Here is a 57,671-nt window from a genome sequence, read left to right on the forward strand (position 1 = left end):
CCTCAGGGCCTGGCTGAGCTGGGCGCGGCGCTGTCGGCTCGAGCCGTTCAAGAAGCTGGCCGCCACGCTCAAGGAGCGGTTCGACGCGGTGGTGCGCGGCATGGTCGATCACCGCAGCAACGCCTTCGTCGAGGCGATGAACGGGCTGCTGCAGCAGGCCAAGCGCGCCGCGCGCGGCTTCAGGACGAGCCAGAACTTCATCGCCATCGCCTACCTGCGCATGTCCAAGCTCAAGCACCTGCCGGCCAGTCCGTTCGCGCCGGCGATGCCCCAGTGACAGTGTTGCTTTCCACACGAAACGACATGGAGCCACCCTGACCGGGAATGCACGCTGCACTGCAAAATAGGACTATCGGGTATAGCAATCGATCTGCGTTTTTGCTAACGCCCTCACGCCGGCCGCGGCCGGCGGCGCAGGTCGCGCAGGATCTCGCGCGCGGCATTGCGCCCCGGTAGACCGGTGACACCGCCGCCGGGATGGCTGCCAGAACCGCACAGGTACAGCCCCCGGAAGGCACCTCGATAATGCCCCTGGCCGAGCACGGGCCGGGCGCTGAACATCTGATCCAGCCCCAGCGCACCGTGGAAGATGTCGCCGCCGACCAGCCCAAACCGGCGCTCCAGGTCGAGCGGGCTCAAGGCCTCGTAGGCGATCACGCTGCGGGCAAAGTTGGGGGCATAGGCGTTGACCGTTTCGATCATCAGCCGGGCCACGGTGTCGCGATGGGCATCCCAGCCGCCATCCACGTCCGGATGCACGTGCTGGCAGAACAGGCTGGCCACATGCTGCCCAGGCGGAGCCAGGGTGTCGTCCAGCGTGGAGGAGATCACCAGCTCGACGATCGGCTGCCGGGCCCAGCCCGGGTTGTGGGCTTTGGATCTGGCATCGAAATAGGCCTGTTCGAAATACGCCAGCGATGGCCCGATCAGGATGCCGCTTTGGTGGTGCGGCTGTTGCTGCGTACCCGGCATCGCGGTGAAGTCGGGCAGCTCGGACAACGCCACGTTCATGCGGAAGGTGCCCGACCCGCAGCGATAGCGACGGATCCGCGCTGCGGTGTCCTCGTCCAGCTGGCCGGGTTCGACCAGCCGGGTATAGAGCAGCTTCGGATTGAGGTTGCTGGCGATGACGCGTGCGCGCAGCGTGCGGCCATCGGCCAGCACCACACCGCTGGCACGATCCCCCTCGACCAGCAGACGCACCACCTCGGCGCCGGTTTCGATGACCACCCCGCGCGCCTCGCATTCCTTGCGCATCGCCTGGGTGATCGCGCCCATGCCACCGATCGCATGGCCCCAGACACCGGTCTTGCCATTGACCTCGCCGAACACGTGGTGCAACAGCACATAGGCGCTGCCCGGCGTGTACGGACTGGCGAAATTGCCAACCACCGAATCCCAGCCCAACACCGCCTTCAGCGGCGCGCTCTCGAACCAATCGTCCAGCAGTTCGCCCGCCGACTTGGTGAACAGATCCAGCAGATCGCGCCGGCCGCGCATGTCCAGCTGCCGCAGCTGCCGCGCCACGGCGGCAGTGTTGAGCCAGTCGGCCAGGGCGAAACGATCGTTGCCGCTGGGTGGTGTGCGTTGCATCAGCACACGCAGAACCGCCACCACCCGGTCGAGCATGGCGTAGTAGGCGGGCAGCCGTTCGGCATCACGCCGCGACCAACGCGCCACTTCGGCGACCGTGTGCTCACCGCCCAACCGGAACGCACGTCCGTCCGGCAGCGGCAGAAAGTTGGCGAATGGTCGCTCGACCACGCGCAGGCCATGCTCGGCCAGGCGCAGATCGCGGATCACCTTCGGGTTCAGCAGGCTGACGGTGTAGCTGGCCACCGAGTTGCGAAAGCCAGGATGAAACTCCTCGGTCACTGCCGCGCCGCCAACCACGTGGCGACGCTCCAGCACCCGCACCCGCAGTCCAGCGCCGGCGAGATACGCCGCACACACCAGGCCGTTGTGGCCTGCCCCCAAGATGAGCACGTCGTCGTGTGTATGGGTCATGCCCGGTATTCCCCCGCATGTAAAGGTTTGAACCCGCCCATCCTAGCGTCGGCCAGGATGACCGACGACGAACGCAATCACATGATTTGTCTGATGCACGCCAAAAAGAAAGAAAGGCCCGCTCAACGCGGGCCTTTCTGTGTTGCGGTCGTGGTGCGACGGGATCAGAAGTCCATGTCACCCATGCCGGCACCCGGCGCAGCCTTCTCCTCCTTCTTCGGCAGATCGGCCACCATGGCTTCGGTGGTGATCATCAGGCCGGCGATGGAGGCGGCGTTCTGCAGGGCGGTGCGGGTCACCTTGGTCGGATCCAGGATGCCCATCTCCAGCATGTCACCGAACTGACCGGTTGCGGCGTTGTAGCCGAACGAACCGGTGCCTTCGGCGACGCGGTTCAGCACCACGCTGGGCTCCTCGCCGGCATTGGCGACGATCTCGCGCAGCGGAGCTTCCATGGCGCGCAGGGCGATCTGGATGCCGTGGTTCTGGTCTTCGTTGGCACCCTTGAGGTCCTTGATCGCGGCCTTGGCACGGATCAGGGCGACGCCACCACCCGGGACGATGCCCTCTTCCACCGCAGCGCGGGTGGCGTGCAGGGCGTCCTCGACGCGCGCCTTCTTTTCCTTCATCTCGACTTCGGTCGCAGCACCGACCTTGATGACGGCCACGCCACCGGCCAGCTTGGCCACGCGCTCCTGCAGCTTCTCGCGGTCGTAGTCGGAGGTGGTCTCCTCGATCTGCGCCTTGATCTGCTTGATGCGGGCCTCGATCGCCTTGCTGTCGCCAGCACCGTCGATGATGGTGGTGTTCTCCTTGGAGACCTGGACCTTCTTGGCGCGACCCAGATCCTTCAGAGTGGCCTTCTCCAGGGTCAGGCCGACTTCTTCGGAGATCACGGTGCCACCGGTCAGGATGGCCATGTCTTCCAGCATCGCCTTACGACGATCACCGAAGCCCGGCGCCTTCACGGCGCAGACCTTGACGATGCCGCGGATGGTGTTGACCACCAGCGTCGCCAGGGCTTCGCCTTCCACGTCCTCAGCCACGATCAGCAGCGGCTTGCCAGCCTTGGCCACGCCTTCCAGCACCGGCAGCAGGTCGCGGACGTTGGAGATCTTCTTGTCGTGCAGCAGGATGTAGGGGTCATCCAGTTCGCACTGCATCGACTGCTGGTTGTTGATGAAGTACGGCGACAGGTAGCCGCGGTCGAACTGCATACCCTCGACCACGTCCAGCTCGTTCTCCAGGCCCGAGCCCTCCTCGACGGTAATCACGCCCTCCTTGCCGACCTTGTCCATCGCCTGCGCGATCAGCTCGCCGATGTTGGCGTCGCTGTTGGCGGAGATGGTGCCGACCTGGGCGATCTCCTTGCTGGTGGACGAGGGCTTGCTGATCTTCTTCAGCTCGGCCACGGCCGCGGTCACGGCCTTGTCGATGCCGCGCTTGAGGTCCATCGGGTTCATGCCGGCGGCCACCGCCTTCATGCCCTCGCGGATCAGCGCCTGCGCCAGCACGGTGGCGGTGGTGGTGCCGTCACCGGCGTTGTCGGAGGTCTTGGAGGCAACCTCCTTGACCATCTGCGCACCCATGTTCTCGAACGGATCAGCCAGCTCGATCTCCTTGGCGACGGAGACGCCGTCCTTGGTGATGGTGGGGGCGCCGAAGCTCTTCTGCAGCACGACGTTACGGCCCTTCGGGCCGAGGGTGGCCTTGACGGCATTGGCGAGAATGTTCACGCCGCGCACCATGCGGATGCGGGCGTCTTCGCCGAAACGGATATCCTTGGCAGCCATTGCGATTTACCTCTGTGAATTCGTTGAGTTAGGGAGAGCGGGGAAGCGCCGCGCGATCAGCCGATGATCGCGAACAGGTCGTCTTCCTTGACCACCAGGTACTCGACACCGTCGAGCTTGACCTCGGTGCCGCTGTACTTGCCAAACAGCACCTTGTCGCCCACCTTGACCTGCGGCGCGCGCACCTGGCCGTTGTCCAGCACCTTGCCCGGCCCGACGGCGACGACTTCGCCACGGATCGGCTTCTCGGTAGCGCTGTCAGGGATGACGATCCCGCCTGCAGACACCTTCTCTTCTTCCATGCGCTTGATGACCACGCGGTCGTACAGCGGCTTGATGTTGGACATGTGCAACCTCTGCAAATGGTTGATTGTGTGGGAGAAACCCGGCCATTTTAGCAGTCGAGACAGGCGACTGCCAAAACATGGGCGTGTGTGCCCGCGTCCGGGACGGACCCGAAGATGGGGTGGGATTTCCCGCTTTCAAGGGGGGTGGGACGCAAAAAGTTCACCCTCAGTCGGCGTAGTCTATGGTCATGACCGCACTGCTCTGCCTGACCACCTGCCCCGACCCGGACAGCGCCGAACGCATCGCCGCCACCCTGGTGGAAGAACGCCTGGCCGCCTGCGTCAACCTCATCCCTGGCCTGCGCTCGGTGTACCGCTGGCAAGGCGCAATCCAGCGCGAGGCGGAAGTCCTGCTGCTGATCAAGACCCACCCCGACCGCTACCCGGCCCTGCAGACCCGGCTGACCGCGCTGCACCCGTATGAACTGCCGGAGCTGATCGCGGTCGAATCCGCCACCGGCCTGCCCGCGTACCTGCACTGGGTGGCCGACAACACCCGCCCCGTGGAATGACCTCATGCCTGCACTGATCGTGCGCCTGCGCGGCGCGCTCGCCGCTTTGCTGCTTGCCCTGTCCCTGCCCGCTGCGGCGGGCATCGTCGGTGAGCTGCCACCCGTGGATTCGGTCTTCGTGCTGTCCGCCCAGGCCACGGCGGCAAACCGGATCGAGGTGCGTTGGGCCATTGCCGACGGCTATTACCTGTACCGCCACCGCATCTCCGCCCAGGCCCGCGCCGGATTGACCGATGCCGTGTTCACCCTGCCGGAGGGCGAGCCGCACCATGACGAGTTTTTCGGCGACGTACAAACCTACCGCCGGCAGCTGGTCGGCGTGCTGACCGGCACCCCGGTGGCAGGCGCACAGGCGGTCGCGCTGACCGTCAAATACCAGGGCTGCGCCGATGCCGGCGTGTGCTACCCGCCGCAGACCCGCACCCTGACGGTCGCCCTGCCGACCGCCAGTACGGACGCTGCCCCATTGCTGGGGCGCGGCAGTGGCCGCACCCTGCTGCAACTGGCGGATTCCGGCGCCGCGGCCGCGCCTCTGCCGCCCGAGCAGGCATTCCAGGCCGAGGCGATTGCGCTCGACGGCAATACCCTGCTGCTACGGCTGACCCCGGCACCGGGCTATTACCTGTACCGCGACAAGCTCGCAGCCCGGCTCGAGGCCGGCCCGGGCCTGGCCGCCACCCTGCCGCCAGCCGATCGCCTGCCCAAGGCCACGCCATACAAGGACGCCCATTTCGGTGACGTTGCGGTGTATTTCGAGCAGGTCGAGTTCCCGCTGCCGGTGACCCGCACGCGCACCGACGCCGCCCGCGGCAGCCTGGTGGTGGACTTGCAGGGCTGCCAGACCGACGGCATCTGCTACCCGCCGATGACGCGCCGGCTGGCAGTTTCCCTGCCGGCCGGCCGCCTGTCTGCCCAGGCGGCACCCGCCGCCGCGCTGGACGCCAACGCAGATGCAAATTCGGCCCCACGGGTCACCCCCAGCACCACCCCCGTCATCGCCGCCGCCCCGCCATCCCGGCCTGCCTCAGTCGATGATGCCGCACCACCCCCCACCCCCAGCCTGTGGCTCGCCCTGCTGCTGGCGCTCATAGGCGGGCTGAGCCTCAATCTGATGCCCTGCGTATTGCCGGTGCTGTCCCTGAAGGCACTCTCGCTGGTATCTGGCGGCGCAAGCCGGCAGCGGGCGCGGCAGCAGGCGCTGGCCTATACCGCCGGCGTGCTGCTGTCGATGCTGACGCTGGGCGCGCTGGTGCTGGCACTGCGCCACGCCGGGCTGGCGCTGGGCTGGGGCTTCCAGTTGCAGCAGCCGCTGGTGCTGGCGGTGCTGGCGCTGGTGATGTTCGTGCTGGGCCTGTCGCTGTCGGGAGTCTGGCAGGCACAGTTGGCGCTGGGCGCCGGGGCCAGCCGCCTGCTGCAGGGCGACACCCTGCGCGCCGACCTGCTCACCGGCGTGCTGGCGGTGGTGCTGGCCACGCCCTGTACCGCGCCATTCATGGGCGCGGCGCTGGCCTATGCCTTCACCGGCCCGCTCACCGGTGCGCTGCTGGTGTTTTTGATGCTGGGGCTGGGGCTGGCGCTGCCGTTCCTGCTGATCGGCTTCATCCCGGCACTGGCCCGACGGCTGCCCCGGCCGGGGGCCTGGATGGAGACGTTCAAGCAGCTGCTGGCGTTCCCGCTGTATGCCACCGCCGCCTGGCTGGTGTGGGTGCTGGCGCGGCTGCGCGGCGCCGACGCCGTCGGCCTGTGGCTGGCCGCGGCGATCCTGCTGGCACTGGCGGCGTGGACCTGGACGCGCGGCACCCTGCACCGGCGCTGGCGCTGGCTGACGCTTGCCGCCCTGCTGGCCGCGCTCTGGCCGCTGGCCCAGATCGGCCAACTGACGCGCCCGCAGATGGCGACCACGCCCGCCGTCGATTCGCCCCAGGTGGCCTGGTCGGAGCAGGCACTGGCCGACCTGCGTGCGCAGGGCCGAGTGGTGTTCGTGGACATCACCGCCGACTGGTGCGTGAGCTGCAAGGCCAACGAAAAAACCGTGCTGTCCACCCGCCGCTTCCTCGCTGCCCTGCAACAGGCCAATGCCGTGTACATGGTGGGGGACTACACCGACGTGGACCCGGCCCTGACTGCCTACCTGCAACGGTATCGTGCGGTCGGCGTGCCGCTGTATGTGGTCTATCCGCGCAATGGCGGCCCAGGCCGCGTTCTGCCCACCCTGCTCACCCCGGGCCTGGTCGAGGCCGCCCTGCGCGAGGCAGCACGCTGATGGCAGGCTATGGTCGGGTACTGCTGGTGGCGACCCTGGCCGCACTGGCCGGCGCCGTCACCAGCCTGTGGCTGGAACCGCGCGGCCTGTACCGGTTGGCAGGCAGCGCCGCCGGCCAGCAGTTGCTGCAGGCGGCCACGCAGGCCCGCGCCCCGACGCCCCCGCCCGGCGTGCGTCCGGCACGTCTCGGCGAGCCGATGCCGGCCATGACCCTCTCCGACCTGGACGGACGCCCCGTGCAGATCCCGCAGGCGTGGCGTGGCCGCCCCACCCTGGTCAACTTGTGGGCGAGCTGGTGCGCGCCCTGCCTGAAGGAAATGCCCGATCTGCAGGCATTTGCCACCCATCAGGGCCAAACTGGCGTGCAGGTGGTCGGCATCGCCCTGGATGACACAGAAGCCGTGCGCGCCTTTCTGGCGGCCCACGCCATCACCTACCTGGTGCTGCTGGACACCCCTGGCCCAGCGGATGCCGGCGTGCGCCTGGGCAATACAGCCGGGGTGCTGCCGTATTCGGTGCTGATCGCCGCCGATGGGCGGCTGCTGAAGACCCGGATCGGGCCGTTTGCCGACCTGGCCGAGATCCGCGCCTGGGCTGCGCCGGCCAGCTCACACCCGCAGGATCGCTGAAGCAGGCCCGCACGGGCCTAGAGTCAATACTCAAACATCCGTTTAAAACCGTCACTTTTCGGGAAAGTTCGCCGAACTGGACAGCAACACCCAAAACGGGAGACACTGCGCGCCCGTTCCGATCCGTCTGCCCGCCGCCCGATGGCCCGCCTTCTGCTGCTGCATGGCCCCAACCTCAACCTGCTCGGGGTGCGCGAGCCGGAGATCTATGGCGCGCTCACCCTGGAGGCGTTGAATGCCGATCTGCGTGCACGCGCGCAGGCCGCCGGCCATACGCTCGACATCCTGCAGTCCAACGCCGAGCACGTGCTGGTGGAACGGGTTCAGGCTGCCCGCAGTGACGGCACCGCCTTCATCCTGATCAACCCGGCCGCCTTCACCCACACCTCGGTCGCCCTGCGCGACGCGCTGGCCGCGGTGGCCCTGCCTTTCATCGAAATCCACCTGTCCAACCCGCATGCCCGCGAGCCCTTCCGCCAGCACAGCTATTTCAGTGACAAAGCGGTGGGGGTGATCTGCGGCTTCGGTGCGGATTCCTACCGCTATGCGCTGGACGCCGCGCTCAAGCGGCTTCCCGCCTGATATCTGCCCAAAGGAGCATCCCGATGGACCTGCGCAAGATCAAAAAACTGATCGACCTGCTGGAAGAGTCGAACCTGGCCGAAATCGAAATCCGCGAGGGCGAGGAATCCGTCCGGCTGGCGCGGGTGCCCAAGGGCGGGCTCCCTGCGACCGCTGTGGCCGCCGCGCCCATGCCGGCCGCCCCGGCTGCCCATGCCGCGCCAATGCCGATGCAATCCCCCACCGAATCCGCCACCGGCGGCACCCCGCGTGCGCCCGCGCACGATCTTCCGGAGGGCCATGTGGTGCGCTCGCCGATGGTCGGCACCTTCTACGCCAGCCCGGCACCGGACAAGCCGCCCTTCGTCACCCTGGGGCAGCAGGTCAAGGCCGGCGACACCTTGGGCATCATCGAAGCGATGAAGATGTTCAACCCGATCGAAGCCGAGGTGTCCGGCACCATCGTGGCCATCAAGTGTGAGAGCGGCCAGCCGGTGGAGTTCGACCAGCCGCTGTTCGTGATCGCCTAACGCCGGAGCGACCCGATGCTGGAGAAAGTCGTCATCGCCAACCGCGGCGAAATCGCCCTGCGCATCCTGCGCGCCTGCCATGCCATGGGCATCCGCACCGTCGCCGTGCATTCGACCGTGGACCGCAATCTCAAGCACGTGGCCATGGCGGATGAATCGGTCTGCATCGGCCCGGCACCCTCGGCGGAGAGTTACCTCAATATGCCGGCGATCATCGCCGCTGCCGAGGTCACCGATGCCCAGGCCATCCATCCCGGTTACGGCTTCCTCTCGGAAAACGCGGATTTCGCCGAACGGGTGGAGCAAAGCGGTTTCATCTTCATCGGCCCACGGCCTGACACCATCCGCCTGATGGGCGACAAGGTGGAGGCGATCCGCGCGATGAAAGCGGCTGGCGTGCCCTGCGTGCCCGGCAGCGGCGGCCCGCTTGGCAATGATGCCGCCACCAACATCAAGATCGCCCGCGAAATCGGCTATCCGGTGATCATCAAGGCCGCGGGTGGCGGCGGCGGTCGCGGCATGCGCGTGGTGCACTCGGAAGCCGCGCTGATCAATGCCATCAACACCACCCGCCAGGAAGCCAAAGCCGCCTTCGGCAACGACATGGTGTACATGGAGAAGTTCCTGGAGAACCCGCGCCATGTCGAAATCCAGGTGCTCGCCGACGGTCAAGGCAACGCCATCCACTTGGGCGAACGCGACTGCTCCATGCAGCGCCGTCACCAGAAAGTGGTGGAAGAGGCCCCGGCGCCAGGGATCACCCCGGAGCTGCGCGACCAGATCGGCCGGGTCTGCGTGGAAGCCTGCCTGCGCATCGGCTACCGCGGCGCGGGCACCTTCGAGTTCCTCTACCAGGACGGCCGCTTCTACTTCATCGAAATGAACACCCGCATCCAGGTGGAGCATCCGGTCACCGAAATGGTCACTGGCATCGACCTGGTGCGCGAGCAGCTGCTGATCGCCGCCGGCCATAAGCTCTCGATCCGGCAGGAAGACGTGGTTCTGCGCGGCCACGCCATCGAATGCCGGATCAACGCCGAGGACCCCGACACGTTCTTCCCCAGCCCCGGCCTGATCCAGCATTTCCACGCCCCGGGCGGCCCGGGCGTGCGGGTGGACAGCCATATCTACGAGGGCTACCGGGTTCCGCCCAACTACGACTCGATGATCGGCAAGCTGATCGTGCACGGCGCCGACCGCGCCCAGGCGATCGCCCGCATGCGGGTGGCGCTCTCCGAAATGGTGGTGGACGGCATCAAGACCAACATCCCGCTGCAACAGCGGATCATGGCCGACGGCGGCTTCTGCCAGGGCGGGCAGAACATCCACTATCTGGAAAAGAAACTGGCCGAACGCCGGGAAAAGGCGCTGTCGCTGCTGTGACCGCCAGCCCGGCGGCCACAACCAGGCATGATCACAGGTGGCCTGTCATGGCGACCGCCCGGCCTCCTTGGAACACCGTAAGCCGCCCGCCAGAGGGCGGCGGTCGCTGCACCACGCTGCTACCATTTCGCCGCGATTGGCCGTTTCCGGCCCGGTGAGGGGAGCACCGGTGACATCGACACACATGCCCGTCCTCTGGCGTTGCCTGATCCTGGCCTGGTTGCTGGTGGCCACAGGCTGCGCACGTGCGCCGGCATCACCATCGCCGCTCACCGTCCAGGCTCTGGATGCCGCCTGGAACACTGCCGACCGCGCCCAACTTCCCACCGATGGCCCGGCCTGGCAGCCGCAGCCAACACCGCAACTGCGCTGGCAGACCGGCAGTCGCTGGTGGCGGGTGCGGCTGGATGACCCGCACGCCCGCCGCGACCCCGGCCCGTGGGTGCTCAGCCTGCGTGAAACCTATGACAGCCCGGTGCAGGTGTACCTGCCGGATGGCTCACCCCCGCGCACGCTGTGGCTGCCGGATCGGCACCTCGATCAGCCCGGCTCACGCCTGCGTCTGGCACTACCGCTGACTCCGGCCCAACGCGACGGCTGGATCTACTTGCGTCTGGACTGGGTCCGACATCAGCCGGTGTCACTGGCGGCCATGCCACAGGCGCGCTACCTGGCCACCGACCTGGATCGAATCCGGTTTTTCTACGCGGTGCTGGCCGCCATGCTCGCGCTGGCGCTGATGGCGGCGATCTTTGCGATGTCGATGCAGCGCAAGGCGCTCGTCCTGCTCAGCCTGTGGATCGCTTGTATAGCGCTGTACCACCTGGGCATGAGCGGGGAACTGGCCAGCCTGCTGCCTGATCTGGCGCAACGGCTGTCACCGGTCTCGTTCGCCTCACTGGCACTCCATCTCGGGCTGCCGTTGTTCTACCTGTTCGTGTATCGCTTCCTGGCCATCAACCGCCACTTTCCGCGGATCGCCCGTTACTACCGCGGGCTGCTTTGGGTCGTCGTCCTGCTGTTGCTCCCTGAGTTGATCGGCGGCTTCACTCCACTGATGGCGCTGGTCATGAACGGCCTGATTTTGCTGCTGAGCGGCCTGATCCTGGTCTTAAGCGCGCAGCTGGCACGCCGGGGTAACCGCCAGGGTGGGTTTTTCCTGGTTGGCTGGGGGGCATCGACACTGGTGGCCACCCTGCGCGCCGGCTATTTCCAGGCCCATGAAGGCACCCCACCCTGGCTGGAGCTGCTGCACCCGACGTTCGACCTGATCGCCGCGATGATCCTGCTGGTTGCCGTGGCCCGAGCCGCCCGTTATGCCGAACGGGAAATGCATCTGGCCCGCCGCGTGGCCCGCACCGACCCGTTGACCGGTGCCGCCAACCGCGCTGAACTCGATAGCACCCTGCCGGCCTTGCTCGACCATGCCCAGCGCAGCCGGCAGCCACTATGCGTGCTGTTTCTCGACCTCGATCATTTCAAGTCCATCAACGACCGCTACGGCCACGACATGGGTGACTGCTGTCTGGTCGAGACCGCACACTGGCTGAGCCGGCATCTGCGCCGACACGATCTACTGGCGCGCTTCGGTGGTGAGGAATTCGTGGCGGTGCTGGAGGGCACCGATGCCGGGCAGGCGCAGACCATTGCCGATACCCTGCGCACCGCCATCAAACGCCATTGCCAGACGGTCAACGGCCAACCGGTCGGGCTGACCCTCTCCATCGGCATCGCCCAATACCTGCCCGGCGAGACGCCCCAGGAACTGCTCCGCCGGGCCGACGAGGCGCTGTATCGCGCCAAGGCGGAAGGCCGCGACCGCTGCATGCTGGCACCCACTCCCCTTGCCTCTTGACCCTTGCAGGCATTCTCCATGTCCGAATCACCACAGGACTCCTTTGCGCCCTCCCAGCTCCGCCCAGGCGATGTCCTGCTGATGCGCGGCCATGGGCCAGTCTCCGACCTGATCGCCTGGTTCGGGGATTCGATCTACAGCCACGCCGCCCTGATGGTCGATACCGACCATCTGGTGGAAGCCGCGCTGCCCACATCGCGCCTCGTTCCATTGCAGACCCGGCTGACCCAAGGCAAGGACTACGCCTTCATCGACGTCTTTCGTCCGACCCGCCCCGACGGCACCCCCCTCAGCGATGCCGAGCGCCAGGCCATCGCCGCAGCCGGACGGGGCCTGATCGGGGTCGCCTATCCGCTCGACGCCCTGTTGCAACTGGCCCTGGTCGCCACCCTGCGCAACCGCATTCCCGCCGATGCCCGGCTGCGTTGGTGGCTGCGCATGTTGATCGACGAGCTGCTGACGGATGACCCCCAACAGATGGTTTGCTCCGAGCTGGTCTATACCGCCCTGCGCACGGCCGGCCTGGCCCCGGCCCTGATCGTCAGCGCCCAGCTCGACTTGCCGTTGCCTGCGATCGATCTTGGCAGCTTGATCGAAGAATGGCGTGAGGCCCGAGGCCGTCGCCATCCAGCCACCCTGGCCGCCCCGTCTCCCACCGAGATGCTTGATGCCGACGGCCTCGCTGCGGCCTTCCAGACGCTCAAGCAGGCCCGCCACGGCACTCCCCCCGGCCTGCGGGCGCTGGGTATGCCGGGCCTGCCGACAGTCAATCCTGCCGATGTGTTGCCAGTGGATCTGGAGACCAGCCCGCAGCTACGCCGGGCGGGCCGCCTGCCACTGACATCTCCCTGACCGCCGCTCAAGAAAGTCCCTCGGCCGGTCACGCTGGAACCTGCCAGAATGTCGGCCGTTTCCATCGCGCCGCTGCCATGTCCTATCTGCAACTCTCGCTGCCCTGTACCGATGCCGAGGTCGCCCGCTACGAGCGCGCCCTGCTGGACGTAGGCGCACTGGCGGTCACCCTGCAGGATGCCCATCTGGACGCCCCCGACGAGCAGGCCATCTTCGAACCCGGCGTCGGCGAGCAGCCGCTGTGGGACGAGATGACGCTGACCGCGCTGTTCCCCGGCGACACCAACGCACTGGTGCTGCTGGCCGCGCTGGAGGCGTTCGATCCGGGGCTTACGTGGCACAAGGCTCGCTTCGAGAAGATCGAGGACCAGGTCTGGGAGCGCGCCTGGCTGGACAGTTACCGGCCCATGCGCTTTGGCGAACGGCTGTGGATCGTGCCCTGGGACCAGCCGCTGCCAGAGGCCGCCGAGGCTGCGGACGCCGCCGTGTTGCGGCTGGATCCGGGGCTGGCATTCGGCTCCGGTACCCATCCCACCACCGCCCTGTGCCTGCGCTGGCTGGATGCCCTGGCGGTGCGTGGCGAGCTGCAGGGCAAAACGGTGCTCGACGTCGGCTGCGGCAGCGGCATCCTCGCCCTGGCGGCGCTGAAACTAGGCGCCGCCGCTGCGGTGGGCATCGACAACGACCCGCAAGCCATCACCGCCAGTCTCGACAACGCCCAGCGCAACGGCCTGACCCTGACCGCCTGCCTGCCCGAGCAGGCACCCGTCTGCACGTTCCCGGTGGTGGTGGCCAATATCCTGGCCTCGACCCTGGATGCGCTGGCAGACACCCTGGCCGCACGCACCGCCCCCGGCGGCCGGATCGCCCTGTCCGGCATCCTGGCCGGGCAGGAAGCTGCCCTGCTGACCCGCTTCTCCCCCTGGTTCGACCAACTGCAGGTCAGCCGTGAGGAGGACTGGATGCGGATCGAGGGGGTGCGCAATACGGTCGAGGCCCGCGCATGAGCCAGGTGCCGCGCTTTCTGCACCTGCACCCGCAGACCCCGCGCCGGCGCGGTGAATGGCTGGCCCTCACCGTGCTGGCCGGGTTGCTGGCCCTCCAGCTCATCATCCAGCAATGGGCGACACTGGCAGCCAGCCCCCGCCTGCGCCCGCTGTTGCAGACGGCCTGTGCGGTGCTGCACTGCCCGCTGCCGGTCTGGCACGAACCGGCTGCGTTCACCCTGCTGGCCCGCGACGTGATCGCCCGCCCCGACCGCCCCGGCGTGCTGCGCGTCCAGGCCAGCCTGCGCAATGACGCCCGCTATCCGCAGCCATGGCCGGTGCTGGTGCTGACCCTGGCCGATGCCGACGGCCGCGTGCTTGGCAGCCGTCGCTTCCAGCCACGCGAATACCTGGCAGGCACCGATCCCGCCCCGGCGCTGCTACAACCCGGCCAGGCCGGGCAGATCGCCTTCGACATCCTCGAACCGGGCCCGACGGCGGTGGCGTTCGATTTCCGCTTCGAGTGACTCCGCCGTCCGCCGCTGCGCTATAGTGGCCGACCCGCAACCGTCCGACCGCCGGTCCGAGGATTCCGCGTGAACGCGTCCGAACAACGCCCCGTCGGCGGGCATGTCCCGCTGCGCGAACATGTGGCGCAGGCTGTGCGCCGCTTTTTGCGCGACCTGGACGGCCACGACGTGGACGATCTCTACAGCATCGCCCTGCGCGAGCTGGAAATCCCGCTGTTCATCGAGGTGATGAAGCACTGCGAGGGCAACCAGAGCCGCGCCGCCGCCCTGCTGGGCATCCATCGCGCCACCCTGCGCAAAAAACTGCGCGAATACGGGCTGGGTTGACGCCTCTGGTGGCCGGCTCCGTCAGGCCGCCCAGCGCCGGGCCGTATAATCCGCAGCTCGTTCCCAACGTCGCTGCCCTTCATGTCTGCTGCTCCCGCCGCCGCGCCGGTCGTGCTGCGCCGCGCCCTGCTCTCCGTTTCCGACAAGACCGGCCTGCTCGAGCTGGCCCGTGCGCTGGCCGCGCTCGGCGTGGAGCTGCTGTCTACCGGCGGCACCGCCAAAACGCTGCGCGAGGCGGGCCTGGCGGTGAAAGACGTGGCCGAGATCACCGGTTTCCCGGAGATGATGGATGGCCGGGTCAAGACCCTGCACCCGGTGGTGCACGGCGGCCTGCTGGGCCGCGCCGGCCTCGACGACGCGGTGATGGCCGAACACGGCATCCCTGCCATCGACCTGCTGGTGCTGAATCTCTACCCGTTCGAAACGGTCACGGCACGCGCCGACTGCACCCTAGCCGAGGCAGTGGAAAACATCGACATCGGCGGCCCGGCCATGCTGCGCAGCGCCGCCAAGAACTTCGCCCGGGTCACCGTGCTGACCGATCCGGCCCAGTACCCGCAACTCTTGGCCGAACTGCAGGCCAATGCCGGCGCGGTCAGCGCGCGCACCCGCTTCGATCTGGCCGTGGCGGCCTTCAACCGGGTTGCCCAGTACGACGCCGCGATCAGCAACTACCTCTCGGCCATCACCGATGCCTCCACCGATGTGCCGGTGCGGGCAACCTTCCCGGCACAGGCCAACGGCAACTTCGTGAAGGTCATGGACCTGCGCTACGGCGAGAACCCGCACCAGCAGGCCGCCTTCTACCGCGACCTCCACCCGGCGCCTGGCTCCCTGGCCACGCTGGAGCAGCTGCAAGGCAAGGAACTCAGCTACAACAACATCGCCGATAGCGATGCCGCCTGGGAATGCGTGCGCCAGTTCGACGCGCCGGCCTGCGTGATCGTCAAGCACGCCAATCCCTGCGGCGTGGCCGTGGGCACCGGCTGTCTTGACGCCTACGAAGCAGCCTACGCCACCGACCCCACCAGCGCGTTCGGCGGCATCCTGGCCTTCAACAGGCCGCTCGATGGCGCCACCTGCAAGACCATCCTCGACCGCCAGTTCGTCGAGGTGCTGATCGCGCCCGACTACGACGCCGACGCGCTGGCGTATGCGAAGAAAAAACCCAATGTGCGGCTGCTGCGTGTACCGCTGGCGCCACCCACGCCCGGTCTGATCGACTGCAAGCGGATCAACTCCGGACTGCTGATGCAGACCGCCGACGACCGTGTGGTCACCCGCGATGAATTGAAGGTGGTGACCAAGCGCGCACCGACCGAAGCGCAGTTCGCCGACCTGCTGTTCGCGTGGAAGGTCGCCAAGTTCGTGAAGTCCAACGCCATCGTCTATGCCAAGGACCAGCGCACCATTGGTGTTGGCGCCGGACAGATGAGCCGGGTGTATTCAGCACGCATCGCCGGTATCAAGGCACAGGATGCGGGGCTGGTGGTGCCGGGCTCGGTGATGGCCAGCGATGCCTTCTTCCCATTCCGCGACGGCATCGACGCCGCCGCTGAAGCCGGCATCCAGGCGGTGATCCAGCCGGGTGGCTCGCTGCGCGACGCCGAGGTGATCGCCGCGGCAGACGAGCACGGGATTGCGATGGTGTTCACCGGCGTGCGGCACTTCCGGCACTGACACCCACCATGGCCAGCCACTGCACCCCACCCCTCGCCCGCACCTGCGCACTGGCGCTGCTGCTCGCCGGGCTTGCCGCCTGCGGTGACGAGGCCACTCGTGCGGCGCTGACCCGGGCGCAGGCCACGCTGGCCTCCGGCCTGCCGGCGCCCTACGTGGAAGACCTGACCATCGAATCGGTGCGCGTGGAAGGCGATGCTCTGGTGCAAACCATCCGCAGCCCGCTGGGTGATGCCATCAAGACCCGTCGCAACCCACGTATCCACGAACTGGAACAGGCCGAACGCGAAGCGCTGCGCGACTGGTGCACAGACCCTGCGGTGCAGCCGCTGCGCACCACCCAGGCCCGCCTGGTTCGCCGCTTCATCGACCGCAAAGGCCGGCTGTTCTTCGAAGTGGCGATGCCCGCCGCCGCCTGCCCGCCACCGGCATGAGTTTTCCACCTCCATCGCATGAGGCCCCTGCCATGAAAGTCCTGGTCATCGGCTCCGGCGGCCGCGAGCACGCGCTGGCCTGGAAGCTGGCGCAATCGCCGCGGGTTGCTGAAGTCATCGTCGCCCCCGGCAATGCCGGCACCGCAAGCGAACCGAAGTGCCGCAATGCGGCCGTCAAGGCCACCGACATCGACGGTCTGCTGCAACTGGCGCAGGACGAAGGCGTGGCGCTGACCGTGGTCGGCCCCGAACAGCCGCTGGTGGCCGGCGTGGTGGATCGCTTCCGCGCCGCCGGCCTGCGCATCTTCGGGCCCAGCGCCGCCGCTGCGCAGCTGGAAGGCAGCAAGGCATTCGCCAAGGCCTTCCTGCACCGTCATCGCATCCCGACCGCACATTACGCCGTGCACACCGACGTGGACGCTGCGCTGGCCTATGTGCGCGCGCACGGCGCGCCGATCGTGATCAAAGCCGACGGCCTGGCCGCCGGCAAAGGCGTGATCGTGGCGACGACGCTGGCCGAGGCCGAAGCCGCAGTGCGCGACATGCTGTCTGGCAACGCCTTCGGTGATGCCGGCGCGCGGGTGGTGATCGAAGAGTTTCTCGAAGGCGAAGAGGCCAGCTTCATCTGCATGGTGGACGGCCAGCACGCACTGCCGATGGCCACCAGCCAAGACCACAAGCGGGTGGGCGATGGCGACACCGGCCCCAATACCGGCGGCATGGGTGCGTATTCGCCGGCGCCGGTGGTCACGCCCGAGGTGCATGCACGCATCCTGCGCGAGATCATCCAGCCCACCGTGGCCGGTATGGCCGCCGACGGCGTGCCGTTCACCGGCTTCCTGTATGCCGGGTTGATGATCGACGCCAGCGGCGCACCGAAAGTGATCGAGTTCAACGTGCGCTTCGGCGACCCGGAAACCCAACCGGTGATGCTGCGCCTGCGCTCGGATCTGGTTGATCTGATCGAGGCCGCCCTCGACGGGCAACTTGATCGTGTCGAAGCGCAATGGGACCCGCGCCCGGCGTTGGGCGTGGTCATGGCCAGCCGCGACTATCCGGGCACACCGATCACTGGCGAACGCATCACCGGGCTGGACGCCGTGCCGCCCGAGGTCAAGGTGTTCCATGCCGGCACCACCCTGGCCAGCGATGGCAGCGTGATCACGGCTGGCGGCCGCGTCCTGTGCGTGTGTGCGCTGGGCGAGAGCATCGCCGCAGCACAGCACGCGGCCTATGCGGGTGTGGCTGCGATCACTTGGCCGCACGCCTTCCACCGCCGCGACATCGGCTGGCGCGCCATCGCCCGGCCATCCGCGTAAGTGGATTACACACGCCCTTCATGCGTCGATTCGCACAGGGGCGATCAGGCACGCTTTGATCACGGCAGAAGTTTTTTAGCCAAACCGGAACGCGCTCTGCACTGCACCCAAGACGACATCGCGAAAGATACGGCGTGCCTTGTCTGCGCCGCCCGCACCGGCGGCCACGAACAGCGGTAACAGATGTTCCTCACGCGGCGCCGCGTCACGGGCACCGGGCGCCTGCGCCCAGGCCAGCAGCCGCTGATGACGCGCATCGGGATCGTCCAGTTCGATCGTCTCCGTCAACCAACGATCGAACGCCATGCCATGGACGGGGCCAGACGGGTCATGCGCCGCGCCCAGCATCACCGGAAGGTTGTGATAGGTGTTGCCGGAGCCCAGGATCAACACCCCTTCGTCACGCAACGGCGCCAGCGCCTGGCCAACCGCCAGATGCAGGGCTGGATCAAGCCCGGCGTGCAGCGACAGCTGCACGCACGGAATGTCCGCCTCGGGGAATGCCACTTTCAGCGGCACGAACACGCCATGGTCGAATCCACGTGCCTCGTCGAACCCGCAGGGCAGCCCAGCCGCATCCAGCAGTGCCGCCACTTTTTCGGCAAGCGCCGGCGCACCGGGCGCCGGCCAACTGAGCTGGTAGGTGTGCGGCGGGAAGCCGACGTAGTCAAACAGCAGCGACGGAGCTTGCTGACGCTGCACCGTCAGCCGGGCGCATTCCCAATGCGCGGAGATCACCAGCAGCGCCCGCGGTCGCTCCGGCAGCAGGGCCGGCAGCCCCGCCAGAAAATCCCGGTGCTTGACCCAGGTCTGCGGCGGCTGCCAGTCCATGAAGAAACAGGGGCCGCCGCCGTGTGGAATGAACAGCGTAGGCTGCCGCATCAGAACTCCGTGTAGCCTTTGGCGTCGGCGGTGTAGAACGTGGCGGGATCCGCCTCCGCCAAGGCCGCACCGCTGGCGAGTTTCTGCACCAGGTCGGGGTTGGCGATGAACGGGCGCCCGAACGCCACCAGATCGCCCTTGCCGGCGGCCAGATCGGCATTGGCACGGGCCGCATCGTAGCCACCGGAGAGGATGTAGCGGCCACGGAACGCCGACCGCAGCGCATCCTTGAGCGTCTGGCTGACCGGCGGGGCGCCCATCGAGCTGTGATCGACGATGTGCAGATACACCAGGCCAATGTCCGAAAGCGCCTCGGCCAGACGCTGGTAGAGCGCGTCCATGTCAGGGTCGGCCGCCGTGCCGTTGAACACGCCGTAGGGGGAAACCCGCATCCCCACACGCGCCCCGCCAATGGCAGCCACGGCCGCCTTGGCCACTTCCAGGGCAAAGCGGATGCGGTTGTCGATGCTGCCGCCCCAGCGGTCCTGCCGCTGATTGGTGGCGGTGTTAAGGAACTGGTCGATGAGGTAGCCGTTGGCACCGTGCAGCTCGACGCCGTCAAAGCCGGCCGCGATCGCGTTTTTGCACGCGGTGGCGTATTCCTCGATGGTGGCGGCGATGTCGTCTTCGGTCATTTCCGTGGGCACCGGATACGGCTGCATGCCCTGGGTGTCGGTCCAGATCTCGCCCGGCGCGGCCAGTGGCGAAGGCGCCAGCAACCGTGCCCCGGGCGGCAGATTGGCCGGATGGCCGACCCGTCCGGTGTGCATCAACTGCACGAAAATCCGGCCGCCCGCCGCGTGCACCGCGTCGGTGACCGTCTTCCAGCCCGCGATCTGCTCCGGCGAGAACACGCCGGGAATGCGCGCATAGCCCAGACCATTGGGCGAAGGCGATGTGCCCTCGGTGATGATCAAGCCGGCGTCCGCCCGCTGGCTGTAGTAACGGGCCATCAGCGGATTGGCCACATTGCCCAGCGCGCGGCAGCGGGTCATCGGCGCCATGACGATGCGGTTGGGCAACTGCAGCGTGCCCAGGGTGATCGGTGTAAACAGCGGTTCCATGGAATGTCCTGGTGATGAAGTGAATGTGTGTGGTGATGCTTTTCAGCGCAGGCCTTCGGCGGCCAGCGCCGCCTGCACCGCCGGCCGCGCCGCAACCCGGCCGCAATAGGCCGCAAGGCCCGGCCAGGCCGCCAGATCGACACCGACGTACTTGCCCCAGCCCAGCACGGTGAACAGGTAGGCATCGGCCACCGTGAAGGTGTCGCCCAGCACATAAGTCTGGTTGCCCAGACGGCGCTGCGCCTCGTCCAGCCGGGCCTGCAACAGGGTGCGGAAGATGGTCTTGGCCTGTTCCGGGAACGCCGGGTTGAACAGCCCGCCAAAGCCCTTATGAAGCTCGGTGGAGATGAAGTTGAGCCATTCCATCAGCCGGTAGCGCGCCAACGTGCCCGGCGCCGGTGCCAGCTGGGTGTCCGGCACGCGGTCGGCCAGATACTGGACGATGGCCGGGCCTTCGGTGAGCACCTGGCCGTCGTCAAGCTCCAGCGCCGGCACGCAGCCAAGCGGATGCACCGTGCGGTAATCGCGTCCGTGCTCGGTCTGTCGGGTTTTGAGATCGACCCGCTCCAGCTGGAAATCAAAGCCGCCCTCACGCAGCACGATATGCGGCGACAGCGAGCAGGCACCGGGGCTGTAGTAAAGCTTCATGGTCAGATCCTCCTTTGCGTGGGTGGAATGCAGGGCGTGACGGCCACGTGGCCTGTCCGCCCCGACAGCAAATCGCCTCTTGCGCTCATCCGGCAGTCCCCGTCACGGGCACCAGCAGCGGCGGCAGGCCGTGCGGCACCGCGCGCAAAAACCGCGGCGACGTGGTGACCGTCGCGCCCAGCGCGGCAGCGGCATGCCACGGCCAACGCGGGTCGTACAGCAGTGCGCGGGCCAGGGCGATGGCATCGGCCTGCCCCTGCGCCAGCGCGGCCTCGGCCTGTTCTGGCGTGGTGATCAGGCCGACGCCGATCACCGGCATCGCCACCTCGCGGCGAATCGCTTCGGCAAACGGCAACTGGTAGCCCGGTGCCAGCGGGATGCGCTGGGCCGGGTGCAGGCCACCACTGGAAACGTGCAGATAGTGGCAGCCACGGGCATCCAGCGCCCGCGCCAGGGCAATGCTCTGCGCCAGATCCCAGCCGCCGTCCACCCAGTCGGTGGCGGAGATGCGTACGCCCACCGTCATCGTGTCCGGCACTGCGGCACGCACGGCGTCGAACACCTCCAGCAACAGCCGCATGCGGTGCTCCAGCGGGCCGCCGTACGCATCGCTGCGGTGGTTGCTGAGCGGTGATAGAAACTGATGCAGCAGGTAGCCGTGCGCGGCGTGAAGTTCGATCGCCTCCAGCCCCAGCCGCGCCGCGCGCCGTGCCGCATCGGCAAACGCCTGCACCACCCGTGCGATGCCGGCTGTGTCCAGGGCCTGCGGCACCGGGCCGCCCTCGGCATAGGGCAGCGGCGATGGCGCCACCACCTGCCAGCCGTGCGGCGCGTCCGGCGCAATCGCCTGCCCGCCGTGCTCCCACGGGCGATGGGTGGACGCCTTGCGCCCGGCATGCGCCAGCTGCACGCCCACCGGCATCGGCGACCAGCGCCGCACGCTGGCCAGCGCCTGCGCGAACGCCGCTTCGCAGGCATCGTCATACAGGCCCAGATCGGCCCAGCTGATCCGCCCTTCCGGCACCACCGCGGTGGCCTCGGTCAACAGCAGGCCGGCGCCGGACTGCGCCAACACGCCCCAGTGCTGCACGTGCCAGTCGTTGGCCAGACCGTCGGTGCTGGCGTACTGGCACATCGGCGCCACCACGATGCGGTTGGCCAGGGTGAGCGGGCCCAGGGTGATGGGCGAGAACAGGCGGGACATCGCGGCCTCCTGAATGCGGGCCGCCCACTATCTGGGGCCAGCCTGCCCGCCATCAAGCACAGCAGCAGAACACTCCCTTGCATGCGCCGCTGATCGGAAACGCACCGCCGGGTGCATCCAGGGCGACGGGTTCGGCGTAACGCTTGCCACCAGCACCCCTGCTGGCTTTCAAACCCTACAGGAGTCCCCCGCATGAAACGCCTGTCCGTTGCCCTGTTTGCCGCCGTCCTCGGTCTGCCCGTCACCGCCATGGCCCAGAGCGGCCCGACGTTCTCGCTGATCGGCGGTACCGACACCAGTGTCAGCGGCGATGTCCACAAAGGTGCCATCGCCCCCATCGCCGATCTCGGCCCGCTGAACCCGGCGCTGGCCGGTGTGTCGGCCGAGCTGCGCATTGGCGCACGCTCGTACGACAAGATCTACGGCAAGGCGACCAACTTCGGCGTCGAGATGGGCTGGCCCATGGGCAACAACGATGAGGTCTTCGGCCAGCTGATGTACACCCGTTCCGGCGCCGGCAGCACCCAGGTGGGCGGGGCCTATGTTCCCTTGCTGACGACCACCCTGCCCGTCTACGGCCGCTTTGGCAGCTACAAAGCGTTGTCGCTGGAAGGCGGCTACCGCTACTACTTCAGCACCGGCAGCGTGCGCCCGTACGTGGCCGGCCGGCTGGGTGCCACCCATGTGAACAGCATCAAGGCCACCTTCACCATCCCCGACGCGAACATCGCGCTGAATGACGTGCCGTTCTTCGACGGCGGCTGGCAGCTCAGCGGCGGTGCCGATCTGGGCGTGCTGTGGTCGGTGTCCGAAAAGACCTCGCTGGGTCTTGAGGTGGGTGTGCGCTACCACGGCAACCTGTCCGACAACGACAGCGCCTTGGCTGGCCTTGGCCTTGCGTCCATCAACAATACCGGCAAGCGCACGTCCTATCCGGTGAATCTGCGTTTGCAGATGCGCTTCTAAGTCCTTTCGCGCACCGCCGCCGCTCCCCCACCTCCCCTGCCCCACGCGGCGGTGCGCGACTCTCTTTGCATGCCCACGGTGGCGTAGCGCCCGGATCACCGGGCACGACGCCGTCAATGGCACTGGGCCCGCGTCCGTATTCGCCCAATCAGCCGCGCTTGCGCGCTCCCTTTTTCGGCTTCTCCTCCGGCAGCAGGCTGGTCAGGGCCTGGTAGCGCTGGAACAGGAAGGCCACGCGCTCGGCGTCGGTGGTCAGCCGGGGCGGTTTGCGGCCGGCGGCTTTTTCGGCGGCGAGGTACGCGGCATCCACGGCCTTGTCCAGCGCGGCGTGGGCCTTGACCAGCGCGGGCGGCATGGTGAGCGGGTCGTAGAGGTCGGCCAGGGTGGCGTCGGGGAACTGGGCGCGGGCGTCGAGCACGCCCTGCGCTGCGGCTTCGATCGCGGCGCGGCGCTGGTCATCCACCAGCTCGGGCCAGGGGAAGTTGTTGTAGACGATGCCGGCAGAGTAACGATAGTCGCTTTTGAGACGACCACAGACGGTGCGCACCCAGGCCATGTGCATGGTGCTGGAGAGGATGCCGAAGTGGAACAAGTCACCTTCTGTGTACAGCGTGGAATTGGTGACGATGCTGTTTTCGACAAAGCCGATAGGGAAAAACTTTCGCCGTTCGGAGCTGGTTTTTGGAATGAGGATGAACTTGTTTGGAATAGACGTTTCTCGAAACAACCATGGCGTGACTGCAAACTTTTGGGACGATTTGCTATCTTCCCGAAAGCGGCGCACCTGAGCCAGTTTTGCCATCACATGAGGCATGGCCTTCAGTTCGGAAGGGCTGGCGTTCGACAACCACAGGCAGTAATTCACTTTCCCGTTGATGAAGTCATTTCCAGTCAGCCAAGGCCGAAACCACTTGCTCGCTGACGGCTCAAGTTGCAAGAACGCCTCTTTTTCTTTTGGCGTAAAAGCCAGCAACCCGTTATCCAACGGCGTGATGCCTTCAATCAATGGCGGGACGTTCGCAATCGGCTGGCTACGCCGGGGCAGGAGCACATCGGCATGGCTCACCAAATACGGATTGATGTTGTCCGCCAGCAGGCGATGCGGCTCTCCCTTGATGTCCTCGTAGTCGAACAACTGCTTGGGCGTTACATCGCCCAGCGCAAATCCGATGATCACGCAGTGCACCGCCGCCACGCCGCGCGCCTCGTTGTTCCAGCGGAAGGTTCGGTGCGCAAAAAAGATGCGCATGCCGCGTGCTAACAGTTCTCCCCACAGGACGCCGACCTGCTCGCCCTGGGTGATGGAGTTGGTCGAGACGAATGCCGCCCGAATCTTCGGGCTGGCCTGCATCATCGCCGCTGCCTTGAGATACCACGCGCAGACGAAATCCAGCACGCCAGCGCCCTTAACCCCCGCGAACACGGCCGCCATGTCGGCCTTCTGCTCCGCGCTCTGCTCCTTCTTTCCCACAAACGGCGGATTACCGAGGATGTAGCTCAACCGCTCCGCCGGCACCACGTCGTTCCAGTCGATCCGCAGCGCGTTGCCATGCACGATCGTGGCGGACTTCTTCAGCGGCAGGCGCACCACGTTTTCGCCGAACTGCTCGGACACCCGCAGGTTCATCTGGTGATCCATCAGCCACATCGCCACCTGCGCGATCTGAGCCGGAAATTCCTCGATCTCGATGCCGTAGAACTGATCCACGTCCACCAGCACATGGTCCTGCACATGGGCCAGCACCGACTGCTGGGTGGCAAACTGGCGCTTGAGGATGTCCAGCTCCAGCGCGCGCAGCTCGCGGTAGGCAATGACCAGAAAGTTGCCGCAGCCGCAGGCCGGGTCCAGGAAGGTCAGCGTGGCCAGTTTGCGGTGCAGCTGCGCCAGTTTCTTTTCGTCATTGCCGGCCTTGTCCAGCTCCGCTTTCAGCTCGTCCAGGAACAGCGGGCCGATCAGCTTGAGGATGTTCTTCTCGCTGGTGTAGTGCGCACCCAGGTTGCGGCGGGCCTTGGCGTCCATCACCGACTGGAACATGGCGCCGAAGATGGCCGGGCTGATGCGTCCCCAGTCCAGCGTGCTGGCGTCCAACAGCAGACCGCGCATCTGCGCGTTGAAGTCGGCCAGCGGCAGCCGCTCTTCGAACAACCGGCCATTGACGTAAGGCAGTTCCGCCAGCTGCTCGTCCAGCGTGGACTGGCGCTTTTCCGGCGGCGTGTTGAGCACCTGAAAGATGCGCTCCAACCACATGCCCAGATCGCTGCCGTCTTCGCGGGTGCGCTGAACGATGAGGTCGTGGAAGCTCTGGCGCGGGAAAATGCCAGTGTCATCGGCAAACAGGCAGAACAGCAGCCGCACCAGCAACACTTCCAGCGGGTGGCCGTCGTAGCCTGCTGCTTTCAGTGCATCGTGCAGCCGCCCCATGCGCTCGGCGGCCTGCAGGTTGACGGGATCTTCTTCCTTGTAGCTGCGGGTCTGGTAGCCGCTGATGAAGCCAAAGCGGCCGATCTGCTTGTGCAAGTCGGCCAGCGCGAAGTCAGTCCGTTCGCCGGTTTCCAGATCATGCAGGCGGAACCGCTGGAAGTCCGAGACCAGCACGTAGCGCGGCAGCTCGGCGTCCTTCAGCCCGGCGAAATAATCGGTGGCCTGCTCGAACGCGGCGTCCAGGTCGGCCCCTCGGCTCTTGTGCTCCGCCAGCATCACGCCGGGCCAGAACACATCGATGCGCCCGCAGCTGCTGCCGGTGAAGCGGGCGGCCTTCTGCTCGAACACCGCCACGCGCCGGCGGTTGACGCCGAACACGTTGAAAAAATCGTTCCAGAAACTTTGTGCCTCGGCACGCTCGCTGAACTCGCCAGCCCATTCCTTAGCAAACGCGCGGGCACGCTCACGGATCTCGTTGAGGCTCAGTGGCATCGGTTCCCTCCTGTGCCTTTCACTATGCCACGCCGGCTGCATTGGTCGGCATGGGCGGGTAGGCTTGCACTTGCCCTCCCGCTGGTGGAACTGCCATGCGCCTGCTGCCTGCCCTGCTATTGACCCTGGCCACCGCGGCCGTTGCCGCCCAGGACGCGCCGCCGCCATCTGACCTGCCGCTGCTCGATACCCTGGGCACCGCGCCGTCGGCGGCCAACATCGAACGCGACGTGCGCACGCTGGTGGGCTTTGGCACTCGCCACACGCTGTCGGATACGGCCTCGCCGACGCGTGGGATCGGGGCGGCGCGGCGCTGGGTGTTCGACGAGTTCACCCGTATCTCCAAGGCCTGCGGCGGCTGCCTGGAGGTGCGCTATGTCAGCGGCACGGTGCAGGGCGAACCGCGCATTCCGGGGCCGGTGGAGGTGGTCAGCGTCATTGCCATCCAGCGCGGCACGGCGGATCCGAACCGCTACGTGATCATGAGTGGTGACATCGACTCGCGCGCCAGCGATGTGATGGATGCCACCTCCGATGCGCCTGGGGCCAACGACAATGCCAGCGGCCTGGCCGGCACGCTGGAAGCAGCGCGGGTGCTGAGCCGCTACCGCTTCCCGGCGACCATCGTGTATGCCGCGCTGGCCGGCGAGGAGCAGGGCCTGTACGGCGGCAAGTTTCTGGCCGAGGAAGCCAAGCGGCAGGGCTGGCGGGTGGAAGCGGTGCTCAACAACGACATGATCGGCAATATCCAGGGCATCGACGGCGTGATCGACAACAGCACCGCACGGGTGTTCTCAGAAGGCACCCGCGCCACCGAAACCGCCGAAGAAGCCCGTGCGCGCCGCTTTACCGGCGGCGAGCTGGATTCCCCCAGCCGCAACCTGGCGCGCTACATCGCACGCATGGCCACGCATGTGCCCAACCTCACGGTGCGGATGGTGTACCGGATGGATCGCTTCGGCCGTGGCGGCCATCACCGCCCGTTCAATGAAGCCGGCTTCCCGGCGGTGCGGGTGATGGAAGCGCACGAGCACTACGATCGCCAGCATCAGGACGTGCGTACCGAAACCCTGCCCGATGGCCGCGTGCGCCACTATGGCGACACGCTCGACGGCGTGGACTTCGCCTATGCCGCCAAACTCACCGCGCTCAACGTCGTGACGCTGGCAGCGCTGGCCTCGGCACCACCGCCGCCGGCCGACGTGCGCATCGAAGGCGCGGTCAGCCCCGACACCACGCTGCGCTGGACCCGCCCACCCGCCGCGCAGGCGCCGCAACTGGCCGGCTATCGGGTGTACTGGCGCGACACCACCGCGCCGCAGTGGACCCACAGCCGCTGGGTGGGCAACGTCGATCATGTCACCCTGCACAACACCATCATCGACGACGCGTTCTTTGGCGTTGCCGCCGTCGCCAAGGATGGCAGCGAAAGCCCGGTGGTGTTCCCAGGGCCGGCCGGCAGCTTCGGCGGGTACTGACGCGGTCATCCGCTATCCTCCGGCAAACCGTTCGGGGGATGCCATGGCTCATTCGCAGTTCGACCTGCTCAGACAGCGCCGCTTCCTGCCCTATTTCATCGTGCAGGCGCTAGGCGCGTTCAACGACAACGTGTACCGGCAGGCGATCATCGGCCTGCTGGCCTACATGGCGGTGGGAAGCGCGGAGATGGGGCTGTACGCCAACCTGGCACCGGCGATCTTCATCCTGCCGTTCTTCCTGTTCTCGGCCACCGCCGGCCAGATTGCGGAAAAGCTGGAGAAGCAGCGGCTGATCGTGATCACCACCACGATGGAAATCATCGTGATGTCGCTGGCGGCAGTGGGGTTTCTGCTCAAGAGCATGCCGATCCTGCTGCTGGCGCTGTTCGGCACCGGTTTGCAGTCCACCCTGTTCGGGCCGGTGAAATATTCGATCCTGCCGGCAGTGCTCAAGCCGGAGGAACTCACCGGCGGCAACGGGCTGGTGGAGATGGGCACATCGGTGGCGATCCTGCTGGGCATGGTGTGTGGCGGGCTGATTTTCCAGCTGGCCGGCGACCACGGCCCGCAGGTCGCGGCCGCGACGGTGGTGCTGCTGGCGATTGCCGGCAACACGGTGGCGCGGCGCATCCCGCGGGTGGAGGCCGGCGACCCGACGCTGAAGGTGGACTGGAACGTGCTGCGTGAGTCGTGGCGGATCTGGCAGCTGACCCGCCGACAACTGGCCGTGCGCAATGCCGTGCTGGGCGTGAGCTGGTTCTGGTTTGTCGGCACCATGCTGACCGCGCAGTTGCCGGTCTATGCACAAACCAACCTAGGCGGCACCCAGAACCTCTACATCTTCGCGCTGGCGCTGTTTTCGGTGGGTGTTGGGATCGGCTCGATATCCTGCGAAAAGCTGTCTTCGCGGACGGTGGAAATCGGCCTGGTGCCGCTGGGCGCATTCGGCATCAGCGCCTTCCTGCTCGACCTCTATTTCGCCCGGCCGGGGCAGGCGCTGGCGCAGGGTCTGTCGGTGCAGGCGTTCATCCAGATGCCCGGCAGCACACGCATCATCCTCGACCTCATCGGCATCGGGGTGTTCACTGGCTTTTTCGTGGTGCCGCTGTTTGCACTGATCCAGAGCCGCACGCCGAAGCACGAACTGGCGCGGGTGATCTCCGGCATGAACATCCAGAACGCGATGTTCATCGTGCTGGCGGCACTCCTTGGCCTGGGCGCGCAGCGCCTGCTCGGCTGGAGCATCCCGCAGGTGTTCCTGGCGCTGGCGATCGCCAACACGCTGGTGGCGCTCTGGATCTTCAGCATCGTGCCCGAGTTCTTCATGCGTTTTCTCAGCTGGCTGCTGGTGCGCACGCTGTACCGGCTGGAGCTGCACGGCATCGAAAAGCACGTCCCGGACGAAGGTGCGGCACTGCTGGTGTGCAACCACGTCAGCTACATGGACGCGCTGATCCTGGCGGCCTGCATCCCGCGCCCGGTGCGCTTCGTGATGTATTACCGAATCTTCGACATTCCGGTGCTGCGCTGGATCTTCCGCACCGCCAGGGCGATCCCGATTGCCGGTGCACGCGAGGACCCCGAGATCATGCAGCGCGCGTTCGACGCGGTGGATGCGGCGCTGGCCGAGGGTGAGCTGGTCTGCATCTTCCCCGAAGGCGCACTGACCAAGGACGGCCAAATCGCGCCGTTCAAACCCGGCGTGGAAAAAATCCTGGCGCGTGCGCTCGCACGCGGGCAGGACGTGCCGGTGGTCCCGATGGCACTGCGCAACATGTGGGGCAGCATGTGGAGCCGGCGTGACTCACGTCTGGGCCGCATGCGCCTGCCACGCCGGCTGCGGGCGCACATCGAAGTGGTGGCCGGCGAACCGATCCCCGCAGCCAACGCAAGCGCCGCCCTGCTGGAAGCACGCGTGCGCGCACTGCGTGGAGATTGGGCATAAGCCCCAAATCGGGACAAGGTCTAAACCAACGCTATTCGTGACCAACAGGGATCTCCGACGGATTTGGAGATTCTTTGACGTTGACACATTCCTTACCCGACAGCGAGCATACGAACAGGCCATGGGCTGTGGGGTCGCCCTGTCCACTTTGTCTGCCTGCAACTTCATTTCACCAGGGGAATCTCCATGAATGAATCACAAGAAGTCATCCCAAACCATCTGGTCTGGGCCATCCTCACCACCTTGTTCTGCTGTCTTCCGCTCGGCATCGTGTCAATCGTTTATGCCGCCCGGGTGGATGGTCTGCGCGCGGCCGGTGACATTGCTGGCGCACGCGAAGCATCGCGCAAGGCGAAACTCTGGGCCATCTGGTCTGCGTTGATCGGACCTGCGCTGCTGCTGGTCTGGTTCATGTTCCTCGGCGGTCTGGCGACGCTTGGCGCACTCGCCGGCCAGAACTGAAGCTGTGGTGCGCATAGCACTCGCAACACTTCCCCCAGCATGGCGTCAAGCCGTGCCGGGGCTTGTGCTGGCCGCAGGCGCTGCGACAGTTGCAGCTGTTCTCTGGCGACTAAACCCGTTTGCCCCCGGCAGCCCGCTTCCGCCCTGCCCCATCCATGCCCTGACCGGTCTTTACTGCCCAGGCTGTGGCAGTACCCGTTGCCTGTACGCACTGGTGCATGCCGATCTTCCACTGGCACTTGCCATGAACCCGCTGCTAGTTGTCAGCCTGCCGGCGCTCGGGCTGATGACACTCAATGCCGCAGGTTGGCGTCCACGCTGGGCAACGCCATTGTCCCGGTACCTAGCCAATCCCCGATATTGGCTCTGGACACTGCTGGGGTTTGCCGTCCTGCGCAACCTTCCTTGGTGGCCCTTCACCTGGCTTGCGCCAGGCTGAGCCCGCTTCATCCCCCCATGCTTGCCGGTATATCGAGATGCGCCGCCAACGCCTGCGGTGCTGCATCCGGCGCATACGGCAGCACACCCCAACATGGCGCCGGCAGACGGTGGCGCAGCATTGCGATGTTGTCTTCGACGCGTGCCATCGTGGGATCGACGTGCGAGCCGATCCAGCCCGCCAGGGTCAACCCATCGGCAGCGATTGCGCGGGCGCTGAGCAGGGCGTGATTGAGGCAGCCCAGCCGCAACCCGACCACCAGCACCACCGGCAGTCGCAAGGCACGCACCAGGTCTGCCTGCATCAACGTGGCCGACAGCGGCGCCGCCCAGCCGCCCACGCCCTCCACCACCAGGGCATCGGCCTGCGCCGACAGGCGCGCATACGCGTCGAGGATCGGCGCTAGCGTCACCTCGATGCCGGCATCGCGGGCGGCCAGTTCCGGGGCCAGTGGCTGCTCCAGCGCGAATGGGTTGATGTCCGCGTAGTCGATCCCGGATTCGCCCGCCGCCTGCAGCGCCAGCGCGTCCTCGTTGCGCCAGACGCCATCGATGCGGACACAGCCACTGGCGACCGGCTTCATGCCCGCCGCACGCAGGCCGTGCGCGCGCAGCCGATACAGCAGCGCGCAGCTGGCCAGGGTCTTGCCAATGCCGGTATCGGTGCCGGTGACATAGAACGACAACATCATGACCTCCCTGCGGATGCGGCGTAGGCATAACAGGCGCGCATGGTAGCCCTGCCTGCCAGGGTTGCTACACTGCACGCATGAGCTTTTCCTTTGCCCCATTGACCGGCAGCAAGCCGGAACGCTACGCGCAGTTACTGGCACAGGTGCGTGCGCTGCTGCACGACGAGCGCGACCGAATCGCCAACGCCGCCAACCTGTCGGCGCTAGTGTACCACGCCCTGCCCGATCTCAACTGGGTGGGCTTCTACTTCTTCGATGGCACTGAGCTTGTGGTCGGCCCATTCCAGGGGCTGCCGGCCTGCGTGCGCATCCCGCTGGACAAAGGCGTCTGTGGCGCCGCTGCCCGCACCCGGCAGACCCAGCGGGTGGACGACGTGCACGCCTTCCCCGGCCACATCGCCTGCGATTCGGCCAGTCGCTCGGAACTGGTGGTGCCGCTGTACCGGGGCGATACGCTGATCGGCGTATTCGATCTCGACAGCCCGCTGCCAGCCCGCTTCGATGCCGACGACCAGCACGGGCTGGAAGCCGTCGCTGCGGCATTCCTGGAGTCGATCGCTTGCGCCTGACCCTGCGCAATATCGGCCCCAAGACCGCCACCTGGCTGCGCATGGTGGGGGTGCATAGTGCCGAGGATCTGGCCGCGCTGGGCGCGGTGCAGACTTACGTGAAGGTGCGCCGGGCCGGCTTCAAGCCCGGCATCAACCTGCTTTACATGCTGGAAGGGGCGCTGACCGACTGCCACTGGCAGCAAATCCCGGAACACCGCCGGGCCGAACTGGTGCAAGCGGCCGAGGAGGCACTTGCCCAGCTGCCACCACCACGCGGGCGACCAGCCGCGGCACCCGTCACCACCACCTATCACGACGAACCCACCGCGCCCACCTTCACGCTGTTCGATGACGAGCACGCTGGCGACACCGACGCTTGATCCAGGACAAGCGAACCCAGCGGCCAACCCGCTACACTAAGCGCGCTTGAGGTGACCCGGTGGCAACGCCGCCGGGTTGAAACGGGAAGCCGGTGACGAGGCGCACATGCGCCCCCAGTCCGGCGCTGCCCCCGCAACGGTAAGTGCGACCACGCCAGCATCGGCCACTGTGCATCCGCATGGGAAGGCGCTGGCAGGGCTCAGTTCGACCCTGGGCCGCGCGCAAGCCCGGAGACCGGCCTTAAGCATGACTGGTGGCGATGCGGAGGGCGTCGCACGGCCCGTGCGTGCGCTCGCACGCCCTGTCCGTGGCAACTCCCCCGCTTGGCCATTGCCCTTCACTTCAAGGGCGCGCGGGCGTGCGCGCCGGAGTTTGACTTCATGAAACCTGCTGTCCTGTATCCGCTGTCTGTTGCCCCTCTTGCACTGGCGCTGGCTGCGGCGCTGCCGCTGTCGGCCCGTGCCGACGATGCCAAGACCTTGGATCGCCTCATCGTCACTGCCACCCGCACCCCGATCAGCGTGGACGACGCGCTGGCCGCCGTGGAGGTGATCGATCGTGCCGAGATCGACGCCAGCAGCGCCCACTCGCTGCCGGAACTGCTGCGCGGCCGCGCCGGCATCACCCTCGTCAACCAGGGCGGGCTGGGCAAGCTGAGCACCCTGTTCATGCGCGGCACCGAGTCCGACCACACCCTGGTGCTGGTGGACGGCGTGCGGATCGGCTCGCCCACCTCCGGGCTGGCATCGCTGCAGGACATCCCGCTGGCACTGATCGACCACATCGAGATCGTGCGTGGGCCGCGCTCCTCGCTGTATGGCGCCGATGCCATCGGCGGCGTGATCCAGATCTTCACCCGCCGCGGCGAAGGCCAGGGCGAACAGGCGCGCGCCCGCATCGCCGCCGGCAGCCATGGCCTGCGCGAAGCCTCCGCCGGCATTGACCTGCGCGGTGCACGCGGTGGGGTGGGCGTGGACATGGCCTACCAGCGCACCGACGGCATCAATGCCTGCTCCGGGTTCTACGATCCGCTCACCTGGCAGGGCGCCGGCTGCTTCATCGTGCCGGGCACCCACCTCGACCGCGACGGCTACCGCAACCGCAGTGCCAGCCTGCGCGCCGATTTCGCCCCGGCCGACGGTTGGCAGCTGGACGCCCACGCCTTCCGCGCCGAAGGCCACAACGACTACGACGGCGATTACGTGGACAACTCCGACATCGTCCAGCAGGTGGTCGCCGGCAGCGCACGCTGGATCCCGATGCAGGACGTCCAGATCAGCCTGCGCCTCGGTCGCAATCTGGACGATTCGCGCAACTACCTCGGCAAGGTGTTCAGCAACCGCTTTGCCACCTGGCGTGACAACGCCAGCCTGCAAGGCGACATCGGCGTGGCGGAACATCAGCAGCTGAGCGTCGGTTTCGACTGGCTGCGCGATGCCGCCAATGTCAGCGATCCGTGGGCACCGTTCTCGGCCCGGCGCGGCAATCGCGGCGTGTTCGCCGAGTATCTGGGCCAGTTTGGCGCGGCCGACGCCCGCCAGCACGTGCAGTTCAGCCTGCGCCATGACGACAACGACCAGTTCGGCGGCCACACCACCGGCACGCTGGCCTGGGGCATGACGCTGCCCGCCGGCTGGCGGGTGAGCGCCAGCCACGGCACCGCGTTCAAGGCGCCCACCTTCAACGAGCTGTATTACCCCGGCTTCAGCAACCCGCTGCTGCGCCCGGAAGTCGCGCGCAGCAGCGAGCTTGAACTGGCGCGCAGCGGCGCCGGCTGGCAGGTGCAGGCCAATGCCTACCAGACCCGCGTGCGTGACCTGATCGCCTACGATGCCACGCTGGGCAAGCCCGGCAACCTGGACAGCGCGCGCATCCGCGGCCTGGAGTTGACCGGCGAATGGCAGCAGGACGACTGGACCGCGCGCGGTCAGCTGGGCTGGCTGCAGACCCGCAACGAGAGCGCCGGCGCCAACCATGGCAAGACCCTGCCGCGTCGCCCCGGGCGCAGCGCCCGGCTGACGCTCGAACGTCGCCTCGGCGATGTCACCGTCGGTGTCACCGGCATTGCCGAGGCTGCCCGCTGGGACGACGTCGCCAATACCCTGCGGGTAGGCGGCTACGGCACGCTGGACGCACGCGTGGCATGGCGCTTTGCGCCCGGCTGGACGCTGCAGGCCAATGTCAGCAATGCGCTCGACAAGCGCTACGAAACCAGCGCCTGGTACAACCAGCCCGGCCGCGAGTACACGCTCAGCCTGCGCTGGCAGCCCGCAGACGCCGGCCGCTGACCCAACGGCGAGCCGCCCCGTGCCGCCTTGGCAAACCACCGCCATCGGCGCGGGGCCAGTTCAGACACTCAACTTTGCGATGCGCTGGCCGTGCCCTGCTCGGCCAGCCGCTTGCAGGCACGCAGCAAATCGCGGCATTCCGGCGCGGCCAGCGGCTTGAAGAACAGATACCCCTGCGCCTGGTCGCAGCCTGCCTCGCGCAACTGCACGAACTGCTCCTGGGTTTCCACCCCTTCAGCCACCACCTTCAGGCCCATGCCATGCGCCAGGACGATGATGGTGGCGACGATGGCCGCGCCATCCTCGCTGGCCGTCATATCGGTGACGAAGGTGCGGTCGATCTTCAGGCAGTTCAGCGGCAGCTTCTTCAGATAGGCCAGCGAGGAATAACCAGTGCCAAAGTCGTCGATGGCGATGCGCACACCCAGCCGCTGCAGATCGGTCAGCGCCACGGCGGCGGCCGGCAGATCATCCATCAGCGCCGACTCGGTGATTTCCAGTTCCAGATCCTGCGGCTTTAAGCCGTTGTCGCGCAGCGCCCGGCTGACCTCCTCGGCGACATCCCGCTGGCGGAACTGGCGTGCTGACAGGTTCACGGCCATGGTGCCAGTCGGCAGCCCTTCGTCACGCCACTGGCGTAACTGGCGGCAGGCTTCACGCAGCACCCAGTCGCCGATCGACAGGATCAGCCCGGTACGTTCGGCCACCGGAATGAACTCATCCGGGCGGACCGAACCCAGCTCGGCGCTCTGCCAGCGCAGCAGCGCCTCCCAGCCGGACAGACGGCCGGTGCCGATGTCCCACTTGGGCTGGTAATGCAGAGCCAGCTCGCCGCGCTCGATGGCGACGCGCAAGCCAGCCTCCAGCCGGGCCGTGCGACGGAAAGCCTGCTCCAGCGCATCGTCGAACGCCGCCACGCTGCCGCGCCCGGCCTGCTTGGCTTGTTTGAGCGCCAGATCAGCCTGACTCAGCACGGTACTGACCGTGCGCGCCTGCTGCGCATAGCTCACCACCCCGATGCTGGCATTGATGCCAATCCGGTCCTCACCCAGCTCGAACTCACGTGCCAGTGCCGCCTGCAGGGTCTGCGCGACCTGCTGCGCCTGGGCCAGGGTAGTCTCGGGCAACTGCACCAAAAACTCATCTCCGCTCAACCGGGCCAGATAGGCCGATGGCGGCAAAGCCGCACGCAGTCGTGCAGCAACCGCTGTCAGCAGGCGATCACCCTGGGCATGCCCGAGGGTGTCGTTGACGGTCTGGAGGTGATCCAGATCCAGCAGCAACACCGCACCCGGCCGCTGCGGCTGGCTGCCTTGGCCAAGCTGCGCCTGCAGCCACTCCAGCGCGGCGCTGCGATTGGGCAGACCGGTCAGCACGTCATGGGTGAGCAGATACTGCATCCGCTCGAACGGGCGACGCAGCGCTTCGACATGGATCGCCCGGTACAGGTAGTAGTAGGCGGCCACCTTGTAGGCATGCCCGAGCAAGTTGGGCAGGCTCAAAATCTCCCGGTACAGGGTAAAGAACAGTTCGCTTGCGGCCATCAGCAGCAGCGCCAGCAGCAGGCTGCCGGGCTCGGCCCCGGTCAACGTCCGCCAACGCAGTACCAGCACCAGCGCAGCCAGCAGGAACAGGCCGCACACGCCCCACTCCAGACCGATCTTCAGCGTCGTCAGCCCCAGCCCCGGCTGGTACATCGCTGCAATCCGCTCCGGCGTGGTCAGCGGCCACCAGGCCAGTGCCAGCGCCAAGGCCAGCACGCATAGGAACCAGGCCATCCGCCAGGTCCGTGCCGGCGCCGGCCGCTCGGCCAGACCGACGAACGCCAGCAACCCCAGCGCCGAGAAATAACGGGCCAATAGCCACAGCAGGATGGTCTTCTGCGGCGAGTTGGGGCCGAGCAGGTCGGGCATGCCGGCGTAGGCCAGCAAATGCAGCAGGTCCAGCACGGCAACCGCAAGGAACGCCCCGCCCAGCTCCATCGCCCGGCTGGAACGCTGGATGCCGGCTACGGTGGCACCAGTGACGAACACCAGCATGGCCACGGCCACCGCCACGGTTTCCAGCAACGAATGCAGCGCCAGAAACGACGACTGCGGCAGCACCCACTGGTTGGCCGGCTGCTGTTGCCAGAGCAGCAGCGGCACCGCCAGCACCAGCAGCACACTGCCGAGCACATGACGGAACGTGGGCCTGAGCATCAGTCTCCTCCTCGAAGGCAACGGCATTCCCGGCAGCGCGGCGGCGGCTGCCGGCCTGGCGTACCGCTTGCCCATCGTAAGGAATCTTCGCGCACTTTGGAGATGCCCGTCGGCCCGGATGCCCTGGGCTGTCACCACCCGGCAGGCGTTGCCCAGGGCTGTCCGCCCGCGGTCATTCCACCGTCACCGCCTTGGCCAGATTACGCGGCTTGTCCACGTCGGTGCCGCGCGCCAGCGCGGTGTGGTAGGCCAGCAACTGCACCGGGATCGCATGCACGATCGGCGACAGCAGCCCGACATGGCGCGGGGTGCGGATCACGTGGACGCCCTCGGACTCGGTGAAGCTGCTGTCGGCATCGGCGAACACATACATCTGACCACCGCGCGCACGCACTTCCTGGATGTTGGACTTCACCTTCTCCAGCAGTGCGTCGTTCGGCGCGATCACCACCACCGGCATCTGCGCATCCACCAGCGCCAGCGGGCCATGCTTGAGCTCGCCGGCCGGGTAGCCTTCGGCGTGGATGTAGGAGATTTCCTTGAGCTTGAGCGCACCTTCCAGGGCGATCGGGTAATGCGTGCCACGCCCCAGGAACAACGCGTGCTGATACGGCGCGAATGCCGACGCCCAGGCAGCGATCTGCGGCTCCAGGTTGAGCGCGTGCTGGACACTGCCGGGCAGATGACACAGATCGTCCAGCAGGGCCGCCGCGTGTGCATCATCCACCTGTCCACGCAGCCGACCCAACGTCACCGCCAGGGCAAACAACGCCACCAGCTGGGTGGTGAAGGCTTTGGTCGAGGCCACGCCGATCTCGGCACCGGCGCGGGTGTAGAACACCAGCCTGCTGGCGCGCGGGATGGCGGACTCTGGTACGTTGCAGATCGACAGTGTTTTGTCCTGCCCCTGCGCCTTGGCGTACTTCAGCGCCTCCATCGTGTCCAGGGTTTCGCCGGACTGGGAGATAGTGACGATCAACTGCTGCGGGTGGCCCACCACCTTGCGATAGCGGTACTCGCTGGCGATCTCCACGGCGCAGGGAATGCCAGCAAGCGCCTCGATCCAATAGCGTGCGGTCAACCCGGCGTAATAGCTGGTGCCGCAGGCCAGGATCTGCACCGATGCCACATCCGCCAGCACCGCTTCGGCCTCATCGCCAAACAGCGACGGCACAAAATCACCCGCATCGAGGATGCCTTCGGCGGTATCGCTGATCGCGCGCGGCTGCTCGTGGATTTCCTTCTGCATGAAATGCCGGTACGGGCCCAACTCCAGCGCGGCCAGCGACACGTCGGAGACGTGCACATCGCGTGTCACCGGCCGGTCACTGGCATCGAACACCTGCACCGAATCGCGGGTCAGGGCCACAGTGTCGCCCTCTTCCAGGTAGATCACCCGGCGGGTGGCAGAGACGATGGCAGACACATCCGAGGCAACGAAGTGCTCGCCCTCACCCAACCCCACCAGCAGCGGGCAGCCCATGCGCGCGGCCACCAACATATCTGGTTCACGCCGGTCGATCACCGCCAGCGCATAGGCGCCGTGCAGTTCCTTCACCGCCTGCTGCAAGGCCGCAAGCAGGCTGGCACCCTGGGCGCGGTAGTGGTGGATCAGATGGGCGATCACCTCGGTGTCGGTCTGCGACTCGAACACATAGCCCAGCGCACGCAGGCGTTCGCGCTGCTGCTCGTGGTTTTCGATGATGCCGTTGTGCACCAGCGCCAGCTCGCCGTGGCTGATGTGCGGATGGGCATTGGCCTCGGTGACACCCCCATGCGTGGCCCAGCGGGTGTGACCGATGCCCAGCCTCGCCGGCCCCAAGCCTTCTGCGACGGCCGCTGCTTCCATCTCCGCCACCCGACCGGTGCGCCGCACCCGCCGCACCGCATCGCCCACCACCACCGCGACGCCGGCGGAGTCGTAGCCGCGGTATTCCAGCCGCTTGAGGCCATCCACCAGCACAGGCACCACGTCACGGTTGGCGATGGCACCGACGATTCCACACATGCACGATTCTCCTTTCAGACGACTGAAGTTTTTGCGGGACGGTCAGCATTCAACGCGATATTCATGCCGCTTCCGGCTGCGCTGCGCGCAATGCGGACATTGCATCACGTGTGTTTCTTCACCGGCCGCTGCCAGCCGTCCACGGTCTGCTGGCGGGCGCGGGCCACGGTGAGCTTGCCGGCCGGGGCGTCTTTGCTGATCACCGAACCGGCACCGATGGTGGCGCCCGCGCCGATGCTCACCGGCGCCACCAGCGCGCTGTTGGAGCCGATGAAGGCGCCGTCGCCGATGGTGGTGGTGGATTTGTTCACCCCATCGTAGTTGCAGGTGATGGTGCCGGCACCGATGTTGACGCCCGATCCGATCACCGCATCGCCGAGGTAGGTCAGGTGGTTGGCCTTGCTGCCCTGGCCAAGGGTGGCGTTTTTGGTTTCCACGAAGTTGCCGATGTGCACGCCCTCGGCCAACACCGTGCCGGGGCGCAGCCGGGCATACGGGCCGATCCGCACATCCGGGCCGCAGCGGGCGCCATCGATGTCGCAATGCGCAGCCACCTGGGTGCCGGGGCCGAGATGGGCATCGCGAATCCGGCAGAACGGGCCGATCCGGACACCATCCGCCAGCACCACCTCGCCCTCGAACACCACATCGACATCGATCTCGACATCACGCCCGGTGCGCAGGGTGCCGCGCACATCGATGCGGGCAGGATCCATCAGCCGCACCCCGGCCTGACACAGCGCACGCGCCTGCCGGCGCTGGAAGGCGCGCTCGAGCTGGGCCAGCTGCCAGGGGTCGTTGGCACCTTCGGTTTCCAGCGCATCCGCGGCCAGCACCACGGCCGCAGCGGTGCCCTCGCGTGCGGCGGCGGCGAACACGTCGGTCAGGTAGTACTCGCCCTGGGCGTTATCGTTGCGTAGTGCTTCCAGCCAGCGGCGCAGGTGGCCGGCGGCGGCAGCGATCACGCCGGTATTGACCAGCCGGATGCGGCGCTGCGCCTCGTCGGCGTCCTTGTGTTCGACGATCGCGGCCACGTTGCCCTGGGCATCCCGCACGATGCGGCCATAGCCGGTCGGATCGTCCGGCTCGGCGGCCAGCACCGCCAGCGGGCCTGGCGCCTGCAGCAGCGGCCGTAGGGTCGTCGGGGTAAGCAGCGGCACATCGCCGTACAGCACCAGCACGCGTGCCTGATCCGGCAACAGCGGCATGGCCTGCTGCACCGCATGCCCGGTGCCCAGCTGCTGCGTTTGCGCCACCCAGGACAAATCGGTCTGCCCGGCAAACGCCGCCTGCACCTGTGCCCCCCCGTGGCCATGCACCACGTGGATCTTCGCCGGCGCCAGCGCGCGGGCACAGTCGATCACGTGCGCCAGCATCGGTTTGCCAGCGATCTTGTGCAGCACCTTCGGGATGGCCGATTGCATCCGCTTGCCCTCGCCAGCGGCGAGGATGACCACATGCAGCGGTGCGTCCATGCATGACTCCTTCGTTGACCTGCGTGGATTCTAGCCGGCAGGGGATGGTGCCGTCCGGCGCCCCGGTCGCGACAGCATGGCCAGCGGGAAATGCAGCCACACGGCAACCCATACCAGCCCGCGCTGCCAGCACCGGCGCTGTGCGGCTTCGTAACGGCAGAAGTAACGCCACAGCCCGCGATGCTTGTGCCACTCCACGAACAGGCGGCGGCCACGCGAGGAAATGCCGCGCAGATGCACCACCCGGACATCGTTGGCGCAGGCCACGGTGGCCCCAACCTGACGCACGCGTCGGCACAGGTCGAGGTCTTCCACATGCAGGCGGTAGCCGGGGTCGAACCCACCGACCTGGGCAAACAGCACCCGCGGCAGCAGCAGCAAGGCTCCGGAGACTGCCGGCACCGGCTGCAGCGGGGTGTGCTCCGCCACCGGCAGGCCGAGCGCGCTCCGGCGCGGGTCGCACAGCATGGCCCAGAACACCGGATCGGCGCGGCGGGCCGCTGGGTCGCGCATGCCGGCCTCGTCGATCAGATCGGCCCCGACCAGGGCGCCACCCAAGGCCTGGGCGTGACCGCGCAGCCGCACCAGGGTGTCGGGTTCAAGGAAGCAATCCGGATTGACGAACGCCAGCCACGGCAAGCGGCAGTCAGCAGCGCCCTGATTGCAGGCCGCCGCAAACCCGGGGTTGTCGGGGTTGGCGATGAAGCGCACACGCGCATCGGCCAGCGCGTGGCGCTGCACGATGGCCAACGTGTCGTCGCTCGAGGCGTTGTCCACCACACGGATCTGACCGACGCCCTCGGCGGCGCGCAGGCGCTGCAGGCACTCGTCGATGGTCTCCTCGCTGGCGTGGGTCACCACCACCACGGCGATGTCCGCGCCCGGGTTTGGGTGTGCAACGGCTCGATCCATCACAATGCTGCAAACAGATCCGGTTGCAGGGTGACGCCCGATTCCTCCGCCAGCGCGTCATGCAGGCGCTGGCGCCAGGCGTGCAGCGGGTCGTCCATCAGCAGCCGGGCGATCCCGGCGTGCCACCCCGGCCAGCGCGCCCGCAGGCGCTCGGCATCCTCATCACGCAATGCGCTTTCGCGTTCACGCAACACGAACGCCTGCGGGCACAGCACATTGCGCCCGCCCAGCCCGGCCAGCCGGCACGACAGATCGATCAGCGCCGCCGGCCAGGATTGGAAGCTGGCCGCATCCACGCCGCCGGCCTGACGGCAGGCCTGCCCGCGCAGCAGCACCGCATGTGCCACCGCCACCGGCACATCCACCGCCACCGCCGGCAGGCGGGCGCAGGCGCGGGCCAGCCGTTCCGGCGGCTCGGCGAGCGGCACCACCTCGCCCATGCGCGGCCAGGCCAGGCCCTCACCGGCATTGCTCCAGGGGGTGACCGTGGCGATGGCCGGGTCGGACGCCAGACAGGCCGCCATCCGCTCCAGCCAGCCGGGCGTGGGGTGGGCATCCGCAGCCAGGACCACGACGTCCTGCTCGGCGCAGGCCGCAAGCGCCTGGGCGATGTGGGCCGCTTCGCCCAGTGGGGCGCGCCGACGGGTGTGCTCGGCGCACAGCCGGGTCGTGCTCAGCCACCGCTGCAGAATGGCCTGCCCGCGTGGGCCGGTCTGGGCATCATCGGCCAGCCATACCCGCGTGCCGGGCGGGGTGGCGGCGTCCAGTGCGGCCAGGCTGGCGTCCAGCACCTCCTCATCGGCACCCAGCGGTACCAGCACGATCGGCAGGGCGGCGCCGCTGCGGCTCATTTTTTCTGCGGCGCGTAGATCGGCTCCAGCCCGCGGAAGCGACGACCGTATTCGTCGGTGAGATCGCGCGCCTGCTGCGGGTTGCGCACCACGGTGGGGGTGATCAGCACCACCAGTTCGTCGCGGGTCTTCTGGCTGCCCTGCTGACCGAACAGGCTGCCCAGCACCGGAATCCGGCTCAGCCCCGGCACACCGGTGGCGCTGCGGCTGCTGCCGTCACTGATCAGCCCGGCCAGGACGATGGTCTCGCCGCTGGGCGCCACCGCAGTGGTGCTGACCTTGCTGGTGTCGATGCGGACATTGCCGTTGACGTCGGCCACACCGGTGGGCTTGCTGACTTCCTGCACGATGTCGAGAAACACCATGCCGTCGCGGGTGATGCGCGGGCGCACCTTGAGGATGATGCCGGTGTCGAGGTACTGCACCTGGCTGTAGGTGCCGTTGGCGCCACCGTTGCTCGGATTGAAGCTGACCGACGCCACCGGGATGCGCTGGCCGACATTGAGGATGGCTTCCTTGTTGTTCTGGGTGAACACGCTGGGCGAAGACAGCGTGCGCACATCGGTGACGTTGTCCAGCGCCTGCACGATGGCCGCCGCGCTGCTGCCCAGGAAGGTCCAGCTGAGCAGGTTGCCGCCCCCGCCGGCCTGCGGGCTCAGACTCCCGGCATGGGTGCCCCAGCTGTGCCGCCCGGTCGGGAACGGCAACCCCTGCGCCGGCAGGGCATTCTCGAAATACCAGCTCACGCCGTACTGCAGGGCGCCCTTGAGCGCGACGCTGAGCACCTGCGCTTCGATCTGCACCTGCATCGGCATCACATCCAGCCGCTCGATCACCTCGCGGATCGATTTCCATTGCGCGGCACTGGCTCGCACCAGCAGCGAGTTGGTGTCCTCCACCGCCGACACCCCGACCTCGCCACCGCCAACGCGCAGGGTGACCCGACCATTGCCGGCCCGCGCCTGCGGCAGCGGGGCACCGGCGCCCAGACCAGTCTGACCGGTGTCGCCGGTCGCAGCAGTGCGGTCGTCGCCGCTGCGCAGGTCGGTGGCCTGCACGCCCGGCATCAGCGCAGCCGCCTCGCCACGGCCCCCCTCGCCGCCACCAAACACCTCGGCCAGCCGGTCGGCCAGGTCACGCGCCTTGATGTACTTCAGTTCGTAGGAATACAGCCGGTTGTCACCGCTGCCGCCCTCGATGCGGTCGATCCACTGGCGGATCTCGTCCAGATAGCTGGCCTGCGGGGTGATCACCATCACCGCGTTGGTCGATTCCAGCGGCATGAAGCGGAACATCCCCGCCACCGGGGTCTTGCCCTGCTCGCCGAACACCCGCTCCAGATCCTGCACCACGTCCACCGCGCGTCCGCTCTGCAACGGGAACACCCCGACCGACATGCTGGACATCCAGTCCACATCGAATACCTGGATGGTGCGCAGGTAGTTTTCCAGCTCGCTGCGGCTGCCCGCCACGGTGATCAGGTTGCGCGCACCGTCCACGCTGACGATGGCGCCGGGCCGGGCATAGGGCTTGAGGATCTTTTCCATCTCGGCGGCGGCGATGTAACGCAACGGCACCACCCGCGATTCGAAGCCGCGAGCCAGCGCCGGCGACGCGGTGCGCGGCACCACCCCGCCCTGCAACGCCTGATCGGCCGGCACGATGTTGTAGCGGCCGTCGCTATAGACCATGCGCGCGCCGTTCTGCGCCAGCACCTGCTCCAGCAACGCCAGCGCCCCGGCCGGCCCGACCGGGCGCGCCGTGGCCACGGTGACCGTGCCCTGCACGCCGGGCGCGATGGTGTAGCTCTGGCCAAGCATGTCGCCCAGGATCGCCTTGACCACCGCCTGCAACGATTCGCCTTCGAAGTTGAAGCTGGCTTGGCCGCTGCTGGCCAGTGCCGGCGGCGGGGCGCTGGCGGCCTTCCGGTCGATAACCTCACCGCTGCCGCGCCGGATCACCGGCTGCGGGCCGCCCGCCTCCAGTTCCTGCATGACCTGCTGATGCAGCGTCTGCACCTGCTGCGCCTGACCCTCCGCGGTCTGGGCGGCATGCCGGATCTGCGGTTGTGGAACGCCGGCGCAGGCGACCAGCAGGCTGGCCAATACGCCAACCAAAACGCAGCGTGGGGAGAAAGCGCGGAAACGACGGGTCATGGGCATGGTCTGCATGGTGTTCATTTGCCAGGGCCGGAGAGCGGCTTGGCGGGGGCATCCGCGGAGGGGGTGGCGGTTTCCTGCAACTGTGCACGGCGGGCCTCAATGCGCCGGCGCAACTCGTCGAGCGCAGCAGAGTCACCGGTCGCGCCGCCGTCATTCGTTGCCGATGCTGGTTCCTCCGGCTTGGTCAGCCCCGGCGGCGGTGCCGGTGCACCGAATACGCGCAGATCCAGCGTGACCTGCCCGCTCGGGCTGTCGAACACGGCGCGCCGCGGCTGCACGCTGAGTAGCCGCCAGCCGGGGGCGCCATCCGGTGTGGCGCCTTCACGCACACGCTGCGCCTCACCGCCGTTGGCGGGCTGCACGATCGCCAGCCGAACCTGCGGGCTGATCACCACCCCGGTCAGCACGAAATCGACACGGCTGCCGCTGCCGGCGTCCTCCTCGCTGCCGACACTCGCGATAAACGCACGCGGTCGGCGGTCTTCGGTGAACAGTGGCCGCGCGGCCGCCTCGGCGTACTGCCCGAGTGGGCCGATCCGATCAGGCGCCGGCGGCAGTGGGGCCGGCAATGGCCCTGGCGGCTGCGGCACCGCCTCGGCAAGGCGACCGCCCATCCCAGCCAGTGCCGCCAGCCAAAGCAGCAGCGCCCAGCCGCAGACAGCGGCGAGCAGCCAGGTGGTCAGACCGGCATGGGCCAGGCGCTGGCGCAGCGACGGTTCAGAGATCACCGGCACCTCCCGTCTGCGGCCGCAGGTAGCCGTACAGGTTGAAACTGACGTCCAGCCCGCCTTCCTGCGGCTGGGCGCTGCCCGGCACCGCGAAATAACGCTGTGCCGTGATGTTGAGCGCATCCACGAACAGGTACGGCCGCGACGATTCCAGCGCATGCAGCACCGCCAGCGTCTCGGCATTGCCACAACGCAGCCGCACCTGCACCACCACCTTGCGGTAGCGCCCGCCGGGCGTGGCATCATCCAGTGGCGTGCGGTTGACCAGCGCGCATCCGCGGCCACCAGGGCTGGCTTGCGCCACCACCGTCTCCAGTTGCTGCACCAACGCCGCCGTTGCCAGCTCGGCGCTGGGTTCGGGCAGAAACTCCGCGCCGCCGCCATGCGCGTCCAGCTCGGCCAGGCGACGTTCCACCTGTGGCCGCTGCAAAAGCAGGCCGCGCAGGCGGGCATCACGCGCCTGCAGGCGGTCGATGCGGGCGTCGATTTCACGCAAAGGGGTGCCGAACATGGCCCAGAGCAGGGCCAACCCCAGCCCCAGCAGGGCCAGCAGCAACGCCAGCGCCAGCCAGCGGTCGCGAACGGACGGGGGCGAAACCGCGCTCATCGTCCGTCTCCTGCTTCCGTGGCGGGTGCGCTACGCAACTGCGCGACCAGGGTGAAACGATCCATGCGCGTGCGCGGATCCTGCTGCAAGGCGCCGCTCAAGGCCGGGGCGCGCCACTGCGGCGCACCTTCCAGCTTGCCCACCAGCGCGGCCGCCTGATTGGACAGCCCGATCAGGGTCAGCTGATCACCGTCGATGGCGAGCTTCTCCAAAAAGGTGCCATCGGGTAGCCGCTGCGCCAGCGCATCCATCACTTCCACCGCCGACGGCCGACCGTTGCGCTGCGCGCGCAGCCAGGCGCCGCCTTCCACCGCATCCAGCAGGCGCTGACGCTGCTCGGCCACCTGCCGGGCCTGCGCCGCCCGGGCGGTCATCTGCGCCTGCAACGCCGCGGCGGCGGCGCGACGGTTGTCCACCACCTGCTGCAGACCGGCCAGCAGCGCCAGCACCGCCAGCGCCGCCAGCCCCAGCGACCACAGCCAGTCGCGATTGCGGGCGCGGTAGCGCCGCGCCGGCGTCAGCACGTTCACGCCCAGCAGCTGGCCCTGGGCATCCAGCAGATCCACCCCGGCCAACCGGTCGATCAGCCCGCCCAGGCCGGCGCTGGCCGCCTGGAACTGGCGCAGCGGCAGCACCACCAGCTCCACCTGCAACTGTCCATCGTCGCGGGTGCCGAGCAGGCGGCCGTCGTAAAGCACCTCCTCGGCAGCGAACGGGGTCTGGCGTTCGATCTCGAATGCCAGCACCTCACGCAGCCGCTCACGTGCCGCAGCCGGCAGCAGCAGTGGCCGGCGCAGGCCGAGACTCGCCGGCAGCAGCAACCAGCGCGGCCAGTCGGCCACATCCTGGCGCAGTACCCGGCGCAGGGGATCGTCCATGGGCGGCAACGGCAGCGGCAGCTCCGCCAGCAGGCGGGCAGGACCGGCCTGCACCGCCAGCACGCGCAGCACATCGCCCTGCAGTTGCAGTTGCAGGCGCGCCTGCCCGCACAGGGTGGTGCGCAGCCGCGCCGGCAGCCAGGCCGCCAGCCCCGCGCCCCACCAGGCCAGGGCGCGACGGATGGCGGCACCGGCACGCTGCCACAGCGCATCGGCCATGTTCGGCACGCTCACTGCCATTCCCCGTCCTCCTGCCAGTGCAGTGGCGTGTATGTCGACCCCGGCAAACCGTTTCCCCCCAAGCGTATGACCAGCCGCAGATGGGCGCGGCGACCATCGGTCAGCCGCACCTGGCTGTCGATACTATACGTGCCGCTGCCCGTCAGCACTGCCTGCGCGGCCGGGGCAGCGGGAAGATCCGGCAACCCCAGAACGCGCCGCACCAGCGAATCGGCCACCCGCGCATCCGGCAGCGCCTGCCCGGAATACACGGTCAGATGCGGCGCCGCCCGGGCATACAGCGCCGGCGTCATACCCAGCACCTGCTGCAACTCCGACACCTGCTCGAACGGCGCATCCTTGGCGCCCCAGGCCAGGCCGGCGGCGGCATAGTCGGCATCCTCGCCACCACCGCCGGGCTGGGTGAGGCTGTCAGGATCGCGATAATCCACCACCGCGCCGGCAAGCCGGGCCGCGCGCCCGGGCGGTTCCCCCAAGGCCACGAAGAAATCGCGCAGCAGGGTCACCGAGGCGGCATTGAGGTCGATCAAGCCGGTGACGTCGCGTACCGAGACCTCGACCGGCACACCGGACAGCTGCACTCGCTGACGCCGCCCATCGACCGGCCAGCGCCGCGCCGGGTCAGGATCGAGCAGACGCCAGACGACATACTCAACCCCAGCCCGGGCGCTCTGCCGGGCCTGCAGTGCCCGCGCCAGACCATGCCCCTGCAGGGATTCGATGCGTGCGTTCAGCGCATAGCCGCCCACCAGCGCCGCCAGCAGCAGCACGATCCACAGCACCAGCAGCAGCGCCGCTCCGCGCATCCTTGTCATGGCTGGCCACCCCCCTCTGACCCCGCCAGCGGCAGCGTGACGATCAGCGGCGGCCACGCCCCTTGCGCATCACGGATGCGGATCCTGACCTGTCGCGGCAATACATCAGGCTGTGGCCAACGCGCCGACCATGGCGTCCAGCGCCCCTGCGCATCGAGTCCACGATAGGCCAGCTCGAACTGACGCAGCCCCTGCACCAGCGGCTCCGGTGCCGCCAGGGGCGCCTGCGTCGACAACGATTGCAAGGTCAGGAGCAAGGCTTTGTCGCCCTCCGGGCCATCCTGCACCTTGAGCACATGTACCTGTGGCCCGCCGCGTTCGAGATAGGCGGGCACCTCGGCCACGAAACGCACTGCATCGGCAGTGCCGGCAAACCGCACCGACCGCCCGGTGTCCGGGTCCAGTGCGAACACCATCGGCAAGGCAGCACCGATCCGGCTGCGCAAAAAGCCGGACACCGCGCGCACCCGTTCGTTGCGTGCCGCCAGCAACTCGCCGCGCGTCACCGTCGCCCCGGCCGAGCGCAGCACGGCAAACGCCAGCGCCAGCGCCGCCGCCAGCAGGCTGGTGGCCAGCAGCACTTCCATCAGGCTGAACCCCTGCGCCGTCCGTCTCATGGCACCGCCTCGGCATCCGGCAACGCCAGCCGCAGGGTTTCCACATGCAACTGTTGCGACGGCCCGCCGTCGCCCCAGTCCAGATCCAGCCGCACCCGCCACAACCGCGCCGCGCGCGGATCGGCCGCCGCCGCGGCGGCGGCCGGCGGCCAGGGCTGGATCTGCATCTGCCAGCGGTAGCGGCCGTCTGCCGACACGCCCTGGTGGCGACCGACCTGCAACGGCCACTCGGCGTATTCGGCCAGCAGTGACTGCGCATACAGCGCCGCCGTGCCGGCATCGCCGCCCTGACGCAGCTGACGGCTGGCACCGGACAGAGTGCCCAGCAGCAGGGTCAAGCCGAGCGCCAGCAGGGCAAATGCCAGCAGCAGCTCGATCAGGGTAAAGCCGGCCGCCCGCCTGCGTGCGCTCATCGGCCCTCTCCGATCCGCTGCAGGCGCACCTCGCCGGTCAGCCAGCCGACCTCGACCTGCCAGCCGGCGCCGGCCGCTTCCAGCCGTAGCTGCCCGCCGGTGGCGGCGCCGTCCGGGAAGAACCGCACCACGCCCAGCTCGGCGTGCTGCGCCCCCAGCAGTTGCTGTCCGCCGGCGCCACGGAAGCGCAGCACGCCGACATCCGGCAGTTGACCGCGACGGCCTTCGGGTGCCCGCCAACGGCGTTGCCGCACGTCCAGCACGAACTCCTGCGGCTGCCCGGTGCGGATCGCAAGCGCCCGGGTGAACCGCAGCTGCGCGGCCACCTCACGCGCCGCCTGATGCAGCTGCATGCCGCGCAGGCTGCCGCTGAAGGCGGTCATCGTAAGCAGCGTGGCCGCAGCGATCAGCACCAGCACCAGCAGCATCTCCAGCAGCGTCATGCCGGCGGCCGGCTGGTGCCCGCGCATCGACCTGCCCCCGTGCTTATTCGTAGTGCAGATCGGCGTTGACGCTGTCGCCGCCGGGCTGCCCATCGGCGCCATCGCTGCTGAGATCGAACGGCCGCCCGTCGCCCGGCACCTTGTAGTGGAACGGATGCATCCAGGCATCGTTGAGGTCGGCCGGCTTGGCATACGGCCCCAACCAGCCGGACACGCCGGGCGGTGCCGTCACCAGCGCATCCAACGTGGGCGGCAGCCGGCCGGTGTCGAGTTTGTACTGCTCGATCTTCTCGGCCAGGGTTTGCAGCTGGGCCTGGGTGAGCTTGACCTTGGCGCGATCACCACCGCCCAGGATGCGCGACGCGGCAAACGCCACGATGCCGCCGATCAACACCACGACGACGATGATCTCGATCAGCGAAAACCCGCGCTGGGCAGCGTGGGACAGGGGACGCAGGGAACGGGGTCTGGACATGGGAGTTTGGTTTTCCGTGGAAGCAACTAAAAACCGTGCGGACGCTCAACCGACGGCGTTGGTGAGATCGTAGATTGGCGCCAGCACGGAGAGGATGACCGCGCCGATCACCAGTGCCAGCAGCAAGGTCACCGCCGGCACCAGCGCGGCCAGCAATCGCTCGATGCTGGCCTGGGTGTCCTGCTCGAACACGTCGGCCGCCTTCAGCAGCATGGCCTCGAGCTGGCCGGACTCCTCGCCGACCTGGATCATCTGGATCGCCAGCGCCGGAAAGCCCTTGGTGCGTGCCAGCGCTGCCGCCAGACTAAGGCCGTTTTTCACCTCGTCGATGACCGTCTCCAGCTGCGCGGCCAGCACGCGGTTGCTCAGCACGTTGCGGGCGATGCCCAAGGCGGTGATCAGCGGCACGCCGTTGCCCAGCAGGGTGCCGAGCGTGCGCGCCAGCCGTGCGGTTTCCAGCCGGGCCAGCAACGCACCCAGGCGCGGACGCGCCAGCAACCAGCCATCCAGCCGCTGCAGGAAAACCAGATCGCGGCGCAGCCGTTCCACCGTGAGCACGGCCAGCAGGGGCAGCGCCAGCAGCACGATCCAGCCCGCCCGCACCCACTGCCCGACCGTAAGCACAGTGCGAGAAAACCACGGCAGATCCGCCCCCAGGCTGTCATACATCGCGGCGAACTGCGGCACCACATAGCCCAGCAGGAACAGCAGCGACAGCCCCACCATCACCAACAGGATGGCCGGATAGACCAGGGCATTGATGACCCGGGCGCGCAAGCGGTGCACCCGTTCCAGATAGTCGGCCAGGCGTTGCAGGGTGGGCGCCAGGCTGCCGCCCGCCTCGCCGGCCCGCACCATGTTCACGTACAGACGGCTGAACGCACCGTGCTGGCGTTCCAGCGCCGCCGACAGCGACGCGCCCTCACGCACCGCGTCCCGCACGTCGGCGATGATCCGCCGCGCCGCCGGTTCATCGGGCTGCGCCATCAGGATGCCCAGCGCCCGATCCAACGGCTGCCCGGCGGCGAGCAGAGTGGCCAACTGCTGGGTGAAGCGCACCAGCCGCTCGCCGGCAAACGGCGCTGGCCGCAGCAAAGACCGCCAGGAGGTCAGCCCGGTGCCCGTGCCGGCTAGCACCACCTGCACCGGCAGATGGCCCTGCTCCTGCAGACGGGCGGCCAACTCGGCTGCGCTGGCCGCCTCCAGCTGACCTTCCAGCAGTTCGCCACGTGCGTTCAGGGCCTGGTAGCGGAACAGCGGCACGACTCAGGCCTCCTCGGTCACACGCAGGACTTCCTCGATGGTCGTCTCCCCGCGCAACGCCTTGACGATGCCGACTTCGTACATGGTCGCCATGCCAGCTTGACGGGCCAGCTGCTCCAGCTCGTCCATGCCGGCATGCCGCATCACCGCTCGCCGCAGGGTGTCGTCCATCACCAGCAGCTCCATGATGGTGGTGCGGCCCAGATAGCCGGTTGGGGTCAGCGGCGACGGCACCGGCCGGTACAGGTAGATGGTGCCCTCCGGCTGGAACCGGCGCAGGTCGAACTTCTCGATCTCCTCCGGCGAGGCCGGATAGCGCTGCGCATGGGTGGGTTCAAGCCGACGCACCAGGCGCTGGGCCAGGATGCCGTTGACGGTGGAGGTCAGCAGGTAATCCTCCACGCCCATGTCGAGCAGGCGGGTGATGCCGCCGGCCGCGTTGTTGGTGTGCAGCGTGGACAGCACCAGGTGGCCGGTGAGCGCGGACTGGATGGCGATCCGCGCGGTTTCCAGATCGCGCATCTCGCCGATCATGATGATGTCGGGGTCCTGGCGGACGATGCTGCGCAGGGCGTTGGCAAAATCCAGCCCGATCTGCGGGCGCACCTGGATCTGGTTGATGCCCTCGATCTGGTACTCCACCGGGTCTTCGACGGTGATGATCTTGACCTTCGGGGTGTTGAGCCGACTGAGCGCGGTGTAGAGCGTGGTGGTCTTGCCAGACCCGGTCGGGCCGGTGACCAGCAGGATGCCGTGCGGCTGCTCCAGCACCTTGAGAAAGCGCGGCATGAACGCCGGCCCAAAGCCCAGCCGCTCGAAATCCAGCACCACCGTCTCGCGGTCGAGCAGGCGCATCACCACCGACTCACCATGCGCGGTGGGCACCGTGCTCACGCGCAAATCCAGCTCCTTGCCCTGCACCCGCATGACGATGCGGCCATCCTGCGGCAGGCGGCGTTCGGCGATGTTGAGCCGAGCCATGATCTTGATGCGGCTGACGATGGCGGCAGCCAGATGCGTCGGCGGGCTTTCGCCTTCCTCCAGCACGCCGTCGATGCGGTAGCGCAGCTTGAGCCGGGTTTCGAACGGTTCGATGTGAATATCAGATGCGCGCAGCTCCACCGCCCGCTGGATGATCAGATTGACCAGCCGGATCACCGGCGCTTCCGAGGCCAGGTCGCGCAGGTGCTCGATGTCGTCCGGGCTGGTCTCACTCCCCTCGGCGACTTCGACGATGCCTTCCATCGCGCTGCGGCCCTGGCCGTACCAGCGCTCGATCAGTTCGTCGATCTCGCTGCGCAGCGCCACCGCGGGCCGCACCGGCCGCCCCAGCGCCAGCTGCACGGCTTCCAGCACATACGGATCCTGGGGATCGGCCAGCAGCACCTCCACACCGTCGGCATCGGCCGCCACCGCCACCACGTGGAACTGCTTCATGAAGCGCAGTCGCAGGCTGACCGCCTCAGGCGGCAGCGCCGGCAGGTCGCGGGTGCTGCGCAGCGGCAACCCCAGCACCGCCGCACAAGCCTCGGCATGGTCACGCTCGGAGACCAGCCCCAGCCGGCCCAGCAGCACCAGCAGGTCACCACCGTCCTGCTCCTGCAGGCGGCGCGCGCGGGCCAGGTCGGCCTCCTTCAGCTTGCCCCGCTGCAGCAGCAACTCGGCGATTCGGGCATCGACCTCGCCCTGCGCGGCCTGCGGCTGGTTGACCACTGCGCTCACACCCACCCCTCCCAAGGTTTCCGGCCGTGACTTTAGCAGGCCGGCCCGGCCACCCACAGGGCGCGCCGGGATGCGCTGCTCAGCCCAGCCAGACCCGGGCGTTGCGGAACATCCGCAACCAGGGCGAATCCTCCGGCCAGTCGCGCGGGGCCCAGCTGAAGTTGACGGTGCGCAGGGTGCGTTCGGGATGCGGCATCAGGATGGTCACTCGGCCATCGCGGCTGGTCACCCCGGCGATCCCGTCGGGCGACCCATTGGGATTGGCCGGATAGGCGGTGGCGATGCGGTCGCCATCCATGTAGCGCGCAGCCACGGCCACTGCGGCTTGATCAGCGGCGTCGGCAAACACCGCCCGCCCCTCGCCATGTGCCACCGCCACCGGAATACGCGACCCGGCCATGCCCTGCAGCAACACCGACGGCGAAGCCGCCACTTCCAGCAGCGCCAGACGCGCTTCGTACTGCTCGCTGGCATTGCGCTGGAACGTCGGCCAGTGCTCGCTACCGGGGATGAGTTCGCGCAACCGCGCCAGCATCTGACAGCCGTTGCAGATCCCCAGGGCAAAGGTGTCCGGACGCGCAAAGAACGCGGCAAACATCGCCCGCAACGCCGGTCGTTCTAGGATCGAGGTCGCCCAGCCGCGACCGGCGCCCAGCACATCGCCATAGCTGAAGCCGCCGCAGGCGGCCAGGCCGTGGAAGTCGTTCAGATCGAAGCGACCGGCAATCAGATCGCTCATGTGCACATCAAAGGCATCAAAGCCAGCCCGGTCGAAGCCGTAGGCCATCTCCATCTGGCTGTTGACGCCCTGCTCGCGCAGGATCGCCACCTTCGGCCGTGCCCCGCGAGCGATGTAGGGCGCGGCCACGTCTTCGGCCGCATCGAACGTCAGCAGCGGCTGCAGGCCCGGGGCATCGAAGCGGCGCGCGGAGGCGTGTTCGCTGTCGGCACACGCTGGGTTGTCGCGCAGCCGCTGCATGGCGTGGGTGACCGACCACCAGGCATCGAACAACGCTTCCCAGCGCCATTGCGCCAGCTCCTGATCGCCGTCGGCGATCCGGATCACCGGCGTCGTGAGCGGCACCGCGATCCGCTGGGCGCATTCCACCAGCCCGTGCCGCGCCACCAGATCGGCAAAGGCGGCGCGCTCGGCCACCGGCACCTGCACCACCGCGCCCAGCTCTTCGTTGAACAGCGCACGCAGCGGGTCTTCGTCGCGCCCCTCGCCCCAACCATCAAGGCGAATCTCCAACCCGACGTGCGAGGCAAACGCCATCTCGCACAGGGTGGCAAACACGCCACCGTCGGAGCGGTCGTGATAGGCCAGCAACATGCCGTCGGCGCGAGCATCGCGGATCAGCTCGAACAGCGCACGCAGGCGCTCGGGATCGTCGAGATCGGGCGTTTCGCCACCAAATGCCGGCAGCGCCGCCCCGCCATTGGCCTGCGGGTAGCACTGCGCCAGCACCGAGCCGCCCATGCGCTGGCGACCAGCACCCAGGCCGATCAGCCACAGTTCGGTTTCCATGTCCTTGCGCAGCAACGGGGTCAGCTGCGCCCGCACGTCCGGCACCGGCGCAAACGCCGAGACCACCAGGGACACCGGCGACACCACCTTGTGCGTGCCGGCGGCGTCCTGCCACTGCGCCTGCATCGACAGCGAATCCTTGCCGACCGGAATCGCCAGCTCCAGCGCCGGGCACAAGGCCATCCCGACCGCTTTGACCGCATCGAACAGGCGGGCATCTTCGCCCGGATGCCCGGCCGCCGCCATCCAGTTAGCCGACAGTTTGATCCGGTCGAGCGCCTCCACCGGTGCCGCCAGCAGATTGGTGATCGCCTCGCCGACCGCCATCCGCGCCGACGCAGCCGGGTCCAGCAGCGCCAGCGGGGCGCGCTCACCGATCGCCATCGCCTCACCGGCCACGCCTTCGTAGTCGGCCAAGGTCAGCGCGCAATCGGCCACCGGCAGCTGCCAAGGCCCCACCATCTGGTCGCGCGCGGTCAGACCGCCGACGCTGCGGTCGCCGATCGTGACCAGAAACGCTTTCGCCGCCACCGACGGATGCGCCAGCACGCGCAGGCCGGCCTCGTGCAGGTCGATCTGTGCGGTCTGCACCTGCGGCCAGCGCGGCGCCGGCGGATGCACGGTGTCGCGGTGCATCTTCGGCGGCTTGCCAAACAGCACGTCCATCGGCAGGTCGATCACCGGCGGCTGACCGGCGTAGCCCACCCGCAGCCGTTCTTCGGCCGTGGCGACGCCCACCACCGCAAACGGGCAGCGCTCACGTGCGCACAGGGCGGCGAACTCGGCCACCCGCGCCTGCGGAATGCCCAGCACGTAGCGTTCCTGCGACTCGTTGCACCACAGCTGCATCGGCGACAGCGAGGGATCGTCGCTGGGCACCTTGCCCAGATCGATCTCACCGCCCACCCCGGAGTCGTGCAGCAACTCGGGAATGGCATTGGACAGGCCACCGGCGCCGACGTCGTGGATGGTGAGGATCGGGTTGTCCTCGCCCAGCGCCACGCAGCGGTCGATGACCTCCTGCGCACGGCGCTGCATCTCGGGGTTGTCGCGCTGCACCGAGGCGAAATCGAGCGCCTCGGCAGACTCGCCCGAAGCGACCGAACTGGCGGCACCGCCGCCCAGCCCGATCAGCATCGCCGGCCCGCCCAGCACCACCACCGCATCGCCCGGCGCCAGCCGACGCTTTTGCACCTGGCTGCGGTCGATCGTGCCCAGCCCACCCGCCAGCATGATCGGCTTGTCGTAGCCGCGGATCAGCCCGTCCTGTTCGACCAGCTCGAAACTGCGGAAATACCCCGCCAGATTGGGGCGGCCGAATTCGTTGTTGAATGCCGCGGCGCCCAACGGGCCATCGCGCATGATCTCGAAGGCGGAGGCCATGCGCGGATTGAGCGAACGCGGCGCCTCCCACGGCTGCGCCAGGGTGGGGATGCGCAGATGCGATACCGAAAACCCGCATAGCCCGGCCTTGGGCCGACCGCCGCGACCGGTGGCGCCCTCGTCGCGGATCTCGCCACCGGCACCCGTGGAAGCCCCCGGAAACGGGGCGATCGCGGTCGGGTGGTTGTGGGTTTCCACCTTGATGCAGAAGGCACTGTCGAGCACTGGCTCGCTGCGGTAGCGCCCGCTGTGCGGATCCGGCCGCCAGCGCGCCGCCCGGTAGCCTTCCACCACGGCCGCGTTGTCGCTGTAGGCCGACAGCACATGCTGCGGCGTGCGCGCATGGGTGTGGCGAATCATCTTGAACAGCGACAGCGGCTGCGGCTGGCCATCGATGGTCCAGCTGGCATTGAAGATCTTGTGCCGGCAGTGCTCGGAGTTGGCCTGCGCGAACATCATCAGTTCGACGTCATGCGGATCGCGCCCCAGCTCGGTATAGCGCGCCCGCAGGTAGTCGATCTCATCCGTCGCCAGCGCCAGCCCAAGCCGGGCATTGGCCTGCTCCAACGTCGCCAGCGGAATCACCTCCAGCGGCCCCGGCGGCGGCGCCGCAAACAAGGCCGCCCCCTGCGCACGCTCGGTCAGCACCGACTGCGTCATCGGGTCATGCAACTGCCGCAACAGCGCCTGTTGCTGCGCAGCGTCCTCTGGCCAGCCAATCAGGTCGATGCGCATCCCGCGCTCGACTCGATGCACCGGCAACCCGGCCCCGCGCACCAGCTCGGTGGCCTTGCTGGCCCAGGGCGAGAGCGTGCCCAGGCGCGGCACCACATACCGGCTGACAGCCCCCGGCGCGGGCGGCGCCATTGCCTCACCAGCTTCGAGGATGCGGCCCAGCGTGGCCAGATCGGGCTGCGCCCCCGGTTCGGGATCGACCCAATACGCATGCCAGGCACCGGTGATACGGATGCCGGGTACCACGGCATCCAGACGAGCTTGCAGACGGTCGCGACGGAACGGCGACAGGGCGGAAGCGCCCTCGAGGACGATCATGTCCGGCAACAGGTGGTGAACGGACGGCCATTGTAGCCGAGCAGCCGTGGTCGGCTGCGCGGCTTTCCCAGGCGGGCGGGAACCGTTGCGGTGGCCGCCTCAGGCCTCAGCGGCCATTGGCCTTCAGCGCCGCCAGCCGCTTGACCAATTGCTCCGGCGGCAGGTAACCGCCGAGGAAATCCCCCTCGGGAGTGAGCAGCATCGGCGTGCCCTCCAGCCCCATGCGCTGGCCGGCGCGGTACTGCATGTCCACCGGGGTGCGGGTGCAGCCGGGGGCCAGCGGCACCGGACGGTCATTCTTGGCATCGGTCAGCGCCTTGCGCCGGTCGGGGGCGCACCACACCGCCACCATCTTGCGATAGTCGTCGCTGCCAAGACCGGCCCGCGGGAACGCCAGATACTCGACGCGGATGCCGAGATCGTTGTAACGGGCGATATCGGAGTGGAACTTGCGGCAGTAACCGCATTCCACGTCGGTCAGCACGATCACCGTGTAGCGGGTCTGCCCCTTGGGTGCAAACACGATACGGTCGTCTTCGGGCAGGCTCTGCAGAATGCGCTTGCGCACCTTGGCCATCGCCTGCTCGCTGAGATCACTGCGTTTGGCCAGATCCACCAGGCTGCCCTGGAACATGTACTTGCCGTCGTCACTGACGTACACCACGGCGCCACCGGCGACGACCTGACGGAATCCGGGGATCGGGGCCGGCCCGATGTCGTCGATGGTGATGCCTGGCACCAGTGCCTGCAGCGCCGCCCGTGCGCGCGCCTCCGGACTGCCGTCGGCAATCGGCGGCAATGCCGACGCTGGCGCATCGGCGGCCTTGGGGGGCGTGGCAGCCGCCGGAGCGGGACCAGACTGGGCACAGGCAGACAGGCTGACGCCCAGCAACAGGGCGAGTGCAAACGCTTTCATCACGGCTCCGGGGTCGATATCACGGGAACCGGCGCAGGGGCACCGGGAGTGGGCGCATTCTCGCACGCGCATCGCCGCTCAGGCGCGCGGATGGTGACGGGCGTGCAACTGGCGCAGGCGGTCACGCGCGACCAGGGTGTAAATCTGGGTCGTGGACAGCGAGCTGTGGCCCAGCAGCATCTGCAAGGCGCGCAGGTCGGCACCGTGGTTGAGCAGATGGGTGGCAAAGCTGTGGCGCAGGCCGTGCGGGCTGACCCGGGCGGGGTCGATCCCGGCCACAGCGGCAAACCGCTTGATCCGCGCCCAGAACGCCTGCCGGGTGGGAACGCCGCCACCCGGCTCGAGAAACAAGGCAGTCACCGCCGCAGGCGTGCGCGCACCCGCCAGCAGCTTGGGCCGGGCCTCGGCCAGATAGCGCTCCAGCCAGTGCCGGGCTTCCTCACCCAGCGGCACCAGCCGTTCCTTGTCGCCCTTGCCGCGCACCCGCAGCAGCCCCTGGCGCAGATTGACTGCGGTGGCGGGCAAAGTGACCAGCTCGCTCACCCGTAATCCGCAGGCATACATCAGCTCCAGCATCGCGCGATCACGTAGTCCCTCGACCGTGGCGGGATCGGGCGCTTCCAGCAGTGCTGCCACCTGGGCTTCCGACAACGCCTTGGGCAGCGGCCTTGGCAGCGTGGGCGACTGCAACAGGGCGCTGGGGTCATCGCTGCGCCAGCCGCAACGCAGGGCATGCCCGTAGAACGCATGCAGCCCACTCAGCAGGCGCGCGGTACTGCGCGGGGCATATCCGGCGCCGGCGCGATGCGCCAGAAAGTCGAACAGCGCGGCCTGCCCGGCGGCAAGCAGACCGCCGTGGCCGGCACCGCGCAACCAGCGCGCCAGCCCCTGCAGGTCGGCGCGGTAGGCCGTAAGACTGGCCTTGGCCAGCCCGCGCTCGGCCCACAGCGCATCCAGAAACTGCTCGATCACCGCCGCATCCTCGGGGTGCAGCGGTGGCAACCGGTGGTGGGCACGGCGGCGATCGGCGGCGGTCGGCATACCGTTAGCGTAACGGCTG

Annotated in this window: 51 protein-coding genes and 1 riboswitch; of the genes, 23 read left to right on the forward strand and 28 right to left on the reverse strand. The window is 67.9% G+C overall.

Translation table 11 applies throughout. The annotated features are described in order from the left end of the window. On the forward strand, positions 1–277 hold a 277-nt coding region (locus BUA29_RS05375; RefSeq protein WP_143148818.1), incomplete at its 5' end, for a transposase. Between the two features lie 113 nt (positions 278–390). Here the strand turns inward: BUA29_RS05375 and BUA29_RS05380 are convergent. From BUA29_RS05380 to groES, 3 genes are all read right to left on the reverse strand, one after another. Beyond that, entirely contained in the window at positions 391–2,007 is a 1,617-nt protein-coding gene (locus BUA29_RS05380) for a phytoene desaturase family protein (RefSeq protein WP_072755593.1), read from the reverse strand. Positions 2,008–2,171: 164 nt separating this feature from the next. Further along, positions 2,172–3,800, reverse strand: a complete 1,629-nt coding sequence (gene groL / locus BUA29_RS05385; protein ID WP_072755594.1) for a chaperonin GroEL — start codon at positions 3,798–3,800, stop codon at positions 2,172–2,174. Positions 3,801–3,856: 56 nt separating this feature from the next. Next, a complete protein-coding gene (gene groES / locus BUA29_RS05390) occupies positions 3,857–4,147 on the reverse strand; it encodes a co-chaperone GroES (RefSeq protein ID WP_072755595.1) in 291 nt (96 codons plus the stop codon). Between the two features lie 188 nt (positions 4,148–4,335). On the opposite strand from groES, the gene cutA reads away from it, so the two are divergent. The 14 genes from cutA to purD all read left to right on the forward strand — a co-directional run bounded on the left by cutA (position 4,336) and on the right by purD (position 18,008). Beyond that, the gene (gene cutA / locus BUA29_RS05395; protein ID WP_425443768.1) at positions 4,336–4,659 is read left to right on the forward strand and encodes a divalent-cation tolerance protein CutA; all 324 of its coding nucleotides are present in this window, start codon (positions 4,336–4,338) and stop codon (positions 4,657–4,659) included. A gap of 4 nt (positions 4,660–4,663) precedes the next feature. Beyond that, positions 4,664–6,922 carry a protein-disulfide reductase DsbD family protein gene (locus tag BUA29_RS05400; protein WP_072755597.1) on the forward strand — a complete coding sequence of 753 codons (2,259 nt, stop codon included), beginning with the start codon at positions 4,664–4,666 and terminating at the stop codon, positions 6,920–6,922. Further along, positions 6,922–7,551: a TlpA family protein disulfide reductase gene (locus tag BUA29_RS05405; RefSeq protein ID WP_084602361.1), complete on the forward strand. Its 630-nt coding sequence runs from the start codon at positions 6,922–6,924 to the stop codon at positions 7,549–7,551. Before BUA29_RS05400 ends, BUA29_RS05405 begins: the two co-directional genes overlap by 1 nt. Before the next feature lie 141 nt (positions 7,552–7,692). Then, entirely contained in the window at positions 7,693–8,133 is a 441-nt protein-coding gene (gene aroQ / locus BUA29_RS05410; protein WP_072755598.1) for a type II 3-dehydroquinate dehydratase, read from the forward strand. Between the two features lie 23 nt (positions 8,134–8,156). Then, on the forward strand, positions 8,157–8,642 hold the full coding sequence (gene accB / locus BUA29_RS05415; protein ID WP_072755599.1) for an acetyl-CoA carboxylase biotin carboxyl carrier protein: 486 nt from the start codon (positions 8,157–8,159) through the stop codon (positions 8,640–8,642). 15 nt (positions 8,643–8,657) lie between these two features. Continuing rightward, a complete protein-coding gene (accC, locus tag BUA29_RS05420) occupies positions 8,658–10,025 on the forward strand; it encodes an acetyl-CoA carboxylase biotin carboxylase subunit (RefSeq protein WP_072755600.1) in 1,368 nt (455 codons plus the stop codon). Between the two features lie 184 nt (positions 10,026–10,209). Then, positions 10,210–11,880: a GGDEF domain-containing protein gene (locus BUA29_RS05425; RefSeq protein WP_072755601.1), complete on the forward strand. Its 1,671-nt coding sequence runs from the start codon at positions 10,210–10,212 to the stop codon at positions 11,878–11,880. A gap of 18 nt (positions 11,881–11,898) precedes the next feature. Beyond that, complete coding sequence (locus BUA29_RS05430) at positions 11,899–12,732, forward strand: C40 family peptidase (RefSeq protein WP_072755602.1); 834 nt, start codon at positions 11,899–11,901, stop codon at positions 12,730–12,732. 77 nt (positions 12,733–12,809) lie between these two features. After that, positions 12,810–13,739: a 50S ribosomal protein L11 methyltransferase gene (gene prmA / locus BUA29_RS05435; RefSeq protein WP_072755603.1), complete on the forward strand. Its 930-nt coding sequence runs from the start codon at positions 12,810–12,812 to the stop codon at positions 13,737–13,739. Continuing rightward, complete coding sequence (locus BUA29_RS05440) at positions 13,736–14,245, forward strand: DUF3426 domain-containing protein (RefSeq protein WP_084602362.1); 510 nt, start codon at positions 13,736–13,738, stop codon at positions 14,243–14,245. Before prmA ends, BUA29_RS05440 begins: the two co-directional genes overlap by 4 nt. 69 nt (positions 14,246–14,314) lie before the next feature. Continuing rightward, positions 14,315–14,575 (forward strand): DNA-binding transcriptional regulator Fis, encoded by a 261-nt coding sequence (gene fis / locus BUA29_RS05445; RefSeq protein WP_072755604.1) that lies wholly within the window; start codon positions 14,315–14,317, stop codon positions 14,573–14,575. Between the two features lie 81 nt (positions 14,576–14,656). Further along, positions 14,657–16,255: a bifunctional phosphoribosylaminoimidazolecarboxamide formyltransferase/IMP cyclohydrolase gene (gene purH / locus BUA29_RS05450; protein ID WP_072755605.1), complete on the forward strand. Its 1,599-nt coding sequence runs from the start codon at positions 14,657–14,659 to the stop codon at positions 16,253–16,255. 8 nt (positions 16,256–16,263) lie between these two features. Continuing rightward, positions 16,264–16,689, forward strand: a complete 426-nt coding sequence (locus BUA29_RS05455; RefSeq protein WP_072755606.1) for a hypothetical protein — start codon at positions 16,264–16,266, stop codon at positions 16,687–16,689. A gap of 32 nt (positions 16,690–16,721) precedes the next feature. Next, entirely contained in the window at positions 16,722–18,008 is a 1,287-nt protein-coding gene (gene purD / locus BUA29_RS05460) for a phosphoribosylamine--glycine ligase (RefSeq protein WP_072755607.1), read from the forward strand. Between the two features lie 75 nt (positions 18,009–18,083). On the opposite strand, the gene BUA29_RS05465 is transcribed toward purD, so the two are convergent. From BUA29_RS05465 to BUA29_RS05480, 4 genes are all read right to left on the reverse strand, one after another. Beyond that, the gene (locus tag BUA29_RS05465) at positions 18,084–18,890 is read right to left on the reverse strand and encodes a DODA-type extradiol aromatic ring-opening family dioxygenase (RefSeq protein ID WP_072755608.1); all 807 of its coding nucleotides are present in this window, start codon (positions 18,888–18,890) and stop codon (positions 18,084–18,086) included. Continuing rightward, the gene (locus BUA29_RS05470) at positions 18,890–19,954 is read right to left on the reverse strand and encodes an alkene reductase (protein ID WP_072755609.1); all 1,065 of its coding nucleotides are present in this window, start codon (positions 19,952–19,954) and stop codon (positions 18,890–18,892) included. Before BUA29_RS05470 ends, BUA29_RS05465 begins: the two co-directional genes overlap by 1 nt. A 42-nt stretch (positions 19,955–19,996) precedes the next feature. Beyond that, positions 19,997–20,602, reverse strand: coding sequence for a glutathione transferase GstA (gene gstA, locus BUA29_RS05475; protein ID WP_072755610.1), 606 nt, complete (start codon positions 20,600–20,602; stop codon positions 19,997–19,999). 85 nt (positions 20,603–20,687) lie between these two features. After that, the gene (locus BUA29_RS05480) at positions 20,688–21,806 is read right to left on the reverse strand and encodes an NADH:flavin oxidoreductase/NADH oxidase (protein WP_072755611.1); all 1,119 of its coding nucleotides are present in this window, start codon (positions 21,804–21,806) and stop codon (positions 20,688–20,690) included. A gap of 192 nt (positions 21,807–21,998) precedes the next feature. Between BUA29_RS05480 and BUA29_RS05485 the strand changes: the two genes are divergently transcribed. Further along, positions 21,999–22,772, forward strand: coding sequence for a hypothetical protein (locus BUA29_RS05485; protein ID WP_072755612.1), 774 nt, complete (start codon positions 21,999–22,001; stop codon positions 22,770–22,772). Between the two features lie 148 nt (positions 22,773–22,920). Here the strand turns inward: BUA29_RS05485 and BUA29_RS05490 are convergent, their stop codons facing one another. Continuing rightward, complete coding sequence (locus BUA29_RS05490; RefSeq protein ID WP_072755613.1) at positions 22,921–25,686, reverse strand: class I SAM-dependent DNA methyltransferase; 2,766 nt, start codon at positions 25,684–25,686, stop codon at positions 22,921–22,923. 95 nt (positions 25,687–25,781) lie between these two features. On the opposite strand from BUA29_RS05490, the gene BUA29_RS05495 reads away from it, so the two are divergent. From BUA29_RS05495 to BUA29_RS05510, 4 genes are all read left to right on the forward strand, one after another. Next, positions 25,782–27,164 (forward strand): M28 family metallopeptidase, encoded by a 1,383-nt coding sequence (locus BUA29_RS05495; protein ID WP_072755614.1) that lies wholly within the window; start codon positions 25,782–25,784, stop codon positions 27,162–27,164. Positions 27,165–27,207: 43 nt separating this feature from the next. Beyond that, positions 27,208–29,109, forward strand: coding sequence for an MFS transporter (locus BUA29_RS05500; protein WP_072755615.1), 1,902 nt, complete (start codon positions 27,208–27,210; stop codon positions 29,107–29,109). Between the two features lie 186 nt (positions 29,110–29,295). Beyond that, positions 29,296–29,571 carry a CD225/dispanin family protein gene (locus tag BUA29_RS05505; RefSeq protein ID WP_072755616.1) on the forward strand — a complete coding sequence of 92 codons (276 nt, stop codon included), beginning with the start codon at positions 29,296–29,298 and terminating at the stop codon, positions 29,569–29,571. Positions 29,572–29,584: 13 nt separating this feature from the next. Continuing rightward, entirely contained in the window at positions 29,585–30,010 is a 426-nt protein-coding gene (locus tag BUA29_RS05510) for a DUF2752 domain-containing protein (RefSeq protein WP_084602364.1), read from the forward strand. Between the two features lie 7 nt (positions 30,011–30,017). Here the strand turns inward: BUA29_RS05510 and bioD are convergent, their stop codons facing one another. Beyond that, on the reverse strand, positions 30,018–30,701 hold the full coding sequence (bioD, locus tag BUA29_RS05515) for a dethiobiotin synthase (RefSeq protein WP_072755618.1): 684 nt from the start codon (positions 30,699–30,701) through the stop codon (positions 30,018–30,020). A 77-nt stretch (positions 30,702–30,778) separates the two neighbouring features. On the opposite strand from bioD, the gene BUA29_RS05520 reads away from it, so the two are divergent. The 3 genes from BUA29_RS05520 (at position 30,779) to BUA29_RS05530 (ending at position 33,921) form a co-directional block, all read left to right on the forward strand. Continuing rightward, on the forward strand, positions 30,779–31,270 hold the full coding sequence (locus tag BUA29_RS05520) for a GAF domain-containing protein (RefSeq protein WP_072755619.1): 492 nt from the start codon (positions 30,779–30,781) through the stop codon (positions 31,268–31,270). Then, positions 31,261–31,632: a TfoX/Sxy family protein gene (locus tag BUA29_RS05525; protein ID WP_281247903.1), complete on the forward strand. Its 372-nt coding sequence runs from the start codon at positions 31,261–31,263 to the stop codon at positions 31,630–31,632. The genes BUA29_RS05520 and BUA29_RS05525 overlap by 10 nt, the downstream gene beginning before the upstream one ends. 32 nt (positions 31,633–31,664) lie before the next feature. After that, positions 31,665–31,890, forward strand: a riboswitch (cobalamin riboswitch). A gap of 123 nt (positions 31,891–32,013) precedes the next feature. After that, on the forward strand, positions 32,014–33,921 hold the full coding sequence (locus BUA29_RS05530) for a TonB-dependent receptor domain-containing protein (RefSeq protein ID WP_178137895.1): 1,908 nt from the start codon (positions 32,014–32,016) through the stop codon (positions 33,919–33,921). A 68-nt stretch (positions 33,922–33,989) separates the two neighbouring features. Here BUA29_RS05530 and BUA29_RS05535 read toward each other — a convergent pair whose 3' ends face one another. The 19 genes from BUA29_RS05535 to xerD form a co-directional block, all read right to left on the reverse strand. After that, the gene (locus tag BUA29_RS05535; RefSeq protein WP_072755620.1) at positions 33,990–36,122 is read right to left on the reverse strand and encodes a putative bifunctional diguanylate cyclase/phosphodiesterase; all 2,133 of its coding nucleotides are present in this window, start codon (positions 36,120–36,122) and stop codon (positions 33,990–33,992) included. 172 nt (positions 36,123–36,294) lie between these two features. Continuing rightward, positions 36,295–38,130: a glutamine--fructose-6-phosphate transaminase (isomerizing) gene (gene glmS / locus BUA29_RS05540; protein ID WP_072755621.1), complete on the reverse strand. Its 1,836-nt coding sequence runs from the start codon at positions 38,128–38,130 to the stop codon at positions 36,295–36,297. A gap of 104 nt (positions 38,131–38,234) precedes the next feature. Further along, a complete protein-coding gene (gene glmU / locus BUA29_RS05545) occupies positions 38,235–39,605 on the reverse strand; it encodes a bifunctional UDP-N-acetylglucosamine diphosphorylase/glucosamine-1-phosphate N-acetyltransferase GlmU (RefSeq protein WP_072755622.1) in 1,371 nt (456 codons plus the stop codon). A 30-nt stretch (positions 39,606–39,635) separates the two neighbouring features. Then, positions 39,636–40,517, reverse strand: a complete 882-nt coding sequence (locus BUA29_RS05550) for a glycosyltransferase family 2 protein (protein WP_072755623.1) — start codon at positions 40,515–40,517, stop codon at positions 39,636–39,638. After that, positions 40,517–41,368, reverse strand: a complete 852-nt coding sequence (locus tag BUA29_RS05555; RefSeq protein WP_072755624.1) for a glycosyltransferase — start codon at positions 41,366–41,368, stop codon at positions 40,517–40,519. The genes BUA29_RS05550 and BUA29_RS05555 overlap by 1 nt, the downstream gene beginning before the upstream one ends. After that, positions 41,365–43,524 carry a type II secretion system secretin GspD gene (gene gspD / locus BUA29_RS05560; protein WP_072755643.1) on the reverse strand — a complete coding sequence of 720 codons (2,160 nt, stop codon included), beginning with the start codon at positions 43,522–43,524 and terminating at the stop codon, positions 41,365–41,367. The genes BUA29_RS05555 and gspD overlap by 4 nt, the downstream gene beginning before the upstream one ends. Before the next feature lie 20 nt (positions 43,525–43,544). Next, positions 43,545–44,258, reverse strand: a complete 714-nt coding sequence (locus BUA29_RS11975; RefSeq protein ID WP_143148819.1) for a hypothetical protein — start codon at positions 44,256–44,258, stop codon at positions 43,545–43,547. Continuing rightward, entirely contained in the window at positions 44,248–44,865 is a 618-nt protein-coding gene (gene gspM / locus BUA29_RS11980) for a type II secretion system protein GspM (protein ID WP_072755626.1), read from the reverse strand. Before gspM ends, BUA29_RS11975 begins: the two co-directional genes overlap by 11 nt. Continuing rightward, positions 44,862–45,983, reverse strand: a complete 1,122-nt coding sequence (locus tag BUA29_RS05575) for a PilN domain-containing protein (RefSeq protein WP_084602363.1) — start codon at positions 45,981–45,983, stop codon at positions 44,862–44,864. Before BUA29_RS05575 ends, gspM begins: the two co-directional genes overlap by 4 nt. Then, complete coding sequence (locus tag BUA29_RS05580) at positions 45,974–46,798, reverse strand: type II secretion system minor pseudopilin (RefSeq protein WP_072755627.1); 825 nt, start codon at positions 46,796–46,798, stop codon at positions 45,974–45,976. The genes BUA29_RS05575 and BUA29_RS05580 overlap by 10 nt, the downstream gene beginning before the upstream one ends. After that, a complete protein-coding gene (locus BUA29_RS05585) occupies positions 46,795–47,415 on the reverse strand; it encodes a prepilin-type N-terminal cleavage/methylation domain-containing protein (protein ID WP_072755628.1) in 621 nt (206 codons plus the stop codon). The genes BUA29_RS05580 and BUA29_RS05585 overlap by 4 nt, the downstream gene beginning before the upstream one ends. Next, positions 47,412–47,828 (reverse strand): prepilin-type N-terminal cleavage/methylation domain-containing protein, encoded by a 417-nt coding sequence (locus tag BUA29_RS05590; protein ID WP_072755629.1) that lies wholly within the window; start codon positions 47,826–47,828, stop codon positions 47,412–47,414. The genes BUA29_RS05585 and BUA29_RS05590 overlap by 4 nt, the downstream gene beginning before the upstream one ends. After that, complete coding sequence (gene xpsH, locus BUA29_RS05595; protein ID WP_072755630.1) at positions 47,825–48,298, reverse strand: type II secretion system protein XpsH; 474 nt, start codon at positions 48,296–48,298, stop codon at positions 47,825–47,827. Before xpsH ends, BUA29_RS05590 begins: the two co-directional genes overlap by 4 nt. A gap of 16 nt (positions 48,299–48,314) precedes the next feature. After that, the gene (gspG, locus tag BUA29_RS05600) at positions 48,315–48,746 is read right to left on the reverse strand and encodes a type II secretion system major pseudopilin GspG (RefSeq protein WP_072755631.1); all 432 of its coding nucleotides are present in this window, start codon (positions 48,744–48,746) and stop codon (positions 48,315–48,317) included. A 45-nt stretch (positions 48,747–48,791) separates the two neighbouring features. Beyond that, a complete protein-coding gene (gene xpsF / locus BUA29_RS05605) occupies positions 48,792–50,009 on the reverse strand; it encodes a type II secretion system protein XpsF (RefSeq protein WP_072755632.1) in 1,218 nt (405 codons plus the stop codon). A 3-nt stretch (positions 50,010–50,012) separates the two neighbouring features. After that, positions 50,013–51,722: a type II secretion system ATPase GspE gene (gspE, locus tag BUA29_RS05610; RefSeq protein ID WP_143148822.1), complete on the reverse strand. Its 1,710-nt coding sequence runs from the start codon at positions 51,720–51,722 to the stop codon at positions 50,013–50,015. Between the two features lie 88 nt (positions 51,723–51,810). Further along, the gene (purL, locus tag BUA29_RS05615; protein ID WP_072755634.1) at positions 51,811–55,695 is read right to left on the reverse strand and encodes a phosphoribosylformylglycinamidine synthase; all 3,885 of its coding nucleotides are present in this window, start codon (positions 55,693–55,695) and stop codon (positions 51,811–51,813) included. 106 nt (positions 55,696–55,801) lie between these two features. Continuing rightward, positions 55,802–56,611 (reverse strand): DsbC family protein, encoded by an 810-nt coding sequence (locus BUA29_RS05620; protein WP_072755635.1) that lies wholly within the window; start codon positions 56,609–56,611, stop codon positions 55,802–55,804. 78 nt (positions 56,612–56,689) lie between these two features. Further along, on the reverse strand, positions 56,690–57,652 hold the full coding sequence (gene xerD, locus BUA29_RS05625) for a site-specific tyrosine recombinase XerD (RefSeq protein ID WP_072755636.1): 963 nt from the start codon (positions 57,650–57,652) through the stop codon (positions 56,690–56,692). Positions 57,653–57,671 lie beyond the last annotated feature (19 nt).

The sequence above is a fragment of the Thermomonas hydrothermalis genome (assembly GCF_900129205.1).
In the GTDB taxonomy this organism is placed as follows: Bacteria; Pseudomonadota; Gammaproteobacteria; order Xanthomonadales; family Xanthomonadaceae; genus Thermomonas; species Thermomonas hydrothermalis.

Coding starts and splice junctions, on each gene's coding strand:
- BUA29_RS05380 (WP_072755593.1), bottom strand. CDS start 2,007: ATGACCCATACACACGACGACGTGCTCATCTTGGGGGCAGGCCACAAC.
- groL (WP_072755594.1), bottom strand. CDS start 3,800: ATGGCTGCCAAGGATATCCGTTTCGGCGAAGACGCCCGCATCCGCATG.
- groES (WP_072755595.1), bottom strand. CDS start 4,147: ATGTCCAACATCAAGCCGCTGTACGACCGCGTGGTCATCAAGCGCATG.
- cutA (WP_425443768.1), top strand. CDS start 4,336: ATGACCGCACTGCTCTGCCTGACCACCTGCCCCGACCCGGACAGCGCC.
- BUA29_RS05400 (WP_072755597.1), top strand. CDS start 4,664: ATGCCTGCACTGATCGTGCGCCTGCGCGGCGCGCTCGCCGCTTTGCTG.
- BUA29_RS05405 (WP_084602361.1), top strand. CDS start 6,922: ATGGCAGGCTATGGTCGGGTACTGCTGGTGGCGACCCTGGCCGCACTG.
- aroQ (WP_072755598.1), top strand. CDS start 7,693: ATGGCCCGCCTTCTGCTGCTGCATGGCCCCAACCTCAACCTGCTCGGG.
- accB (WP_072755599.1), top strand. CDS start 8,157: ATGGACCTGCGCAAGATCAAAAAACTGATCGACCTGCTGGAAGAGTCG.
- accC (WP_072755600.1), top strand. CDS start 8,658: ATGCTGGAGAAAGTCGTCATCGCCAACCGCGGCGAAATCGCCCTGCGC.
- BUA29_RS05425 (WP_072755601.1), top strand. CDS start 10,210: ATGCCCGTCCTCTGGCGTTGCCTGATCCTGGCCTGGTTGCTGGTGGCC.
- BUA29_RS05430 (WP_072755602.1), top strand. CDS start 11,899: ATGTCCGAATCACCACAGGACTCCTTTGCGCCCTCCCAGCTCCGCCCA.
- prmA (WP_072755603.1), top strand. CDS start 12,810: ATGTCCTATCTGCAACTCTCGCTGCCCTGTACCGATGCCGAGGTCGCC.
- BUA29_RS05440 (WP_084602362.1), top strand. CDS start 13,736: ATGAGCCAGGTGCCGCGCTTTCTGCACCTGCACCCGCAGACCCCGCGC.
- purH (WP_072755605.1), top strand. CDS start 14,657: ATGTCTGCTGCTCCCGCCGCCGCGCCGGTCGTGCTGCGCCGCGCCCTG.
- BUA29_RS05455 (WP_072755606.1), top strand. CDS start 16,264: ATGGCCAGCCACTGCACCCCACCCCTCGCCCGCACCTGCGCACTGGCG.
- purD (WP_072755607.1), top strand. CDS start 16,722: ATGAAAGTCCTGGTCATCGGCTCCGGCGGCCGCGAGCACGCGCTGGCC.
- BUA29_RS05465 (WP_072755608.1), bottom strand. CDS start 18,890: ATGCGGCAGCCTACGCTGTTCATTCCACACGGCGGCGGCCCCTGTTTC.
- BUA29_RS05470 (WP_072755609.1), bottom strand. CDS start 19,954: ATGGAACCGCTGTTTACACCGATCACCCTGGGCACGCTGCAGTTGCCC.
- gstA (WP_072755610.1), bottom strand. CDS start 20,602: ATGAAGCTTTACTACAGCCCCGGTGCCTGCTCGCTGTCGCCGCATATC.
- BUA29_RS05480 (WP_072755611.1), bottom strand. CDS start 21,806: ATGTCCCGCCTGTTCTCGCCCATCACCCTGGGCCCGCTCACCCTGGCC.
- BUA29_RS05485 (WP_072755612.1), top strand. CDS start 21,999: ATGAAACGCCTGTCCGTTGCCCTGTTTGCCGCCGTCCTCGGTCTGCCC.
- BUA29_RS05490 (WP_072755613.1), bottom strand. CDS start 25,686: ATGCCACTGAGCCTCAACGAGATCCGTGAGCGTGCCCGCGCGTTTGCT.
- BUA29_RS05495 (WP_072755614.1), top strand. CDS start 25,782: ATGCGCCTGCTGCCTGCCCTGCTATTGACCCTGGCCACCGCGGCCGTT.
- BUA29_RS05500 (WP_072755615.1), top strand. CDS start 27,208: ATGGCTCATTCGCAGTTCGACCTGCTCAGACAGCGCCGCTTCCTGCCC.
- BUA29_RS05505 (WP_072755616.1), top strand. CDS start 29,296: ATGAATGAATCACAAGAAGTCATCCCAAACCATCTGGTCTGGGCCATC.
- bioD (WP_072755618.1), bottom strand. CDS start 30,701: ATGATGTTGTCGTTCTATGTCACCGGCACCGATACCGGCATTGGCAAG.
- BUA29_RS05520 (WP_072755619.1), top strand. CDS start 30,779: ATGAGCTTTTCCTTTGCCCCATTGACCGGCAGCAAGCCGGAACGCTAC.
- BUA29_RS05530 (WP_178137895.1), top strand. CDS start 32,014: ATGAAACCTGCTGTCCTGTATCCGCTGTCTGTTGCCCCTCTTGCACTG.
- BUA29_RS05535 (WP_072755620.1), bottom strand. CDS start 36,122: ATGCTCAGGCCCACGTTCCGTCATGTGCTCGGCAGTGTGCTGCTGGTG.
- glmS (WP_072755621.1), bottom strand. CDS start 38,130: ATGTGTGGAATCGTCGGTGCCATCGCCAACCGTGACGTGGTGCCTGTG.
- glmU (WP_072755622.1), bottom strand. CDS start 39,605: ATGGACGCACCGCTGCATGTGGTCATCCTCGCCGCTGGCGAGGGCAAG.
- BUA29_RS05550 (WP_072755623.1), bottom strand. CDS start 40,517: ATGGATCGAGCCGTTGCACACCCAAACCCGGGCGCGGACATCGCCGTG.
- BUA29_RS05555 (WP_072755624.1), bottom strand. CDS start 41,368: ATGAGCCGCAGCGGCGCCGCCCTGCCGATCGTGCTGGTACCGCTGGGT.
- gspD (WP_072755643.1), bottom strand. CDS start 43,524: ATGACCCGTCGTTTCCGCGCTTTCTCCCCACGCTGCGTTTTGGTTGGC.
- gspM (WP_072755626.1), bottom strand. CDS start 44,865: ATGAGCGCGGTTTCGCCCCCGTCCGTTCGCGACCGCTGGCTGGCGCTG.
- BUA29_RS05575 (WP_084602363.1), bottom strand. CDS start 45,983: ATGGCAGTGAGCGTGCCGAACATGGCCGATGCGCTGTGGCAGCGTGCC.
- BUA29_RS05580 (WP_072755627.1), bottom strand. CDS start 46,798: ATGACAAGGATGCGCGGAGCGGCGCTGCTGCTGGTGCTGTGGATCGTG.
- BUA29_RS05585 (WP_072755628.1), bottom strand. CDS start 47,415: ATGAGACGGACGGCGCAGGGGTTCAGCCTGATGGAAGTGCTGCTGGCC.
- BUA29_RS05590 (WP_072755629.1), bottom strand. CDS start 47,828: ATGAGCGCACGCAGGCGGGCGGCCGGCTTTACCCTGATCGAGCTGCTG.
- xpsH (WP_072755630.1), bottom strand. CDS start 48,298: ATGCGCGGGCACCAGCCGGCCGCCGGCATGACGCTGCTGGAGATGCTG.
- gspG (WP_072755631.1), bottom strand. CDS start 48,746: ATGTCCAGACCCCGTTCCCTGCGTCCCCTGTCCCACGCTGCCCAGCGC.
- purL (WP_072755634.1), bottom strand. CDS start 55,695: ATGATCGTCCTCGAGGGCGCTTCCGCCCTGTCGCCGTTCCGTCGCGAC.
- BUA29_RS05620 (WP_072755635.1), bottom strand. CDS start 56,611: ATGAAAGCGTTTGCACTCGCCCTGTTGCTGGGCGTCAGCCTGTCTGCC.
- xerD (WP_072755636.1), bottom strand. CDS start 57,652: ATGCCGACCGCCGCCGATCGCCGCCGTGCCCACCACCGGTTGCCACCG.